The 57671-nt window shown below is 46.5% G+C and carries 52 protein-coding genes (2 of these 52 running past the window's edge); 5 read left to right on the top strand and 47 right to left on the bottom strand.

All coding sequences use genetic code 11. The features are described from left to right. The 21 genes from K401_RS0121205 to K401_RS0121105 form a co-directional block, all read right to left on the bottom strand. Positions 1–976: the 5' portion of a response regulator transcription factor gene (locus tag K401_RS0121205; RefSeq protein WP_027352363.1), read on the bottom strand. 662 nt of this gene lie to the left of the window's left edge; the window shows 976 of its 1638 coding nt (coding positions 1–976); the start codon lies at positions 974–976; its stop codon lies off the left edge, out of view. 168 nt (positions 977–1144) lie between these two features. After that, entirely contained in the window at positions 1145–1750 is a 606-nt protein-coding gene (locus K401_RS0121200) for a bifunctional adenosylcobinamide kinase/adenosylcobinamide-phosphate guanylyltransferase (RefSeq protein ID WP_330362295.1), read from the bottom strand. Then, positions 1747–2826: a nicotinate-nucleotide--dimethylbenzimidazole phosphoribosyltransferase gene (gene cobT, locus K401_RS0121195; RefSeq protein WP_156882314.1), complete on the bottom strand. Its 1080-nt coding sequence runs from the start codon at positions 2824–2826 to the stop codon at positions 1747–1749. The genes K401_RS0121200 and cobT overlap by 4 nt, the downstream gene beginning before the upstream one ends. Positions 2827–2853: 27 nt before the next feature. After that, entirely contained in the window at positions 2854–4248 is a 1395-nt protein-coding gene (locus tag K401_RS0121190) for a cobyrinic acid a,c-diamide synthase CobB (RefSeq protein WP_024294836.1), read from the bottom strand. Beyond that, positions 4241–4813, bottom strand: a complete 573-nt coding sequence (gene cbiT, locus K401_RS0121185; protein ID WP_029695158.1) for a precorrin-6Y C5,15-methyltransferase (decarboxylating) subunit CbiT — start codon at positions 4811–4813, stop codon at positions 4241–4243. The genes K401_RS0121190 and cbiT overlap by 8 nt, the downstream gene beginning before the upstream one ends. Next, positions 4803–6275 carry a precorrin-6A reductase gene (gene cobK / locus K401_RS0121180; protein WP_027352364.1) on the bottom strand — a complete coding sequence of 491 codons (1473 nt, stop codon included), beginning with the start codon at positions 6273–6275 and terminating at the stop codon, positions 4803–4805. The genes cbiT and cobK overlap by 11 nt, the downstream gene beginning before the upstream one ends. Beyond that, the gene (gene cobJ, locus K401_RS0121175; protein ID WP_024294835.1) at positions 6268–7008 is read right to left on the bottom strand and encodes a precorrin-3B C(17)-methyltransferase; all 741 of its coding nucleotides are present in this window, start codon (positions 7006–7008) and stop codon (positions 6268–6270) included. Before cobJ ends, cobK begins: the two co-directional genes overlap by 8 nt. After that, positions 6992–8074: a cobalt-precorrin 5A hydrolase gene (locus K401_RS0121170; RefSeq protein WP_024294834.1), complete on the bottom strand. Its 1083-nt coding sequence runs from the start codon at positions 8072–8074 to the stop codon at positions 6992–6994. The genes cobJ and K401_RS0121170 overlap by 17 nt, the downstream gene beginning before the upstream one ends. Next, positions 8071–8838, bottom strand: a complete 768-nt coding sequence (gene cobM, locus K401_RS0121165) for a precorrin-4 C(11)-methyltransferase (RefSeq protein ID WP_024294833.1) — start codon at positions 8836–8838, stop codon at positions 8071–8073. The genes K401_RS0121170 and cobM overlap by 4 nt, the downstream gene beginning before the upstream one ends. A 2-nt stretch (positions 8839–8840) precedes the next feature. Next, the gene (gene cobI / locus K401_RS0121160; RefSeq protein WP_024294832.1) at positions 8841–9518 is read right to left on the bottom strand and encodes a precorrin-2 C(20)-methyltransferase; all 678 of its coding nucleotides are present in this window, start codon (positions 9516–9518) and stop codon (positions 8841–8843) included. Between the two features lie 3 nt (positions 9519–9521). After that, entirely contained in the window at positions 9522–10715 is a 1194-nt protein-coding gene (gene cbiD, locus K401_RS0121155; protein WP_024294831.1) for a cobalt-precorrin-5B (C(1))-methyltransferase CbiD, read from the bottom strand. A gap of 180 nt (positions 10716–10895) precedes the next feature. Then, positions 10896–11117: an alpha/beta-type small acid-soluble spore protein gene (locus tag K401_RS0121150; protein WP_024294830.1), complete on the bottom strand. Its 222-nt coding sequence runs from the start codon at positions 11115–11117 to the stop codon at positions 10896–10898. Between the two features lie 137 nt (positions 11118–11254). Beyond that, complete coding sequence (locus tag K401_RS0121145; RefSeq protein ID WP_024294829.1) at positions 11255–11443, bottom strand: PspC domain-containing protein; 189 nt, start codon at positions 11441–11443, stop codon at positions 11255–11257. Between the two features lie 128 nt (positions 11444–11571). Further along, entirely contained in the window at positions 11572–12474 is a 903-nt protein-coding gene (locus K401_RS0121140) for a DUF4097 family beta strand repeat-containing protein (protein WP_024294828.1), read from the bottom strand. After that, positions 12471–13214: a DUF1700 domain-containing protein gene (locus K401_RS0121135; RefSeq protein WP_024294827.1), complete on the bottom strand. Its 744-nt coding sequence runs from the start codon at positions 13212–13214 to the stop codon at positions 12471–12473. Before K401_RS0121135 ends, K401_RS0121140 begins: the two co-directional genes overlap by 4 nt. Then, positions 13211–13531, bottom strand: a complete 321-nt coding sequence (locus K401_RS0121130) for a PadR family transcriptional regulator (protein WP_013273079.1) — start codon at positions 13529–13531, stop codon at positions 13211–13213. The genes K401_RS0121135 and K401_RS0121130 overlap by 4 nt, the downstream gene beginning before the upstream one ends. Before the next feature lie 87 nt (positions 13532–13618). Beyond that, positions 13619–13876 carry a PspC domain-containing protein gene (locus K401_RS0121125; RefSeq protein ID WP_330362294.1) on the bottom strand — a complete coding sequence of 86 codons (258 nt, stop codon included), beginning with the start codon at positions 13874–13876 and terminating at the stop codon, positions 13619–13621. A 218-nt stretch (positions 13877–14094) separates the two neighbouring features. Beyond that, positions 14095–15135 carry a TRAP transporter substrate-binding protein gene (locus K401_RS0121120; protein WP_024294825.1) on the bottom strand — a complete coding sequence of 347 codons (1041 nt, stop codon included), beginning with the start codon at positions 15133–15135 and terminating at the stop codon, positions 14095–14097. Between the two features lie 92 nt (positions 15136–15227). Further along, positions 15228–16058, bottom strand: coding sequence for a response regulator transcription factor (locus K401_RS0121115; RefSeq protein WP_024294824.1), 831 nt, complete (start codon positions 16056–16058; stop codon positions 15228–15230). Next, a complete protein-coding gene (locus K401_RS0121110) occupies positions 16030–17547 on the bottom strand; it encodes a sensor histidine kinase (RefSeq protein ID WP_024294823.1) in 1518 nt (505 codons plus the stop codon). The genes K401_RS0121115 and K401_RS0121110 overlap by 29 nt, the downstream gene beginning before the upstream one ends. Before the next feature lie 206 nt (positions 17548–17753). After that, entirely contained in the window at positions 17754–18989 is a 1236-nt protein-coding gene (locus K401_RS0121105; RefSeq protein ID WP_024294822.1) for a D-alanyl-D-alanine carboxypeptidase family protein, read from the bottom strand. A 189-nt stretch (positions 18990–19178) separates the two neighbouring features. Between K401_RS0121105 and K401_RS0121095 the strand changes: the two genes are divergently transcribed. After that, positions 19179–20588: a polysaccharide deacetylase family protein gene (locus K401_RS0121095; RefSeq protein ID WP_024294821.1), complete on the top strand. Its 1410-nt coding sequence runs from the start codon at positions 19179–19181 to the stop codon at positions 20586–20588. Positions 20589–20686: 98 nt separating this feature from the next. On the opposite strand, the gene K401_RS0121090 is transcribed toward K401_RS0121095, so the two are convergent. Both K401_RS0121090 and K401_RS0121080 read right to left on the bottom strand, forming a co-directional pair. Further along, positions 20687–21640: a TIGR03943 family putative permease subunit gene (locus K401_RS0121090; RefSeq protein ID WP_024294820.1), complete on the bottom strand. Its 954-nt coding sequence runs from the start codon at positions 21638–21640 to the stop codon at positions 20687–20689. Between the two features lie 152 nt (positions 21641–21792). Next, the gene (locus K401_RS0121080; protein WP_024294819.1) at positions 21793–23022 is read right to left on the bottom strand and encodes a CobW family GTP-binding protein; all 1230 of its coding nucleotides are present in this window, start codon (positions 23020–23022) and stop codon (positions 21793–21795) included. 247 nt (positions 23023–23269) lie between these two features. Here K401_RS0121080 and K401_RS0121075 point away from each other — a divergent pair, with 247 nt between their 5' ends. Then, the gene (locus tag K401_RS0121075; protein ID WP_024294818.1) at positions 23270–24295 is read left to right on the top strand and encodes a PTS sugar transporter subunit IIC; all 1026 of its coding nucleotides are present in this window, start codon (positions 23270–23272) and stop codon (positions 24293–24295) included. A gap of 58 nt (positions 24296–24353) precedes the next feature. Here the strand turns inward: K401_RS0121075 and K401_RS0121070 are convergent, their stop codons facing one another. The 10 genes from K401_RS0121070 to K401_RS0121025 all read right to left on the bottom strand — a co-directional run bounded on the left by K401_RS0121070 (position 24354) and on the right by K401_RS0121025 (position 33573). Then, positions 24354–24542 (bottom strand): FeoB-associated Cys-rich membrane protein, encoded by a 189-nt coding sequence (locus K401_RS0121070; protein ID WP_024294817.1) that lies wholly within the window; start codon positions 24540–24542, stop codon positions 24354–24356. A 21-nt stretch (positions 24543–24563) separates the two neighbouring features. Next, positions 24564–25217, bottom strand: coding sequence for a potassium channel family protein (locus K401_RS0121065; protein WP_024294816.1), 654 nt, complete (start codon positions 25215–25217; stop codon positions 24564–24566). An 18-nt stretch (positions 25218–25235) separates the two neighbouring features. After that, positions 25236–26591 (bottom strand): TrkH family potassium uptake protein, encoded by a 1356-nt coding sequence (locus K401_RS0121060; protein WP_024294815.1) that lies wholly within the window; start codon positions 26589–26591, stop codon positions 25236–25238. 7 nt (positions 26592–26598) lie between these two features. After that, a complete protein-coding gene (locus tag K401_RS0121055; RefSeq protein ID WP_024294814.1) occupies positions 26599–26829 on the bottom strand; it encodes a hypothetical protein in 231 nt (76 codons plus the stop codon). A 145-nt stretch (positions 26830–26974) separates the two neighbouring features. Continuing rightward, a complete protein-coding gene (locus K401_RS0121050; RefSeq protein ID WP_027352366.1) occupies positions 26975–28003 on the bottom strand; it encodes an LCP family protein in 1029 nt (342 codons plus the stop codon). Between the two features lie 79 nt (positions 28004–28082). Then, positions 28083–28736, bottom strand: a complete 654-nt coding sequence (locus K401_RS0121045) for an HAD family hydrolase (protein WP_024294812.1) — start codon at positions 28734–28736, stop codon at positions 28083–28085. Positions 28737–28928: 192 nt separating this feature from the next. Continuing rightward, the gene (locus tag K401_RS0121040; protein ID WP_024294811.1) at positions 28929–30020 is read right to left on the bottom strand and encodes a rhamnose ABC transporter substrate-binding protein; all 1092 of its coding nucleotides are present in this window, start codon (positions 30018–30020) and stop codon (positions 28929–28931) included. A 65-nt stretch (positions 30021–30085) separates the two neighbouring features. Next, complete coding sequence (locus K401_RS0121035; RefSeq protein WP_024294810.1) at positions 30086–31081, bottom strand: ABC transporter permease; 996 nt, start codon at positions 31079–31081, stop codon at positions 30086–30088. A 3-nt stretch (positions 31082–31084) separates the two neighbouring features. Next, entirely contained in the window at positions 31085–32080 is a 996-nt protein-coding gene (locus K401_RS0121030; protein WP_024294809.1) for an ABC transporter permease, read from the bottom strand. Next, positions 32080–33573 carry a sugar ABC transporter ATP-binding protein gene (locus K401_RS0121025; RefSeq protein WP_024294808.1) on the bottom strand — a complete coding sequence of 498 codons (1494 nt, stop codon included), beginning with the start codon at positions 33571–33573 and terminating at the stop codon, positions 32080–32082. The genes K401_RS0121030 and K401_RS0121025 overlap by 1 nt, the downstream gene beginning before the upstream one ends. Before the next feature lie 192 nt (positions 33574–33765). On the opposite strand from K401_RS0121025, the gene K401_RS0121020 reads away from it, so the two are divergent. Both K401_RS0121020 and K401_RS0121015 read left to right on the top strand, forming a co-directional pair. Further along, the gene (locus tag K401_RS0121020) at positions 33766–35328 is read left to right on the top strand and encodes a response regulator transcription factor (RefSeq protein WP_024294807.1); all 1563 of its coding nucleotides are present in this window, start codon (positions 33766–33768) and stop codon (positions 35326–35328) included. After that, positions 35325–37130 carry a sensor histidine kinase gene (locus tag K401_RS0121015; protein ID WP_024294806.1) on the top strand — a complete coding sequence of 602 codons (1806 nt, stop codon included), beginning with the start codon at positions 35325–35327 and terminating at the stop codon, positions 37128–37130. Before K401_RS0121020 ends, K401_RS0121015 begins: the two co-directional genes overlap by 4 nt. A 55-nt stretch (positions 37131–37185) precedes the next feature. Here K401_RS0121015 and K401_RS0121010 read toward each other — a convergent pair whose 3' ends face one another. From K401_RS0121010 to K401_RS0120975, 6 genes are all read right to left on the bottom strand, one after another. Next, the gene (locus K401_RS0121010; RefSeq protein WP_024294805.1) at positions 37186–39111 is read right to left on the bottom strand and encodes a PTS fructose transporter subunit IIABC; all 1926 of its coding nucleotides are present in this window, start codon (positions 39109–39111) and stop codon (positions 37186–37188) included. After that, positions 39111–40028 carry a 1-phosphofructokinase gene (pfkB, locus tag K401_RS0121005; protein WP_024294804.1) on the bottom strand — a complete coding sequence of 306 codons (918 nt, stop codon included), beginning with the start codon at positions 40026–40028 and terminating at the stop codon, positions 39111–39113. The genes K401_RS0121010 and pfkB overlap by 1 nt, the downstream gene beginning before the upstream one ends. Before the next feature lie 337 nt (positions 40029–40365). Next, positions 40366–42444: a methyl-accepting chemotaxis protein gene (locus tag K401_RS31995; protein ID WP_024294803.1), complete on the bottom strand. Its 2079-nt coding sequence runs from the start codon at positions 42442–42444 to the stop codon at positions 40366–40368. A 590-nt stretch (positions 42445–43034) separates the two neighbouring features. Next, the gene (locus K401_RS0120990; RefSeq protein WP_024294802.1) at positions 43035–43889 is read right to left on the bottom strand and encodes a MurR/RpiR family transcriptional regulator; all 855 of its coding nucleotides are present in this window, start codon (positions 43887–43889) and stop codon (positions 43035–43037) included. 95 nt (positions 43890–43984) lie between these two features. Further along, positions 43985–45532, bottom strand: coding sequence for a metallophosphoesterase (locus K401_RS0120985; protein ID WP_024294801.1), 1548 nt, complete (start codon positions 45530–45532; stop codon positions 43985–43987). Positions 45533–45720: 188 nt separating this feature from the next. Continuing rightward, on the bottom strand, positions 45721–46893 hold the full coding sequence (locus K401_RS0120975) for an SAM-dependent methyltransferase (RefSeq protein ID WP_024294800.1): 1173 nt from the start codon (positions 46891–46893) through the stop codon (positions 45721–45723). A 176-nt stretch (positions 46894–47069) separates the two neighbouring features. Between K401_RS0120975 and K401_RS0120965 the strand changes: the two genes are divergently transcribed. Next, positions 47070–48002 carry a DMT family transporter gene (locus K401_RS0120965; RefSeq protein WP_024294799.1) on the top strand — a complete coding sequence of 311 codons (933 nt, stop codon included), beginning with the start codon at positions 47070–47072 and terminating at the stop codon, positions 48000–48002. Here K401_RS0120965 and K401_RS0120960 read toward each other — a convergent pair. From K401_RS0120960 to K401_RS0120915, 8 genes are all read right to left on the bottom strand, one after another. Then, positions 47926–48567: a 4'-phosphopantetheinyl transferase family protein gene (locus tag K401_RS0120960; RefSeq protein WP_051464065.1), complete on the bottom strand. Its 642-nt coding sequence runs from the start codon at positions 48565–48567 to the stop codon at positions 47926–47928. The two genes, K401_RS0120965 and K401_RS0120960, sit on opposite strands and share 77 nt — an antisense overlap. A gap of 18 nt (positions 48568–48585) precedes the next feature. Beyond that, positions 48586–49233, bottom strand: a complete 648-nt coding sequence (locus K401_RS0120955; RefSeq protein ID WP_024294797.1) for an MBL fold metallo-hydrolase — start codon at positions 49231–49233, stop codon at positions 48586–48588. A gap of 153 nt (positions 49234–49386) precedes the next feature. Next, positions 49387–50442 (bottom strand): GNAT family N-acetyltransferase, encoded by a 1056-nt coding sequence (locus tag K401_RS33955; RefSeq protein WP_084492953.1) that lies wholly within the window; start codon positions 50440–50442, stop codon positions 49387–49389. 171 nt (positions 50443–50613) lie between these two features. Beyond that, on the bottom strand, positions 50614–51909 hold the full coding sequence (gene eno / locus K401_RS0120940) for a phosphopyruvate hydratase (protein ID WP_024294795.1): 1296 nt from the start codon (positions 51907–51909) through the stop codon (positions 50614–50616). A 353-nt stretch (positions 51910–52262) separates the two neighbouring features. Continuing rightward, the gene (locus K401_RS0120935; RefSeq protein ID WP_024294794.1) at positions 52263–53618 is read right to left on the bottom strand and encodes an NCS2 family permease; all 1356 of its coding nucleotides are present in this window, start codon (positions 53616–53618) and stop codon (positions 52263–52265) included. Positions 53619–53978: 360 nt separating this feature from the next. Then, a complete protein-coding gene (locus tag K401_RS0120925; protein ID WP_024294793.1) occupies positions 53979–54221 on the bottom strand; it encodes an RDAC family protein in 243 nt (80 codons plus the stop codon). Between the two features lie 8 nt (positions 54222–54229). After that, on the bottom strand, positions 54230–55321 hold the full coding sequence (gene trpS / locus K401_RS0120920; RefSeq protein ID WP_024294792.1) for a tryptophan--tRNA ligase: 1092 nt from the start codon (positions 55319–55321) through the stop codon (positions 54230–54232). A gap of 247 nt (positions 55322–55568) precedes the next feature. After that, positions 55569–57671: the 3' portion of a homocysteine S-methyltransferase family protein gene (locus tag K401_RS0120915; protein ID WP_024294791.1), read on the bottom strand. The gene runs 336 nt beyond the window's last position; 2103 of the gene's 2439 nt are visible here — the last part of the coding sequence; the start codon falls outside the window, past its right edge; its stop codon occupies positions 55569–55571.

The following is a 57671-nucleotide window of genomic DNA, read 5'->3' as shown; positions in this document are numbered from 1 at the left end:
CTTCCTTTAAAATCTGGCCTGTATCAAAGGAAACTGCATAGTAATCAAAATCTGCTTCCTGTATCCCTTTGTAGGTCATGACCAGGTTCTTTCCTTCGCTGTAGATCTTCTGGCTGGCACAGCATTTGGCCTGTTCATAGCACTGGGGAAGCATCTGGAAATCCGCATAAAAATTGCTGATACCGGCATATATGGGAATGCCGCTCTCCTCTAAGACCGCTTCCGCCATCTGCCTCACATAGGAATACAGCTCTTCCTCCAAAGGCTCCTCCCCGGCGCTTAATATCCCGGTTATCTTCTCCTCAAAGTTCCAGATATAAGTTCCGTCAATCTCTTCTTTTGAAACTCTTTCATTTAAAATCTTTTCCACCTTCATCTGATCCTGATAATAGGCGTTTTTATCTTCCGTACCTGGTACATCCAAATGGATCAGCATCACACCGTACCAGTTTTCGCCCTGGCAGAAGAATTCTTCCTCCATCTCTTCTTCATGATAGCCGTATCCCTTGATCAGTGCATTGTATTTTCTTCTAAGCTTTAAGCTCCTGCTCTCTTCATATGCTGATTTTAATTCCCGTTCTTCTAATTCCTTTTTTCCTTCCTCATCAAGACGTTCTTTTATTTTCCGGAAGGTCACCTCAAATTCATCCAGATCCGTAGGCTTTAAGAGATATTCCATGACCCGGTTTTTAATGGACATCTGCAGGTATTCGAAATCATTGTACCCGCTTAAGATGATGATCTTGATTTCCGGGTAGTGCTGGTTTAAATGCTGCATCAGCTCGATCCCATCCATTTCCGGCATCCGGATATCGGAAAGCACCACATGGGGCTTGTCCTTTTTGATCTGTTCCAGCGCCTCTATTCCATTGCCGCAGACACCGCTTATAACAAACCCCCATTTTTCCCATTCAATGCTGTTTGCGATCCCATATGCAATCGACTTTTCATCTTCCACCACCAACAGTTTATACATCTCGCACCTCCATCCCGCCATATTATATAACAAAATCCCTTATCATCTCAAGCTGCTTTTCCGTTTGTACGCAAAGGAAGGGCGTCTAAAAGCAAATCCCATCCTGTCCATGCAATACCTGCAGAAACTCAAACAATCACAGGATATTGCATCACATGGAGTTAAAATTTAACTTTTAAGACGCCTCGTTTCCTGCATCCTGTATATTTCATAAGGACTCCCATTGGCTTTCAACACAATCGGTATTCCTGCGACTACCTCGATCACTTCATTGGAAATTTCAGCGATTCTCCGGTTGACCTCTCCAAGAACCTTCCGGTAAACCAGGGTCTCTTCTCCATAGCTGTCCCCATCGGAAAAAACCTCATTGGTCACAATGATAAAATGTCCGGTCTCTTCTTCTATTCTCCTGATCCCTTCCATGATCTCTCCCACTGCAGATGTTCTCTCCGCGGGCGGAGCTTCCCCCTGGTCTCCCAGGCCAAAAAGCTCATTTGACACCAGATTTGACATGCATTCCAGAAGGACCGACGAAGGCTGCAGTCTGTTGATGTTCCGCTTCAGTCCCTTTAAATTCCGGTAGCATTCCACTGTCTCAAACTGCTTTTGTGCCCTCATCTGCCTGTGCCGGTCTATTCTGCGCCTGCATTCCTCATCCCAGGGCTTCATGGTGGCAATGTAGATCCGCCTGCCTTCTCCCAGGCTCATGACCAGACTTTCCGCATATTCTGATTTTCCGCTTCCGCTTCCTCCCACAATCAAAGTGATCATCATTGTCCTCCCATGGGTTTATACGCTTCAATATGTATGTCTTCAAAGGAACTCATTTTTGTATAAACGCCGGCCGCCATATCAAGAAGGGGGATTGCCGCCACCGCTCCGGTCCCCTCTCCCAGGCACATTCCCGCCTGTATCAGAGGTAAAAGCCCCAGCTCATCAAGGAGCAGTCTGCCGGCAGGCTCCGCAGACACATGGGAAGCCAGCATGAAGCCACTGCAGCCCGGATAAATGCGGTCTGCAGAAAGGGCCGCTGCCGCAGAAATAAATCCGTCCACTAAAACCGGTATCCGGTAAATGGCTCCGCCTAGAAATACGCCGGTAAGTCCTGCCAGATCAAAGCCTCCCACGCAGGCAAGGATATCCACCGCATCCCGGCAGACGGGACCGTATCTCTCTACGGCCTCTCTGATGACTTCCAGCTTCTTTTTTAAGCCCTCATCATTTAATCCCGCCCCTCTTCCTGTCAGGGCTTCCGGAGCTTTTTTCAGCAGCAGGGAAGCAACCGCACTGCTGGTGGTGGTATTTCCGATCCCCATTTCCCCGGTTGCGATCAGATGATAGCCTTTTCCCGCCAGCTCTCCAACCAGTTTGATGCCTGTCTCTATGGATTTAACCGCCTCCTCCCGCTTCATGGCAGGCTCTTTGCGGAAATTATTTGTCCCGTAAGCGGTCTTTCTGCAGATGAGAGGATAACGAAGGCCGGAGAACAGATCCCTGGCAACCCCCATATCCACTGGAAATACATCCACCCCGGCCCGTTCTGCCATGATGCAGACGCTGCTGTCTCCCTTTGTCATGTTCTCAGCCACAAGGGCAGTCACTTCCCTGCCGGTCTGGGTGACCCCTTCCTCCACGATCCCATTGTCAGCGCACAGGATGAGAAGCGCCCGTTTATTTATATCCACTTTTGACGTTTCCCTTATCCCTGCCATCTTTATGATATCAGCTTCCAGGACGCCTAAGCTGTTAAGAGGCTTTGCCACCTGGGACCATCGGCTGTGGGCGGTTTCCATGGCAGAAGCGCTAAGAGGCCGGATCTGTGATAAGTATACATTAAGTTCTTCATTCATCATTTGAAGCCTTTCCAAGTCAAAGTTTTATGTCCTTTCCTCTGTTTCCTTAAAGCCTTTGCAGGCCTCCACAAAACGCTCTGGCAGCACAGGGTTAGAAGGATAATAAAAATGAGGGAAGCCTGCCAGCAGATTTCCTTCTCCATGAACGCAGTTCCAGCTTTTTTTACCGCCTGGTTTTATTGCCTCCATACCGGCTCCGTTGTTTGTGCTGTCCCAGTAATGGAATTCATGGCCCCGGATGGATTCTCCCTTTTTTAAAAATGGAATATCCTCTCTGGCAAACGCCTCAATATAGCCAAACCGCAACAGGCGTTCTGTCGGAAACGCTCTTCCGGGTATGACGCCAGACAGGCAGTAGCTTTTATGGTCTTTTGTCTCCAGCTCCTGGTGAAGATACAGAAAGCCTCCGCATTCAGCCAGTATGGGAAGGCCGCGCTCCGAAGCGTTTCTTATTTCCCGGAGCATGGATTCATTTTCCGAAAGCTCTTTGCAATAAAGCTCCGGATATCCTCCCCCGAGCAAAAGACCGCAAATGCCGGGAGGCAGCGCTTTATCGTGAATGGGACTAAAGGGAATAAGCCTTGCTCCCATCTCTTCAAGGAGCTTTAAGTTCTCCTGATAATAAAAGCAGAAAGCCTCATCAAAGGCCATTCCAATGACCACTTCCTTCCCAGGAATGACCTGGGAAACCCGGCATTTTGATCTTTCTTTAAGAGATGGCAGCGGCTTTGCCTCCTGGGCCAGCTTTATAAGTCCATCTACATCAATGGTAGATTCCAGCTTTACGGCCAGTTTATGAAGCTGATCTTTTAAACCCTTTATTTCCCCCGGAAGCACAAGACCCAGATGGCGGCTGCCAAAGGTCCCTTCTTCACATTCCGGCAGATATCCGTAAATATGTACCCCCAGTTCTTCCATTGCCGGTCTCAGCCGTCCTGCCATAACGGCTGACGTCCGGTTTAAGATCACACCCTTGATATGGCTGTTTTCTTTATATTCCAAGAAGCCCTTCACCACTGCTGCCAGGGACAGGCTGGCTCCCTTGCAGTCTAAAACCAGGACCACCGGTGTATCCAGGGCACATGCCACCTCATAGGAGCTTGCATGAGTGGTATCTCCGCCCACTCCGTCATAATACCCCATGACCCCTTCAATAACAGAAATCCCGGCTCCCTTTGCCCTGTCTGAAAACTGCTCTCTGACCCGCTGCTGATCCAGGAAAAACGTGTCTAAATTTCCGCCGTCAATCCCAAGCACGGATTTATGAAACATGGGATCAATATAATCCGGGCCACATTTAAAGGACCGGCAGGGCAGTTTTCTCAAGAGAAAAGCATTTAATAGTCCGCAGGTCATCATGGTTTTTCCGCTGCCGCTCTTAGGGGCAGCAAGCATCAGCCTGGGATAGGAATCATTCAAGGATATTCCTCCCTTCCCCTCCAAAGGAAACCACATAGACAGGATTTTGTCCCATCATCAGATGGTAATCTCCCGCTTTCCTTCCTCTGGATACCTGCACCTGTACGATTTCCGCCGGGACGGAATGTTCTTTCAGCCAGGATATAATTTCGGACAGAGATTCCAGGGCGATTGCATTGATTACGATCCTGGCCCCCGGATTCTTTTTTAAAACCAGGGAAAGTACCTTGTCCATGGATCCGGAGGTTCCACCGATAAATACGTGGGAAGGGGCTTCAAGAGATACCAATGCCTCAGGCGCTGCTCCTTCGACGATTTCCAGGCAGTCTGCTGCAAATTTTTCCTTATTTGCTTTTATAAGCTCTATTGCTTCCGCTTTCTTTTCCACCGCATAAACCCGGCCTCCGGTGAGATACCGGGAAGCTTCAATGGACACAGAGCCGGTTCCGGCTCCTATATCATACAGGACAGAATCCTGATCCAGCTCCAGCTTTGATATGGAAACAGCCCTGACCTCGCTTTTTGTCATGGGCACATCTCCACGGATAAACAGTTCATCTCTCATAAATTGCCTCTTTCTCAATCAATACGGCAGATAATACATCAAACTCCTGCCCTTCCAGATCCTCCGGCGTTCCAACGGTTATCCGTTCATCAGGATAGGAAAGCCGCTCTCCCACGGACAGCCTGGCTTCGTAAAACCCATGCTCCTTAAGGAGGCAGCACAGGCTTTTCACCGTATTGGTTCCGTCAAGAAGAGCAAATACCCTGGAATGAAGGGTCAATTCTTTTATCATGTCAGAGGTCCTGCCATGCAGGCTCACAAGGCCCACATTCTCCCAACCGGTTTTCAGCCTGGAACATAAGTAGGAAACCGATGATATCCCAGGCAGGATCTCCGTATCATATATCTGGTCCTGGGGCTCCTTTGCCAATGCTTCCGCCATCTTTCTGGCTCCGCTGTAAAAGCCCGTATCTCCGGAATACAAAATTCCGATCCTGGAAAACTCCCTGTGCTTTTCAAGCCAGGGCAGGATGTCTCTGCTGGTATAAAAGGGCTTTTTGACTGCATGGGGAATTGCCTGGGAAACGCCCAAGAGCATTCTCTCCGCACCAAATATCACATCACATTGCTTTAATTCCTTCCATGCCCTTACGGTCATCTGATCCTCTCCGCCCATGCCGGTTCCGATCAAAAATACTTTTCTCTTTTCAGGCTGCCAAAGTCTGGGCATAGCCTGACATAAGCCCTCTTCTTTATAATCAGATAAAAGCTTTTTTGCTTCTCTGACCGTAATCCCTTCTTCTTTTCCCGGACGTCCGATGACAACTGTCATAATCCCGCATTCTGATGCCGCCTCCATCTTTTCCGGAAAACCTCCCGCAGTTCCGGCCTCCTTTGTCACAAGGCAGCTGATGTCATACTGCCTTATCATGGCCCGGTTCATTTCAGCTGTAAAAGGGCCCTGCATACCGATCAGATGCTTCCCCTTAAATCCCATTTCCTCACAGGCAGAGATTACGGACAAGGACGGCAGAACTCTGGCATAAATCCGCTCCTCCCAGGAATCCAGACTGGTAAAGGCTGAAAGCTCCTTGCTTCCCGTTGTGACTAAAATGTTTCCTGAAACGTTCTGCAAGGCAAGGACCGCTTCTTCTAAGCCGCCTGCCCACAGGATCTTCCCTTCTTTCTGATCCCCCGGTTCCGGCCCCTGGGAAGACTCCCTTACGATCCTCTTGTAAGTAACTCCTGCCAATTCACAGGCAGAGCGTATGTTTTCACTAGCCAGAACAGCATAAGGGTGAGTGGCATCAAGCACAAGGGTGATTCCCTTTTGTTCTATAAACAGTTCCATCTCATGAGCATCCATGGGGCTTTCATGGATATGGAGATACTGGCTCTCCAAAAGAACCATTCTTCCATATCCGGTGGCAACGCTGACCCATACATGTATTTCCTTTTGGTGACAGTATTCCGCCAGGATACGGCCTTCTGCGGTGCCGCCAAAAATCAGGACCCTACACATTTTTATAGCCTCTTGGCGTTACCATTCTGCCGTCTATTAATTTTGTCATGGAATTTCCTATATAGACGGTGGTAAACATATCTGTCTGGGTATCTCTTAGGTTTTCCAGAGTCATGACCGCCATTTCCTCCTCATTCCTGCCAATATTTTTTACAAGTCCGCATACGGTTGACCGGCTTTTGAATTCCATGACGATCTCACAAGCACGTTTCAAATAATCGGCCCTTTTTTTGCTGGAAGGATTATAAAGGCAGATGACCATATCCGCCTGAGCGGAAGCTTTCAGCCTTTCTTCAATTAATTCCATTGGAGTGAGTAAGTCGCTTAAGCTGATTACAGCAAAGTCGTGGCCAAGAGGAGCGCCTAAAACAGCCCCGCCGCTTAAGGCCGCAGTCACTCCGGGTATGATCTCAATTTCCAGCCCTTCCTCTGAACGGGCCATCTCAAGAATCAATCCGCTCATGCCGTAAACGCCTGAATCTCCGCTGCATACCATTGCCGTAATTTTCCCTTTTTTCGCCTCGTCAATGGCCAGCCCGCACCGCTCCTGTTCCCTGCGCATTGGTGTGGAAAGCATCTCCTTACCTGGAAAATGGTCCTTGATCAAATCTATGTATACAGTATACCCTACAATAATCTCACTCTCTTCCAGGGCCTTCACGGCCCTTATGGTCATATCCTCATAGGAACCCGGACCGATCCCTACCACATAAAGCTTACCTGATTTTGTCATACTTTGTCTCCACCTTCCAATCCCGGACTGCCACAGCCGCCGTTACTCCTTCCAATGCCTGTTTCTTCACCAGAAGATTCCCGCCTCCCAGTTCCTTTACACAGGCAAGGGCTGCCCGTTCACATACATTATCCACTCCTGTGACCTGTTTTACAAAAGAAGAAGAAGAGAATTCCCCTTCTGTTTCTGCAAGCACCTCTGCCGGATAAGTATAAAACGGGACTCCTTTTTCGGCAGCAAACTGGCAGATGCCCTTTTCTTCCTTCTTTATATCAATGCTGGCACATGCGGCAAGACCCTTAAGGGATAAATTCCATTCCTTAAAAACCCGGTCTATAACACGTTCTACGGTTTCAACAGGAACGCCCTTTCTGCAGCCGATTCCCAAAACCAGAATTCTTGGAACCAGCTTTAGGGACTCCTTAAGCATCTCTTCTGAAAGTTCCTCCTTGATGGTGATCCAAAGGTTTTGCCGGAAGGCTTTCCCTTTAACAAGTCCCCCCGGAAGCTTTCCTGAAACCGGAAAATCACAATGAAATCCTACGCTTTCCCCCTTTAGGATGGCAGAGGATATCTCTTTTATCTTCTTTAGTTCCGTAATGACCAGTCCCTGCTCCCTGGCAAACAAATCCACCGCAAATTTGCCGTGGCTGTCTGTGGCCGTGGTAATGACCGGCTGTCCGCCTGTCAGCTCTGCCAGCCGCTCTGCCAGTTCATTGGCCCCTCCCAAATGGCCGGATAGCAGGGAAATGGAAAACCTGCCCATATCGTCCATGACCACCACAGCCGGATCCTCTGCCTTGCTCTTTAGAAAGGGCGCAATCGCCCGGACAGCGATGCCTGCCGCTCCTATGAACACGATCCCTTCCTTTTCTGAGAACTGTTCTCTTGTCCATTCAGATAAGGATGTTGTAACAGGAAGCAGAATATCCCCGTCAGGACAGGATTTAAGAAGGGCTTCCGCTCCATATCCTTCACAAGACTGGCCGTCCTTTGAAATTTCTTTTACAAGCTTTGCACAAAGCCTTGCCCCTGCCTCCGTAAAGCAGATGATGGAAAGTCTCATCCTTCCTCCCCCGTTCCCTTTCTGTATTCAGTGGTAAATACCGGGTCATAAAGCCTGGAACGTTCATAGCTGCTCTGGGCCACGGCATTGCCCACAAGAATCAGGGCTGTCTTCCTTATATTCTCCCGTCCGGCGCTGGCGCTTAAGCTTTCCACCGTACAGATTACAGTCTTCTCCTCCGCCCAGGTGGCTTTATAAACAATGGCTGCAGGAGTATCCGGGAAATAACCGCCTTTTATCAATTCCCTTGACAGCTCATCTAACATTCCGGCGCTTAAAAAGATCACCATGGTGGCTCCGTGGGCGGCAAAGGAAGCAATTGACTCCCGTTCCGGCACAGGCGTTCTGCCCGCCATGCGGGTGATAATCACGCTTTGGGTCACATCAGGAAGGGTATACTCCATTTTAAGGGCAGAGGCTGCACCGCAAAAGGAGCTGACTCCCGGGCACACATCATAGGGAATCCCTCTTTCTTCCAACTCATCCATCTGCTCTCTTATTGCCCCGTAAATGCAGGGATCACCGGTATGAAGTCTTACCGTCGTCTTTCCTTCCAGCTCTGCCGCTTCCATAACGGCAATCACTTCCTCAAGGGTCATTTTTGCGCTGTCATAAACCTGGCACTGGGCTTTTCTGCTTTCTAAAAGAGCCGGGTTTACCAAAGAACCAGCGTAAATAATCACATCTGCCCTGTCAAGCAGATCTTTGCCTCTTACTGTAATTAAGTCCGGCGCTCCCGGGCCTGCTCCTACGATATGTACCATAATTACCTCACAATCACCAAAGAATAATAGCCGGCATCCTCCGGGATCTCCGCCAAAGAACCGTAGATCCGTTCATCCGGCATTCCGCAGTTTTCCACCATAATGGCGCTTGCCCCGCATTTTTTCAGTTCCTCTTTAACCGCTCTCATCTGCCGGCCTGCCTTCATAAGAACTTTTACTCCTGAAAGCTCCAGGGCATCTTTGATCTGATAAGAGGCCGGGATAATATGAAGCTCCTCTGATCCTGATACCAGGGGAATGCCGACCCTTGCCGCCACGGCACAAAAAGAGGGGATCCCGCTTTCTAACCGGGTGGAATACCCTTCCTTCAAAAGCCGCTCCCAAAGGTAAGTAAAGGTGGAATAAATGCTCACATCCCCCAGGGTAATGAATCCCACATCCTCCCCCTTATCCAGATGCTCCCTGACCTTTCTGGCTGCCAGCTCGTGGCTTTCCTTAAGCACATTCTCATCCTTTGTCATAGGCATGTGCAGATAAAGGCATTCCTTTTCCTCTATTTCCGGCACCGCCTGTCTGGCAATCTGATATGCCATACACTGTTCTTTATTTTTATGGGGAATTGCAATGACCTTTAATTCCCTGATCCGTTTTACCGCCTTTAATGTCATAAGTTCCGGATCTCCCGGCCCTACTCCGATTCCGTACATGATTCCAGCCATTGTTTATTCCTCCTGTTTCTTCTCTCTGACCGCTGCCCCGGAAAACAGCCTGACAAACTCTACGCTTCCCCGGCTCATTCCCAGTATACCGTACATGGAGGAAAATGTCACCACCTCCACCTCTGCACCGCCTGACCACAGGGTCATGTATCTCTGGATCCTATCTACCGCCTCTTCCATGACAGGCTCCAGGATCTTATGGTCCTTAAGAATGCCTGCGGCTTCCTCCATGGTATTGGCTGTTAAAATTTTATCCTTCACTCGGCTCTTTTCCTCTGCGAAAGGAGCTGTACAATCCCATAATATTTCCATACGGCGGTCCCCATATTTGGAATGGGTATTAGGTACGCCTCCTGCCACCTTGATCAGTTTTCCAATATGTCCGGCAAACAGGATCCGGCGAAATCCCTCCTTGCCTGCCGCTTTCAATGCTTTCTCTATAAAATTGCTGCAAGTCACCCCATCCTTTAGATCAAGACCAAGGGTTTCCTGTATAAAAGCTTCTCCATAATTTCCCGGAACCAGGATCACCTGTTTCATACCTGCAACAGCCTTCATATGCAGTTCTAAGCGTATGGTGGCAATCAACGCTTCTTCACTCATGGGCTTTACGATCCCCGTTGTTCCCAGAATGGAAAGCCCGCCTTCAATTCCCAGCCTGGGATTAAAGGTCTTTTCCGCCAGTTTTTTCCCTTCCGGAATCCAGATGGTGATGGTTAGAGAACCGTCAAACCCGGCTTCCCTTCTGGCTTCTTCCACTCCACTAAATATCATGTCCCGGGGGACCGGGTTAATGGCCGGCATGCCCACCGGACAGGACAAGCCCGGCCTTGTCACCCAGCCGATCCCCTCTCCTGCGGTAAGAAAAAGAGGGGCTTTCCCCTCCTCCCCATCCCGGCGGTAGATTCCCTGGGCCTGTCCTTCTTTTTTTTCGTCGGAATATTGGACAGAGGCAAACACCATGGCCTGATGGGTCACATCAGGGTCATCCCCTGCATCCTTTTTAACGGCACACGCCGCCTCTCCCTGTTTTAAAACAACATGAAAAAGAGGAAGATCAGCCGACCTTCCTTTTGGCATCATAAGCTTCATATGTTGTACTTCACGTCCGGTAAACAGCATGACCGCCGCTGCCTTGGCAGCAACAGCGGCACAGGTTCCCGTGGTAAATCCACTTCTTAATTCTCGTTTCTCCATCTTCCTGCATCTTTCCTGCCCATTGGTTCCGGGCAAGGCCTTCCTCTTTGAAGTACATTATAAAAGATTTTCCTCTAAGGTGCAAGAAAAATTCTGACATTACCGCCTTAATGCCCATGCTTTCCGGGCAGGGCCCCCCCCGCTTTATGGGGTGTAAAGGGATGGCCGCAGTACCTATCCTTATACTTCCTCTTCATTTACCAGGGCTTCTTTTTTCATTTCTCTTTTTCTCTTGGTGATAAGGCCTCCGATCCGGCCGCTTTCCTTTGCGCTCAGACTGCGCCAACCGCTGTTTATTACCTTATCACTAAGGCCAAGCTCTGTGGCAATTTCGAATTTAAGTACTTCCTCCGGCTTCATATTGCGAGGATCAAATGGTTCGTTTTTCTTTCCCTTTGACATATCTTTACATCTCCTTTTCTTAAATCTAAAGAGAGTATGCCCGCTGGCAGAAGAATTAAACGTAAAGTTTCTCCAGTATTTTCAAAAGAAAAGACAAGCCCGGACGGCCTGCCTTTTCCTTCTCTATAATTTCCCTTTTATCTTCTGGGAATGATGATCGCTGCAATAAAGTAGGCCACGATGCCTGTGCCTGTACAGGCCAGTACTGCCCATAAAAGCCGGATGATGGTAGAATCCACATTAAAATATTCCCCAATTCCGCCGCATACTCCGCAAAGCATTTTGTCCGTATCAGAACGGTATAATTTCCTTTGATTATCTTCCATTTGCGTATCTCCTCTCTGTCCTTTGACCTGTAAGATCTGAAATTACATCATAAACCTGCGGTTCATGATCAACATTCGCCTTTCGCGCCGGTGAGCGGGCTCATCTTCGCTCTCTTGCGCTCATTTTATCATAATTCATTCATAAACTCCACTTGGATCGCTCCTGTTTTGCAATCCAGATCCATGTTTTTATCTGCACCGTTATCTGTCTGCTTCTTTCCTTTTAAGGCGGCACTTCCTTCGTCTGCGACCTTTACAGCCCCCATCTTGCATTGGATATCGTAATTATAATCTTCCTTTTTCCCGGCAAGTTCCAGTTTTATGGCTCCTACCCGGCAGTCCGCATCAATATCGCCGGAAGTGGCTCCGGAAAATTCCACGGCTCCCGCACTGGTTTCCACGTCAAGCTTTCCCACATTTCCGCGGCTGATCTTTACTGCACCGGCCTGGACTTCAATTTCCAGTTCTTCCGCAGACAGGGCCTGGGCCATTACAGCAGGGCCGGATTGTTCCCTATCTGAATAGCGGTTCGAATGAACGGATTTTAAGCTGACATGAGAAAATCGGTATCCCTCCGGCACCTGGACGGTAAAGACCAGCCCCGGACCATCCTTTCGTTCCCATCCGGTGTATTCCTGAAGTTCCAGCTCATCATCTTCCTGGTATAAGTTCCAGCAGGATTTATCCCTGTTGCAGAAAATCTTCACTTCACTTCCCTGTGGATCCTCCACAAAAACAACGTTTCCCGTACGTATTACTATATCCAGTTTTTTCACTTCCTGAGAAGAAAAAATTTCCTGCCCTTTCTCTCCTCTGTTAAAAACTTCGGGAACGTAAATATTATCAAAATTCCCCTCATCCCAGAAGCTATCCAGGGCAATTCCTGAAATTTCTCTTCTCCATTCCATGGCTCTTTCAGGTATTATATCCTGTAAATTTCCTCCCATCCCAGCAGCTACGGCTGAAATTCCTCCGCCCACCAGAACGCAGATACTTCCGGCGATCAAACATATCTTTACAAACCTTTTCATAGACGGCTTCTCCTTCCGTGAAATAACCTGCTAAGGACGTTTACACAGCTTCTGAAAAGAAACGGAAGAAATCTTCCATAAAAAGCGCCGCTCACAGCCAGGGCTAACAGACCAAGACCAAGGAACAGGATCCCCAGTCCCAGAAGCAAGGCTCCGCTTAAGGGGTGGATCACCATGGAAACAAAACTGGCAAAAATCATACAAACTCCGGCTATAAGGAGTGCAAGAGTAATCGCTCCGATTCCGATGACCGCTGCCACAAGGCATCCCAAAAGACCGCCTGCCAGACCTGCAATACCGCCTCCGATTCCCATAAGCATGGGAGAAGCTGCAATGATTAAAATGATCCACAAAACAGTTTTTACGGTCCGGTTCCCATTCATGCCCCTTCTTCGCCTGCCGTGCCTTTTATCCGTTTCTTCTCCCTGGTATTTTGGGTCCTCAGATACCTCAGGAAGGTCATACCGGTTTGCCATCTGGTAATTGGGATCCTTAAACCGCTCATCCTGGTAGCCGGTCTCCGTAAATTCCCCTCCGTCTTTTAAATTCCCGGATATATCTGAACGGATAATGGCTGCTATTCGCTCAGGGCTTACAAATTCACGTATTACTTTTTCCTCATTTTCCGGTCCTGCTTCTTCCAGATAATCCCGGTAATATCCAATGGCATCCGCCTTTTCCTCATCTGGAATATCCGACAGCAGATATTCCAGCGCTCTCATAAACTCATCCCTGCTCATATATGTGCCTCCTCAAAAATCCGGGATATCTTCTGCGAGTAGCCTTCCCACTCACCTTTATAGAGATTCAATTGAACCCGTCCCTTTTCCGTAATTTTATAATACCGCCGGTTTCTTCCGTCAAATGCCAGATCATAAACCTCCAGACACTCTTCCTTCTGCAATCTCCGGAGTACCGGATAAAGGGTGGATTCTGAAATCTCAATAACATTTCTTACATCCTGGGTAATCTTATAACCATAGGTACCCTCCTGATCCCTTGATACTACCGCAAGGACAATGGCGTCCAATAATGCTGCTCCTGTGTTAAAAACCATGTGTCCACTCCTATCTTTATTATCGCCCATGTTTTTTGGGCATAGAGGTATACCCGAAGGGTATATCCATGATGCTTTGATAAAAACCTACCTTGACTCATCCTTCGGTGCCTGTGGTATGATCACCGCAGCTATGATATAAAGAACCAGGCTTCCTCCCACCAGGGAAAATCCCATAAATGACCGGAACAAATGACGCCATGACTGAAGAAACATCAAAAGCACCCATATCAGCCTTATCATGACAGGATCGACCTGAAAATATTCTCCAATGCCGCCGCATACTCCGCAGAGGACTCTGTTCTTTACAGACCGGTACAAACGTTTTGGCTCCACGATTGCCACCTACCTTTCTTCCATATGAACTGATATATAATATTATTTTATTCTGTATATTATATACCGTATAATAATATTATATGCCATATAATATTACTTGTCAACACCTATTATTTTTTTTGAAATCATTTTTATAAAAACCAAAAAACGGATGCCCTCAAGTGATTCATTTCACATTGAAAGCATCCGTTACTATTTTCCCTCAGTCCCTGAAATACAATTTGTCAGTGAAGCTTGGCGATCCTGTTCACCACATCAATGTATTCACTGCAGTACATCCGATAAACGATCATAACAGCCGCACGGAAACGCGCATGTTCCACCGTACTTAGTTCCGTGACAACACAGCCCGCTTTTGTCAGCATGTCCCTGACATTCTGCTCACGGGTCTTCCATAGCTCTCTTTCATAACGGGCAGACTCTTCTGCACATGTTGAAATGATTTCCCTGTCTGTTCCGCTCAAATGGTCCCAGGTGGCCTGAGAGACAAGCTGCATCTCAGGAATCCGGTTGTGGGCATCCAGGGTAATGTATTTTGCCACCTCATAATGACGCATGCTTTCATAGGAAGGCCAGTTATTTTCCGCACCATCAATACTGCTGGTCTGCAAAGCCGCATATACTTCAGAGTAAGCCATGGGCACTGCCCTGGCCCCCAGTGCCTCTATCATAGCTGCCATCATGTCGGACTCTGCCACACGGATGCGCATGTTCTTTATATCTTCCACACGTTCTATGGGTCCAGAGGAATTATAAAAATGTCTGGCTCCTGCATCATACCAGGAAAGGGCTACCAGCCCGCTTCCCTCCAGTTCCTTCTTGAACTCATCTCCAATCTCCCCATCAAGCACCTTCCACATATGAGTTTCATCCCGGTATAAAAAAGGAAGCTGCAGGACATTAAATTTGGACTTAACATCGGCCAGAATCATGACAGAAACCCGGGCAAAATCAATTCCACCATATTGAAGCTGTTCCACCACATCATTCTCATTTCCCATTTCCCCTTCAGCAAACACATTGATCTTGATTCTTCCATCCGTTCTCTCGTATACCAGTTCCGCAAATTTCTTTGCCCCCTGTACGGTAGGATAGTCCTCCGGCTGGTTATCTGCATAAGAAAACACATACTCCGGCGCTTTTTTCCGGCCTGTCATAAAAAGAGAATCCCCTATTTTCCCCCATTTCATAAGACTGAAAACAAAGAAAACAGAGACCGCCAAAAAGAGGACACACAAAGCCCCTTTTGCAATCCGTTTATCCATTCGTTCTACCCCCAAAACGTCTTTCCTTTATACACAGAAAGCGTCTGATATTTTATATTATTTTCCGATTATGGTTGACATCCCTAAACTCATTACGATTGAAGATCTTTCAGTCTGTCCATTCTGTATTCGGACGGATTTACCCCTTCCAAGCGCTTAAAAACCTTTGTAAAATAATTGGAATCAGCATATCCCACCCTGACCCCAACTTCTTTCACATTCACGTTAGGCTGATCCAGAAGCTTTTTTGCCTCTCTGACTCTGTATTCCGTTAAATAAGAGGTAAAGCTCTGCCCATACTGCAGCTTAAACATCTTGCAAAAATAAGGTTCAGAATATCCCACTGCCCTGGCTGTTTCACTCATTGATATATCATTCATATAATTTAACCGGATGTATTCCTCTACCATGGATGTCATCACAGACAACCGGTTGCCATAAAAATCAGGCTCATCTTCCCTAACCGTCTGCGCTTTTTTCTTTTCGTTCAATTGATCAGCTTCCTCCGCTGTCCTTTGCGGTTTTATTCTGTCCTGACTGTCTTCCCGTTCATCAGTGAGCCGCAATGCCTCTTCAACTACACTCACAACTTCTCTCTGGGAATAAGGCTTTAACAAATATTCCATGGCTTTAATGGAAATCGCCTTTTTTGCGTAATCAAAACGGTCATAAGCCGTTAAAAATATAAGGCTGCAATCCTTTTTTTCCTTTCTCATGATCTCCGCAGCCTGGATTCCGTTCATTCCCGGCATTCCAATATCCAGAATTACCACCTGGATATCTTCTCTTTGAAAAATCTCCACCGCCTCTTTTCCGTTCTGCGCCTCATAGATCCGGCACTCCTCTCCGAACTTCTTATGAAGCATCTTTTTCAGCACAATGCGCTCAATCATTTCATCTTCCACTATCATCAACCGATACATGATCCATCTTTTCCCTTCTACGACCAAATTCAATCTGCACCTTTGTTCCGCTTTTTTCACTGCTGTCAATGGTCACTTTCCCATATTCGTAATATGAAGAAATTCTTCTGTATATATTACCCAGCCCGATTCCAAGTCCGGTACCCTTGGTTTCAGCCGCCTTCCGGATAGCAGCAAGCTTTTCAGGAGGCATTCCCTTTCCCGTATCAGCTACGGATATCCATAAAAGCTCTCCTCTTCTTTTTATGGATATGTCAATGCTTCCTCCGCTTTCTTTTTCCGATATACCATGAATTACCGCATTCTCAACCAGCGGCTGAAGTAAAAAGACCGGCACTTCTTCCTGATATAAGCTTTTGCTGCAGTAAATTTTCCATTGTATCCTATTTCCAAAACGCATCTGTTGGATATACATATAATCCTTCACAACCTTCAGTTCCTGTTCAAGTGGCTCAAAGGCATTGGACGTACGGAGACTGTAACGAAGAAGATTGCTGATTGCCACCAGCATTTCCTCCGTCACCGGTGCCTCTTCCATCTGTGCCATCCTGGTGATCATATTCAGCGTATTAAAGAGAAAATGGGGATTTAACTGGCTTTTAATCAGCTGAAGCTGGGCCATGGAAAACCGATTCTCAAGGTCTGCCCGCTCCAATTCCTGCCGGTGCAGCATTTCTTCCATCATCCGTTTTTCCTCATTGGCCGTAAAGTAGTCCTTTGTGGCATGCTTCATCTTATTAAACGCACTCACCAGCTGCCCGATTTCATCCCTTCCATCCCAGAGAACATCAGGAGAGGAAAAATCATTTTTTTCGATTTTACCGGAAACTGTGGCCAGCTGTACAACCGTTTTCACTATGCTGCCTGTAATAAAGCGCAAAAGGATCAGAAGTACCAGAAAGGCGACGATACTGATCGCAACTAGAATATAAGGCATACGCTTAAGCACAGGGATCTGAATTTCGTAATAATCATTTCCCCCCATTAAAACCACCTTGGTCAGACGTGTCCCATAAATGTCCAGATATTTCTGCATACTGTATGTTTTATACAGCTCCTTAATATAGCCGGGATCAGTCTGGCTCATGGCCACCACCTTTTCCCGCTGCTCCTCATAAGTACCATAACAGTTTATAATATTCCAGGTGATCCCGTAGCGCTTTTCCCCTATTTTATCGTAATCATAGGGCAGGCTGTTTATATATGTTTTAGTCTCCTGGCAGGCCCGCCGGTAGGCTTCCTCATTTTCCGGAGAATTATTTGCCAGCAACCGGGCAAAGCATCCGCTCTCATTCTCCATGGACTCCTGGAATTTATAACAGGCCAGGTTGTCATCCATGATAATACTCACATCGTTAATAAAAATATATGCTACTTTCAGATTGATAAAGATAGAAGCCGCCATAATGATCCCCACACTTACGATGATCACGTACATTTTCCGCTTTAAAGACATCTGATACCAGAGAGCAAGCAATTGATCTCCCACCTGTTTCCCTCCCCAAATTCTTTTTTGCCGTATACCAATTAATCTTATCCCTTCCTCGGCCTTCCGTCAATATTTTTACAAAAAGAAGGGAATCAGTCAAGGTATAACGGAAACCTTTCTCATGGCGCAAAAAAATGCCCTGTAAGCAGTACACAGCTTTTTCTGTGCATCACTTACAGGGCAGGGTTCATCCCATGGATATTAAATTACAGGTTAAAGGCCTTCCAAAGGCGCTTAAAATAATCGGTAAATTTAGCTTCTCTGACCGCTTCGGCTGTTAATATGGGAACTTCCCCTATCTTTTGCCCTCCAAGGCTATAGATCAGGCTTCCTGCCTTCTGCCCTTCTTCTACCGGCGCAGGGATGGAAGGCTCCAGCGCCAGGTTCCTTTCAATAGTGGAAAAATCCTCTCCCTTAAGGCTTAAATAGGAAAAAGAACCTCCATATTTTAACGGGACCTGATCTGCCACCCCGTTATCCACAACCATGTCAGGAAGGGGGAGCATTTCCTTATCCTCATACAGCTTGCAATTGGCATATCCATAGTTTAAAAGGGTCTGGGCATCGGCAAACCTGACTTTGTAATCCGGGGCAGCCATAATCGAAGCAATGAGGCGGACTCCCTCCTTTTCCGCGGTTGCGGAAAGGCAATACTTTGCCACTGATGTGGAACCGGTCTTTAAACCTGTCACAGTAAAATTCGTGGCCATTTTTAAAAGCTTATTGGTGTTGGAAAGACCAAATTCCTTTGTCCCCTGCTTTGTCACATGAGTGATATTCTCCATCCAGATGGTGGAATAGTTATGGATCTGAGGATATTTATTGATCAGTTCTCTGGACATAAGTGCAATATCCCTGGCCGTTGTCACATGAGTGCCTGACTCAGTAAGCCCGCAGCAGTCTTCAAAATGGGTATTTGTCATCCCAAGTCCTGCCGCTCTTTCATTCATCATTCTAACAAATTCGTCTTCCGTTCCTGCTATGTATTCCGCCATGGCTACTGAGGCGTCATTCCCTGAAGCAATGACAATACACTTGATCAGGGTATCCACCGTCTGCACTTCCCCTTCTTCCAGAAAAACCTGGGAGCCACCCATGGACTTTGCGTGAGCGCTGGTCACAACCTCATCCGTCAGCTTGATCTTGCCCGAATCCAACGCATCAAAAATAAGTATTAAAGTCATGATCTTTGTAATGCTGGCCGGGCTCCTTTTTTCATCCGGGTTCTTTTCATAAATAATCTGTCCGGTTGACGCTTCCATCAGAACGGCGCTTGGAGACTGTAAGGCCGGACCGCCCTCCGCATTCACCTTTTTCGCCTCTTCTGCCTGGATAATCATGTCCGAGGCTACCGCCATATCCGGCTCTTGCCCTGCCGCCGGAAAGCACAAACAGAAAAACAGCAGAAGGCAGCTTAAAACAAATGCCGTAACTCTCTTCATATGATACACGATCCCCTAAAATTCCTTTGTATCATTGTATGGGATTGTTTCATATACATATGCCATTTTTTCCAAAAAAAATTGCCTGCTTTTCATTTCATCTTCCGGTAAAGTATGCTATACTTGTACCGGATATGTATAAATTTTTTTTATACTGTCCCAATACTACAGAAATAATGAGGTTAAGCTATGAACAAACATGATTTTCGCGGATGGAATTCCGGCAGAGGCCGGAACAATACATTGCAGGTTATCCTAATTCTTCTTTTGGGAATTCTAATCGTCACTGTTTTGACCCTATGCGGAATTGCGATCAACAAGAAACTCAAATTCAAGGCATTACCCGCCGATTCCTCAGTGGCAGAGCTCCCCTCAGATGAAGAAACACAGATTCCTTCCACCGAAGAGACTACATCAAGTGAACAGGCGGAAGAAGAAAAGTTAATGTCTTTCCTATCTCAGGCGGAAGCCCTTTCTGTGGTGTATGATTATGAGGGTGCGATCAGTCTCCTACAGTCTGATCCCAGCTTCAGCGAAAGGGAAGAAGTGACTTCTGCCATTACCGGCTATACGACCGCAAAGGATGCCCTGGTAAGGATCAATCCCCAGGATGTGACCCATGTTTTTTTCCACTCCCTTATTATGGATAACTCAAAAGCTTTTGACGGAGATTCCAAGCAGGCAGGCTATAACCAGATGATGACCACCAGTTCGGAATTCCTTAAAATCATGCAGTCCATGTATGACAAAGGATATGTTCTGGTGAAGATCCACGACCTTGCATATGAGACAAAAGACGAGAACGGCAATCCGAAATTTGTATACGGTGATATTATGCTTCCTCCAGGCAAGAAGGCCTTTGTTCTGTCACAGGACGACGTATGCTATTATGAATATATGGAAGGCGACGGCTTTGCTTCCCGCATGATCATCGGAGAAGACGGATATCCAACCTGTGAGATGAAAATGCCTGACGGCAGCGTTTCAGTGGGCGATTATGATCTGGTGCCCATTCTTGAAAACTTTATAAAAACCCATCCCGGCTTTTCCTACAAAGGAGCAAGAGGCATTCTGGCCTTTACCGGCTACAACGGGATCCTGGGATACCGGACAGATGAATCCTATAAGGACACCAATCCCAATTATGAAGCGGACCGGGAACAGGCTGCAAAGGTTGCCCAGGCCTTAAAAGATCATGGCTGGGAGCTGGCTTCACACAGCTGGGGCCACCGGAATATGGGAACCATCCATATGAGCCATTTTAAGGCGGACTCTGATAAATGGGCGCGCAACGTTGAAACTTTAACAGGACCGACAGATATTATTCTCTTCCCCTTTGGAAGCGATATCGGAAGCTGGACACCTTATACCAATGACAATGAACGTTTTACATATTTACAGTCTCTTGGCTTCCGCTATTTCTGCAATGTGGACGCCAGCAAACCCACCTGGATGCAGATGGGCACCGACTATTTCCGACAGGCCCGGAGAAACTTAGACGGATACCGGATGTATTATTATCCTGACAGCTTAACGGATCTGTTTCAAGTTCCTGATGTTTTTGATCCGGCAAGACCCACACCCGTGCCTCCCATGTGATGGGAGGGATCGGGTAGGAAGAAGTAAAAAAGGGATGTACAAAACTAACTTACATCAGTTTTGTACATCCCCCTTTTTATGGGCTGATCCGTGTTCTCTTAAAACTGCACAAATCCCTTGATTGGCTGGGCCGGAGCCACCGACTCTGCATACAATACAGGGCCTTCTCCTTCATAATCCTTCCAGAACTCATAGGCGATTTTTGCTCTGACACGAACCCATTGTTTTGTTTCCAGTTCCCTTGCCTCCCTGGCTTTTGTGACAAAGCCCAAAAAGGTCATATCATCTTCGCAGCAGGTCATTGCCATGCGCCCCGGAACAAAATAATTTTTAGGGAAATCAGGTGTTTTCAAAACCATGGCAGTAAATTCCACAGTCTTTCCCTCATAGCGGTCCCGTCTTTCCATACAGTCAATATACCAGATGCCATAGGCTTCCGGTGAAATTTCCACTACATCAGAGCTCATGTCATAAGGCAGATCTTCCTCCGGGATCTCATTGATCTCTCCCTCGGAATCTTCAAATACGAGCTCTCCCTTAGGACACATCGCTTTTAGGGTCCGCCTGTAACCGGATAAATCCTCGATCCCGTCACAGCGGTTGCAAATGACCATCTCCGAATTGCGGACCATGGAATACAGCAAGGGCTTCATATTGGCAGAATATATATCAAAGGTGGACATGTCGATCAGGGTGATCTGCTGATAGACTTTCCAGTCATCGGGAAGCTTCAGCTCATCTAAATTCCACATTCCATTCCACTCGATCAGAACACGTTCCGGATTGTAAAGCAGTTCCAGTTCCAAAAGCCTGTCCGGATTCAGCTCGTCTATGCTTTCAATAAATATCCCTGCCGTTTTGTTGCGTTTTAGCAAGGCCTGGTCATACTCGGTTTCACCGTCTTCGCAAACGATCAACAGGGTTTTTTCATCAGACTTAAAATAATCCTGCTCCATGGTGAACTGAAGGAACTGGGTCTTTCCAGCCTCTAAAAATCCATTTATGAGGAATACCGGCATAAAGTCGTCTTCCATTGTATCTGTGCTGCTCATAATTTTCCTCCTAATGAATCAAGCGGATATGCTTGCATATCCAGTTGATTCACAAATTTAAGGTTAAAGGATGATTTTTTTCAACCTTCCTCTTTCCCCGCCCTTCTCTCAGGGCATAAAGGTAGCCCTGTAAGGGGTTCCCTTCATTCCGCTTATCTTCCAAAGGACTTTTTAAGTTCCTCTTCCTTTAAATTCGCTCCAATCACGCAAACCTTGCCGGTATATTCCGGCGCTCCGCTTCGGATCTCATATTGCTCCGGAACCAAATCAAAATAAAGCCATGTCCCCTTCTCCTCGCCTGGAATCATGCCTTTGGCACGAAGCACATCACCAAAGCTGTCTCCATAAGCCAGCTCGTCAAGAATCTTGTCCAGCTCGTCCCTGCTCATCGCCCCTGCATTCTCAAGACCCCAGCTGTTAAATACTTCGTCTGCATCATGGCCGTGATCGTGGCCGCAGCCGCAGCCTTCGCCATGGTCGTGATGGTGGTGGCCGCGCTCTTCTTCATGGTCATCGTGGTGATGCTCGTGGCCGCAGCCACATGCTTCCACTTCATGATCGTGGTGATGCCCGTGGCCGCAGCCGCACTCTTCCACTCCATGATCATGGTGATGCCCGTGGCCGCAGCCGCACTCTTCCACTTCATGATCATGGTGATGCCCGTGGCCGCAGCCGCACTCTTCCACTTCATGATCATGGTGATGCCCGTGGCCGCAGCTGCACTCTTCGCTGTGATGGTGATGACGGCGATCTCTCACTTCCTTCATCAAATCCTCTGCCATGGTATCCGGTTTCTCTATGATCTCCAGAAGCTGTTTTCCGGTCAATTCCTCACATGGAGTCGTCACAACAACTGCCTTTGGATTCAGCTCCCGGATGATCTGGACAGCCTGATCCACCTTGTCAGCAGGAGCGATATCGGTACGGCTCAATACCACGGTACCCGCATTTTCGATCTGGTTATTAAAAAATTCTCCGAAATTCTTTCTGTACATTTTACATTTCTGCGCATCCACAATGGTGACCGCACTGTTTAAGGTCACTTCCACTTCAGAGGCCACGTCGATAACTGCTTTCATAACATCAGATAATTTACCCACTCCTGACGGTTCAATGATCACCCGTTCCGGATGGTATTTTGTCAGCACCTCTTCAAGGGATTTTCCGAAATCCCCTACCAGAGAGCAGCAGATGCAGCCGGAATTCATTTCCCGGATCTCGATCCCTGCGTCCTTTAAAAAGCCTCCGTCAATACCGATTTCACCAAATTCATTTTCAATCAGGACAACCTGCTCTCCGGCAATGGCTTCCTGCAGCAGTTTTTTAATAAAAGTTGTTTTTCCGGCTCCAAGAAAACCGGAAATAATATCAATTTTCGTCATATCAATAGGTACCCCTTTTCTTTCCAGAGTTTTACATGAAATTACATTTATTTATTGTGTCACAAACCTTTAACAAAGTCAAGCAGCGGTCCAAGGGTTTTTCCGGGTTATATTGTTTAAAAATTATCAATTTTAACAAAATTTTGCATAAAAACTTGCATTCTGGTAATTTTATGATAAAATACATGGCAACTGCTTTGACAAAGGTCAAATGTGTGCACCAAACTATTTAAAGGAGATTTTTATCATGGAAAAATGCGGCGTAAAAGAATTCCTCAAGAGGAAAAACGTCACAATTACTGTCCAGACCTATCTCATTGATGCATTGGGTGCTATGGCATTTGGCCTTTTTGCGTCTCTTTTGATCGGAACCATCTTTGGTACTCTGGGTCAGCAATTCAACCTCACGATTTTCAATGTGATCGCAGACTACGCAAAAAGCGCTACAGGAGCAGCCCTGGGCGTTGCCATTGCCTATGCCCTTCACGCCCCTGCCCTGGTCCTCTTTTCTGCGGCAACTGTGGGCATTGCCGGCAATGCTCTAGGCGGGCCTGTAGGTGCTCTCGCTGCAACAGTGGTTTCCGCGGAGCTGGGAAAGATCGTCTCAAAGGAAACCCGGCTGGACATTCTGGTCACCCCGGGTGTGACCATCATTTCCGGAGTCCTCATCGCTCAGTCAATAGGACCGGGCGTAGCAGGCTTTATGAGCTGGTTTGGCTCACTTGTGAAAACAGCCACAGAACTTCAGCCATTATTTATGGGAATCCTGGTATCAGCCCTGATCGGCATCGCCCTCACCCTGCCCATCAGCAGCGCCGCCATCTGCATCGCCTTATCTCTTGACGGCCTGGCAGGCGGAGCCGCCACAGCAGGCTGCTGTGCACAGATGATCGGCTTTGCAGTCCTTTCCTTCCGGGAAAACGGGGTAGGTGGCCTTATGGCCCAGGGCCTTGGCACCAGCATGCTGCAGATGGGGAATATTGTGAAAAATCCAAAAGTCTGGATCGCCCCCACTCTCACTTCCATGATCACCGGCCCCATAGCCACCATGGTATTCCAGCTGAAAAACATACCTGCTGGCTCAGGCATGGGGACATGCGGTCTGGTAGGCCCTATCGGGGTCTACACCGCCATGAGGGGCGGAGCTTTCATGTGGGTTGGCATACTGGTGGTATGCTTCCTTCTCCCTGCCATTCTCACCCTTGTGTTCGGTGAAATACTTAGAAAAATCGGCTGGATCAAATTCGGAGACTTAACACTGGATCTAAAATAAGAAAAAAACGGGAAGGAGGATGCCGCAAAATCAATGAGCGGCATCCTCCTTTTACCTTTTATGACTCTTTCTTTTCTTCATCAAAATTCCGGAATGCGCAGTTACTGCAGCCTCCGCTGCAATGTCCGCAGCCGCAGCCGCCTTTTCCCTTATTTTTCACGAACTTTCTCACTGAAAAACAAACCAGCACCAAAAGAATCATGGCTATGATAACCGTGGAACCATTGGAAGCTAACCATGCAGGCATAACAAACCTCCTATCGCTTCTCTACTTTAATTCCTTTAGTATATGCTCAATATGGTCTCTTTTGCCAATGACCATCAAATGTTCCTGGGCCTGGATCACATAATCAGCCGGGGGCATGAGCTGTGCCCTGCCTTCCCGCTTGATTCCAAGGACACTGATATGATATTTGTTTCTGATATCCACTTCCCTTATGGACTTGTGCACCCATTCCGGAAGAGGCGGAATCTCATAAATGGAATATTCCGGCGTCAGCTCAATATAGTCAAATACGTGGTCCGTGCTGTAACGGACAGACAGTTTTTCCGCAATGTCCCTGTCAGGGTAAATGACCTCATCTGCTCCGTTTCGCAGCAGGAATTTGGCGTGAATATCACGGTTGGCCTTGCTGATCACCCGCCTGCCGCCCAGTTCCTTGACCAGGCTGGTGATCTCCAGACTGCTTTGGAAATTTGTCCCTATGCACACAAAGCACAAGTCAAAATTAGATATTCCCAGGCTCCTTAAAACCGTTTCATTGGTACAGTCTCCCACCTTTGCACTGGTGACATAGGGAAGTAAATCCTCCAGGAATTCTTCCTTCTGGTCCACGATCATGATATCGTTGCCAAGCCTTGCCATGTTGATGCACAGATGATGACCAAATCGGCCAAGTCCAATAATTAAAATTGATTTCATAATTTTACTCCTTTTCCTCTAACCTATATTGATCGTTTCTGTCACCTGTTCCACATGAGCCTTGCGCTGGCTCTGAGCAAATGCCAGGGCAAATGATAAACTTCCGATCCTTCCGCTGTACATGAGGATAATAATGATCACCCGTGATATGGGATAAAGATCTCTGGTAATACCTGTGGTCATACCTACTGTTCCGATGGCTGATGCCGTTTCAAACAGTATGTCCGAAAATCCCAAAGGCTGGATTGCCATAATGGTCAAAGACGCGGAAAGAGCCAGGAATAAGTTAATGGTCAAAATAGCCCCTGCCCGTTTAATGGCAGTCTCCTCCAGGCGCCTTCCAAAAATATTGACCCCATAGGTCTGTTTGATATTGGAATGAACACACATAAGGAGTACAAACACTGTTGTGGTCTTAATACCTCCTGCCGTAGATCCCGGGCTTCCACCGATGAACATGAGGATAATGGTCAGTAATTTACTCCCATCGGTAAGGGCCGCCGTATCAGTGGTATTAAAACCGGCTGTTCTGGCGGTTACGGAGCTGAACAGGGATGTGAGGATCTGCCCGCTTGCATTCATTCCCACCAGCAGGTTGTTCTGCTCCAGCAGGTAGAAAAGGAATCCTCCGCCAAAGACCAGAATCGTGGTGCTCACCAAAACCATTTTTGTATGCAGCATATATTTTTTAAAGTGAAGCTTATTCTTGTGTATGTCATCCCATACGATAAAACCGATACCGCCTATAATGATCAGGGACATAATGACCAGATTCACCAGCCAGTCATCGTAATAGGCTACAAAGGAACTATAGGGCGTCTGATTTCCCATTAAATCAAACCCTGCATTGCAAAACGCGGAAATAGAGTGGAAAATGCCGTAAAACACTCCCCGCCAGAACCCGAATTCAGGAATAAAACGGATGGCAAGAAGGATGGCCCCGATCCCTTCAAAAAGACAGGTCCCTTTTATGATCCCCTTTGCCAGCCTTACCACACCTCCGATCTGCAGGGTGTTGACGCTTTCCTGCAAAAGCCCTCTCTCCTTTAATCCTATCTTCCGTCTCAGCACGATAGAGATAAACACTCCTACCGTCACAAACCCGAGGCCTCCGATCTGTATCATGGTCATGATCACCACCTGGCCGAACAAAGACCACTGGGTCCAGGTGTCCCTTACAATCAGTCCTGTCACACAGGACGCGCTGGTAGCCGTAAACAGGCAGCTTAAAAAATCTTCAGACTGCCCATCCCTGCTGGAAATGGGGAGCATTAAAAGAAGGGCTCCTGCCATGATCAGACAGAAAAAACCATAAGCAATAAACTGTGTCTGGCTCACGTGCCGTTTGGCACGTTTTAATTGTTTTTCTTCCATGTTCATTTCACTGTCTTTCCTCTTTTCCTGTGATCCCGTATTCCGCCTTTTTACTTACCCGGTCTCCGGCTATGTGCCTTGTAAAATCATAGTATGGGAACCGGTTAGTCACGACCTTAAGCTTAGGTTCACCTGTATAAGAGGGCCTTCCGGCTCTGTTACACCCCCACAACGGCACAACTGCAAAAGGAATAGCCAGGCATAAAAACAGGAGTTTTTTCCATCTATTTTCACTCATTTTTAATCTCCTATCTGATTCCATTTGCATAGTATAGCACATTTTATTCGGAAGGAAAAGGACAGTTTTTCATTTGCACAGGAAAAGGCCTGTAAAAGACATAAGAAGAAAAACTCCTTCTGCCATATACAGGCCAAACATCATTTTATCTCTTATTTTTTACCCGAAGCTCGATCTGTTTGCTGATCTCCTTTACCTCATCTGAGGGTTCGTAATTTTCTTCATCAAATAAAAACTGGTGAAGCCTTTTTACGTTTGATTCCAGGGTCACGGGGACAACACAGTCTCTTTTGCCGATCATCACATCTTTAAGCTTTGAGGGAAATCCTTCTGTTTCAGTCAGGTGGAACCGTTTTATATTTTTTATCAGAGGAAACATGTCCTTCATGCCAATGCTTGTGGATATCTGGGGGAACACAGCAGCAACTACCTTGCTGAGAGTCGCCGCATCCGCTTCTCTTGCCTTTTTAAGAGCTAAATCGGCAACCTCTCTCTGGCGCTCGGTCCGTTTAAAATCCGTATCCATTTTTCTAAGCCTTGCGTAGGCAACCGCCTGAACTCCGTCTAAGTGGTTTGGGCCTTCCTTTTTCAAATGATGGGAGCCTACGCCTGTGGATTCCACGGTTTCCGTGATAAAACCGTTGATCACACGGAATTCTTCATGGCTGATATCCACATCAATCCCTCCCAGAAGATTGATGGCATCTGCAACTGCTTTCCAGCTAAAGGAGGCATACTCGTCAATGGTCAAATCCAGATTATCATTTAAAGCTTCAATGGCCTGCTTATGGCCGCCTTTAAAATATGCTTCATTAATCTTATCATAACGCTCTTTTCCCTCTATCCTTAAATAGGTATCCCTGTAAACGGAAACCAGCCGTATTTCACCTGTACCGAGATTTACATTAAGAATCATCTGCATATCCGACCTGGTTCCCTTTCCAAGGGTTCCTTCCCTGGAATCCACGCCAAACACCGCCACGGTCCAGTAGCCCTCCATTTTTTCCTGTGTCTCAATGCTTATATTGGTATTTTGCATCTGAGGCAATTGTATCTTTGGAGCCGTCTGGGGCATGTGTATGATGTTCCAGGCATATCCCAGCATCGACCCGATTAAAGCCGCCCAGACGGCCGCTATGGCGATCAATCCCCATTTTAAGTAATTAGTAGTCATGGTTCCTCCCTTATCCTTCAATAAAAAAAGAAGAGATACTCATTCTTATCTCTCCTTAATTTTCCTTTATTTTAAGATTTTATTCAAGAACATGTCTGATCTCGCTGGGATGATCAATAATATATTTTGGATGAAAAGCTTCCAACTCCGCTCTCTCACGAAAGCCCCAGGTCACGGCCACCGTATCCATTCCCGCATTGATGCCCGTCCTCATATCAGTGTTGGTATCCCCAAAATACAGGCATTCCCAAGGCTTTGCCTGAAAGTACTCCGCCGTCATAAAAGCTCCCGAAGGATCTGGCTTGCATTTAACATCCTTGCTTTCCCCGGTAATTAAATCAAAAAATCCTTTGCCGTAAACAGCTTCCACACATTCAACAGCACGTTCATGACCTTTGTTTGTCAGAACTCCGATTTTAATTCCCTTATTCTTCAGAAATTTTAAAAGCTCTGGCATCCCATCATATGGCTTCACCTGATAAAGGCAGTTCTTCTCAAATGTATCCTCATAAAATGCAAGAGCCTCCTCAAAATGGGTCAGCTTATCATCTCCTGAGTAAATAAGGGCCCGCTCCACCAGCTTTTTATATCCATCGCCAACAAATGTCTTGGTATGGGCCACATCTATGGGCTGATAGCCAAAATGCTCCATGGTCAGGCTGATGCTGTGAGCCAGAGAATCAATGGTATCGATAATAGTCCCGTCCAGATCAAAGATACAGCATTTATACATCGTTTTCTCCTCCTGCTTTCTTCCTGCTTCTTTTAATTATAGAGCATGTCTATAAAAAAATCCACCCATTTCCCAAGCTCCGGCTGCATTCTTAAAGATTTCAACCCTGTTTTTTTGCAGGCGCAAAAACGGAGCTATTGCTCCGGCAGATTATTTATCTACTTTTGCAACAGCCCCTTTTACCTATTTTTATTAATAAACGGACTTCCATTCATCAATGTTGGAAGTATCAAATTTAAATGGAGGCCCAAGAATAATCTCCGTTCCGCCATCTGATGCCCCGATCACTTCGTAATCGCCCATTTCCCCTGCGGCGAACTTATCACCGGCTTGCCCTGTGATAGCTCCGTCTACCAAGGCAATGGAAGTATAGGCCCCTAAGAAACCTACGTCAATAGGATTCCACAAGTACATGTAAGGACAGGAATGAGCGTCATCATTGCCAATGTATTCAGCCATTTCAGATGGAAGTCCCTGGCCTGTCAGCTTAACTTTGGATTTCTCATCCTGAAGAACCTTTGCCGCCGCATTAATTCCAACGGTGGTTGGTGCGCAGATAACCCTTAGATCCGGGTATTTGGACAAAAGCGCCTGAGTCTGGTCCGTGGATTTCTGGGGCTCGTCATCTCCATATGCAATCTCTACCAGATTGAGCTTTGAATACTTATCTTCCTTCATAACCTCTTTCATGGCTTCGATCCAGGCATTCTGATTGGTAGCCTGGGATGTGGCGGAAAGAATCGCCCAGTCCCCCTCGCCCCCTGAGATATCATAGACGGCCTCCATTAAGGCCTGACCGATTTCCATAGTTCCAGCCTGATTGACAAAAGTTTGGCGACTGTCCTTATTCACTTTGGAATCCAGACAGGAAACCTTGATTCCTGCTGCCATAGCTTCCTCCAAAGCCGCCTGCAGGGCGTTTTCATCATTTCCTGCTATGCAGAGGGCATCTACGCCCTGGGAGATCAGGGATTGGATAACAGAAACCTGGGCATCCGCTGTAGCAGACTCCGGATGCTTGATAATGCAGGTTCCACCCTCAGCCTCAATGACCTTTTGAAAGCCCTGGGCCATTTTTTCATTATATGGATTGCCGGCCGCCTTCGTAACGATGGCAAAGGTCTTGCCTGCTGCTCCCCCGGTTCTTGTCCCGTCATTTGACGCAGCCTCAGTTTTCTGTGGGGACACCGTACTTTCCTCTGTTCCGCTTTTACTGCCGCAGCCTGCAAGGATCCCTGAAAGCACAGCAATACACAGGAATGCACAAATCAATTGTTTTCTCATGTTAGAATTACCTCCCTTTTCCATTTTTCTTAATTTTTATACTGAACACCTTTTGGTGTTACGTATCACGCTTGTTTCCGTTTTCTACTTTTTAATAGCTCTGGTATCATAACTGCCAGAATTAACAGGGTACCAAGAATCACCAGAATGACCTGGGGATTCATGTTCATCTGTCCTAAGCCGATCCGGAGACAGATAATGATAAATGCGGATATCATGGCTCCGGTTAATTTTCCCTTTCCGCCTGCTGTGGAAATCCCGCCGAACACAGCCATGGCAATGGCATCCAGCTCAAAGCCTGTTCCTGTAGTGGTATTTGCACCGTAGAGGACCGAAACCAGAAACATGGCGCTGATGCCTGCCATCATACCGGTAACAGAATAAACTGCCAGCCGCATTTTCTGCACACGGATGCCGGAATAAAAAGAAGTGGTCCGGTTGCTTCCAATGGCATAGAGCCTTCGCCCAAAGGAAGTCCTGCTTAAAATAAAAATGAAAATAACTGCCGCAAACAGGACCGCAAAAAGGATATAAGGTATGGGCCCGATTTTCCCTGCCAGTGTCCGAAAGCCTTCATTATGCTTTAAGGACACTGAGCCTCCGCTTCCCAGTGCAATTTCCCCAATCCCGCGGAATATGATCATCGTGGCCAGTGTGACGATCATGGAGGGCAGCTCTGTAAACAGGGTGACTGCAATCCCGTTAAAAAGTCCGCAGGCGGTTCCCACAAGAATTCCGATCAAAATGACAGCCGGGAATGGAATGCCCGCATTTCCCGCCAGGCAGGCGGTGGTTGCCGATAAGCAGACCGTCGCGCCCACCGACAAGTCGATCTCTCCTAAAATGAGGACATAAGCCATAGGAAGCAGCAGAAACACCTCAGTTAAGTATTTCGGCATTTCCCGCAGCACATTGGTGAGCTTATAGCTTGGAGAGATGACCATGCATAACAGGTTTACTGCAAAAAAGAGAAATACCAGCACCCCTTCCCAGCTGAGAAGGCTTTTTTTCCAGCTTTGCTCTGCCTGCGCAGATATGGTTCTTCCCGATTTTCCCGCCATGAATCACATCTCCCTTCCTTTTAAGTTTTCCTTTTGCATCATGCGCTGCGCCACTACGTTGAAAATGATAACAGCCAGAATAATACAGCCCTTAACGGTATTCTGTACGATGGAATCGATTCCCACGAGAGGAAGTGCCTTGGCAATGACTGCCAGGATCAGGGAGCCTAACAAAGCGCCTGTCACGGTTCCCCGGCCTCCCGACATGCTCACTCCCCCGATGACACAGGCCGCGATCACATCCATTTCCTTTCCGTAAAGCATGTTAGGCTGGGCGGAGGAATAGACAGCAACTGCAAGGGCACCGCACAAACCGGCCAGAGTTCCCATAAGGGTGTAGACTAACAGCTTGATCCTTTTGGTATTGATGCCGGACACGGCAGCTGCTTCCGGGTTGCTGCCTACCGCATAAATCTTTCTCCCTGTTCTGGTCCATTTCATAACTGCAAAGAAGATGATATAGCACACCAGGACAATGACAATAACATTATTTAATATACCAAGCCCCAGTTCCTTTTCCAATGCAAAATTCTTAAAGCCTCCCAGATTTTCCGCACTGGCCCACTGGCTTTTGGCAATCAAATAGGCAAGCCCCCTGTATATGTACATGAATCCCATGGTGGCGATAATCGGAAGCACCTTTCCTCTTGCTACCACAAAACCAATGATCGCCCCGCACAAAGCGCCTGTTAAAATGGCGGTGAGAAACAGCAGAAGCGTATTATGAATGATGTTATATTTAAGAAGCATTCCCACAGTCATGCCGGAAAGAGCCAGGGTGGAGGTGATGGAAATGTCGATTCCTCCTACCAGCAGAACGCAAAGCATTCCCAGGGCCATAATCATGATGACTGCATTGTTTTTCAGCATATCCAGAATGGATTTTGCCGTCAGAAATGATGGGCTGAATATCTGGATCACCATGCAGAGGATCACCAGAACAAGGAACAGGCTGGCTTCTCTGGAGCCGGTGATATTCTTTAGCAATTTTTTCTCCATTATTGGGAACTCCTTTCCATGGCATGCTGGAGAATGGCTTCCTGAGTCGCCTCCCCCCGGTTTAACTCACCTGACAGTCTGCCATTGCACATGACCAGAATGCGGTCGCTCATGCCCAAAATCTCCGGCATTTCCGAGGATATGAGAAGAATTCCGTATCCTTTCTTCGCTAAATCCCCCATAATCTGATAGATCTCGGCCTTTGCGCCTACATCTACTCCCTTGGTGGGTTCATCCATGATGACGACTTTCATCTCCTGGCTTAAAGCCTTTGCCACCACCACTTTCTGCTGGTTCCCGCCGGATAGGGAGCCGGCCGGATCAAAGATGGAAACCGCCTTTGTATCCACTTCTTCCAAAAGCTGTTTTGCGGTCTCACATTCCATTTTTTCATTTGTGATACCGTATTTTGCATATTTACCCATGATGGGCAGGGTCACATTGCGCCCCAAACCCCAGGCGAGAATAAGACCTGCTCTCTGACGGTCCTCCGGAAGAAGGACAAGCCCTTCTCTCATGGCATCAGCCGGGTGCTTTATGGATACACGCCTTCCCTCAAGATAAACATTTCCGGAATCTGGCTTTGTAATGCCGCAGATACTTTCCGCCACCTCTGTTCTCCCTGCCCCTACAAGTCCCGTAAGCCCCAGAATCTCCCCCTGGTGCAGTGTAAAGCTTATGTCTTTAAAATATCCGGTCCTTGACATGTTTTCCACCTTAAGGATCTCCGGACCGGTCTTTACCTCCGGTTTTGGGTAAAGATCCCTGATCTCACGGCCTACCATGGCCTTGATCAGCTCCCCATTGGTAATTACACCTGATTCATAGGTCCCGATGTACCGGGAATCCCGGAAAACAGTTACCCGGTCCGCCAGCCGGTACATATCCTCAAACCGGTGAGAAATAAAGATAACAGAAACACCGGAGGCCTTTAACTGATCCACGATCCGGTACAAGTCTTCGGATTCATTTTTTGTCAGAGCTGCTGTGGGTTCATCAAGAATGATGATTCTGGCCCGTGTGGATAATGCCTTTGCGATTTCCACCATCTGCTGTTGTGCAACACTCAAGGTGCCCATTTCATCGGCAGCCTTAAAATCTGCATTCAGCTCCAGTAAAAGCTTATCAGCCTCCTGATTCATCCGTTTCCACTGGATCATGCCGTTTTTTACGATTTCATGGCCCATAAATATATTCTCCGTTACCGTAAGGTCCGGGTAAGAGGTGGGATGCTGGTAAACAGCAGCAATTCCTGCTGCCTGGGCATCTCTTGGCCCTTTAAATTCTGTCTGATTCCCGTCCAGAATGATTTCTCCTTCATCAGCCCTGTGAACTCCTGTTATCACCTTGATAAATGTTGATTTTCCCGCTCCGTTTTCCCCCATCAGAGCATGAACTTCTCCCTTTTTCAAGCTGAAATGGACTTTATCTAAGGCTTTCACACCGGGAAATATTTTTGTAACGCCCTTTAATTCCAGAACATATTCGGACACGGCCGCTTCCTCCCTTCTTAAGCTGGGATCATTTTACCATCTGTTGGATATGGAAGAAACAGCATAATCTTTTGATAACGGGTAATATATTTTTAACTTTTTCGTTGATAACAGCAATAGCAAGGGTTTTGTATTGTGTTTTTTGGTTATTTTGCTAGAATAATAATGGATAAATGCTGGAAGGAGACTGTTATGAAATTGCTGATCGTTGATGATGAAGAGCTCACACGTACCGGGCTGATTGATTCTATAGACTGGGAATCTCTTGGCATTTTTCAGCTGTTCCAGGCTGAGGACGGCATTAGCGGGCTTCGCATTGCAAAGGAAGTGATTCCTGAAATCGTTTTATGCGATGTAAGGATGCCCAGAATGGATGGAATTGAGATGGTGGAACGGCTGGAAAAGCTGCTTCCTCATTCGGCCTTTATTTTTATGAGCGGTTATTCAGATAAAGAATATTTAAAAGCAGCCATCCGCTTAAAGGCCATCAACTATGTGGAAAAACCCCTGGATCCTGCAGAGGTGAAAAGCTCTATCAAGGATGCCTACAACTGTGTCCGTCAGAATATGAGGACTGTGAAAAATGAACTGTTTTATTCCAGGGGAACCGCCTCTTCCTTTGCCGCGGCCCTTACCCACCCTTACAGGGACAATAAGGAAACCGTCGCAGCCCTTGCAAAAGAGCTGGGCCTTAAGCTCACCTCCCATGCAGGCTTTACTTCTTTTGTTGTCAAGCTGGAACAGAGCCAGACGGACCAGAACCTTATGGATCAGATACTGACGGATCTGGAGGTATTTCTTTCCCATTCCCAGATGCAGGTTTACTATGTGTCAAAATATATCCAGTACCATGTGTTCCATATTCTTTCTCCTGTGTTACCTTCTCATGGAGCCGTAAACCGGATCGGCGTTTTCTTAAAGAATTGCTTTGATACAGCCTGTACCTTCTATATCAGCAGAGGAGAAACTTATACCGGCATCGCAAGGGCCTACGATTCCTATGCATCTGCGGTTTCTCTTATGCAGAGCAGCTTTTTCTTTGATCCTGGAACATTTTTTACTCCTGAAGAGAAACAGACGGAATATACGGATAAACAGGGCAGGAATAAGTCTGACGAGGAGGCTTATATCACCCTTTTATCGGAGGCCGTTTTAAATAATGACCAGAAAAAAGGAAGGGAGCTGCTTCTGCGCCTTTATGAGAATTTTTACCAGAGGAGAGGGGTTTCTCCCCATGAGGCAAAGGATCTTTATTATAAGCTTATTATGGTGTTAGAGGACTGCCGCCAGACTCTTAGGCTGGCACCTGTCACTGAGCCGGAAAATGCCATGAAGCTTCTTGAAAGCTGCTTTAGCTTTCGGGATCTGCACCAAAAGCTGACGCAAAAAACCGAACTGCTTTTTGAAGCAGCCCGGTCCCATATGTGGGAAGATACCACCATTTTTCTAATTAAAGAATACATCCACAATCATTATCACGACGAAACCCTTTCAGTACGGGATATTGGCGGTCAGGTTTACCTATCCGCATCTTATGTGTGCACGTATTTTAAAAATGAAACAGGACAAACCATTAACCAGTACCTTACGGATTACCGGATGAAAAAGGCCAAAGAGCTTCTGGCCGATTCCCGTTATCAGATTGCCGATATTTCAAACAAGGTAGGATACAGCAACGGAAATTATTTCAGCAAGAGCTTTAAAAAAATGACTGGCTTGTCGCCGTCCGATTACCGGGAGAAAATGTTGAAATGAACAATATAATACAAAGAGGAAAGTTCATCTATAATAACATGATGCTGCAGACAAAGTTTACCATCACCCATATGGTCATCACCACCATACCCATGCTGGTCATGTTCTTCTTTTTTCACGGAAAGCTTTATGATATGGTTTTAGCCGATACCATCCGGACGGAACAAACTGCTTCTGCCATGACCATGCCGCAGATTGATCAGCTGATTGAAACATGTCTGGATGCGCAGAAAAGCCTGGAAGCCCATCCTTATTATAAAAAGCTGTTCCGCCTGACCGGATACCAGCCTTCCAACTGGATTAATGATTCCGCTGAGGCATCCGATTTGTGCATGGCAGCGGAAGACATCGTTGACGGCGATTACATAACGAATATTCTTATTTATCTGGATATTCCTGAATTTCAGGAAATCTTTCACAATGAAGCTTCCAGCCGGATCTTCCGCCCCATGAGAGAGGCCAGAGGGTCTTATTGGCACGGAATTTTCCAGGGGGACCGGACCCTGACCTCTCTCTTTTGTCCGGAATTCTATTTAAGTCCCATAGAGATAAGGGAATCAGGGGATATGGCCTACATTACCAAAACCTCCATTCTGTATAATAGTGAGTACCACACCTGCTATACTGCTATCTATTACTCCAAAGCACCATTTAAAAAACTTTTAAAGAACAATCTAACAGAGGATACCAGCGTGGCCTATATCATCAATGACCGGGACAGCACTGTTGCAACCTCTGATGACGGACTGGCGGGAATTTACCATTTCAGCTATGACAAGGTCCGGGATTTCTTTATGTCGTCCAATAATTTTGTCCTCAGGAATATCCTGGATCATGATGTTTATGCCGGTTTTTATTATATCAGAAAAGCGGACTGGTTTATGGTTGCAGTCATCCCCACCAGAGCCATTATTCAAAAAAGCTTTCTCCTTATGATCGGCTTTTTCTTCATATACTTACTTTGCGTATTGATTTCCTTTTTAATTGCAAACCGGCTGTCCCACTCCATTACCAACCGGATTTCCTCTGTGATCGGGCAAATGGCAAAGGTGCGTACAGAGCCGCCCACCCCTCTGCCCGCATCTCTTTACCATGATGAAATCGGAGAGCTGATTAACACCTACAATTATATGACCAGGATGATGAACAGGCTCATTGAGGATCAGCAAAAAGCTGCTGAGGACTTACGGGCCGCTGAGTTCAATTCCCTTCAGACCCAAATCAATCCCCATTTTCTGTACAATACCATGGACATGATCAACTGGCTGGCAAAGCAGGGCCGGACTGAAGAGGTTTCGGAGGCAGTCGTAGACCTTTCCCGTTTTTACAAGCTGACTTTAAGCCGTAAAAGTACCTTAAGCACCATTGCCGATGAGCTGGAGCATGTGAAAACCTATGTCCGGCTTCAAAATATGCGTTACCATCAGATTATTAACTTTGTGGATGATATGCCGGATCATATGATGGACTTGTCAATTCCAAAGCTGACCTTTCAGCCTGTGGTGGAAAATTCCATCCTTCATGGGCTTTTAGAAAAGGTTCCTAAGGGAGGAACCATTGTCATTACCGGCTGGCTGGAGGACAACGAAGCCGTTATACTGATTTCCGATGATGGGGTGGGTATGGACGCCGGAAAGATTTCCGGCATTCTCTCCGGCAGGGGAACCAGTAAAAATGGGACAAACATTGGAGTATTCAATACCCACCGGCGCCTGGAGATCCTTTACGGCCCCGGATACGGCCTCACCTATAACAGCCTTTTGGGAAAAGGAACAGAGGTGGAGATCAGGATTTTTGCATAAACAGAAAAGCAGGTTCCGAAGAACCTGCCATCCGGGGTATAATTAATTTTGCAAATCAAAGCTCTGTTTCCAGATTCTTCTTTAAAGCCGCTAACACAAGGCAGCCTGCAGCAGAACCGATAATAACGGCCAGCAGGTATCCAAAAGGATTTCCAATGGTAGGAAGGACAAAGATACCGCCATGGGGGGCACGAAGGGTGCAGCCAAGAGCCATGGAAAGACCGCCTGCTACTGCGGAACCTATGATACAGGAAGGAATTACGCGGATCGGGTCGGCAGCTGCAAAGGGAATAGCTCCCTCGGAAATAAAGGACAGACCCATAATATAGTTGACCAGACCTGACTGGCGCTCTTTCTCCGTGAATTTGTTCTTAAAAAATGTGGTGCAAAGGGCAACGGCGATGGGCGGAACCATACCGCCTGCCATAACAGCCGCCATAATGTCAAAGTTACCTTCTGCCAGCTGAGCCGTACCGAATACATAAGCAGCCTTGTTCACAGGACCGCCCATGTCCACAGACATCATGCCTCCCACGACAGCGCCCAGGATGATCTTGCTGGTGCCGCCCATGCCGTTTAACAGGCCTGTGAGTCCGTCATTAATTGCGCCTACGAAAGGATTGATAAAGGTGGTTACCACGGCTACAAGGAAAATACCGATCAACGGATATAAAAGGACAGGCTTGATTCCTTCCAGGGACTTCGGAAGCTTGCTGAATGCCCTTTTAAGCATGATCACAATGTATCCGCCGATAAAACCAGCTAACAGGGCTCCAAGGAAACCGGAGTTCACACTTCCGCCTCCCGGATTTGCAAAGGTAGCACCCATTTTTGCAATCAGTCCCCCTACAAATCCCACTGCCAGGCCGGGACGGTCTGCAATGCTCATGGCGATATATCCAGCCAGGACCGGAAGCATCATTCCAAATGCCTGCTCTCCAATGGTCTTTAAGTAAGCGGCCAGAGGTGTGTTCTTACCAAAGTTAGAAGGATCAATGGAATAATCATCAAACAGGAAGGCCAGGGCAATGAGAATTCCTCCGCCGATAACAAAGGGAAGCATGTGGGAAACGCCGTTCATTAAATGCTTATAGATGGAACGGCCGGCACTTTCCTGGTCCCCGCTTTCTGAGGAAGAGGCTGCCCCTGAATGATGGTAAACAGGAGTCTCCTGGCTAACCGCTCTCTTGACTAAGTCTTCTCCCTTTTGGATTCCTTCCGTAACAGTGGCCATAACCACCCGCTTTCCGTCAAAGCGGGCCATATCCACCTTTTTATCCGCCGCTATGATGATTCCGTCTGCCCCGGCGATTTCCTCTCTTGTCAGGGCATTGCCGACTCCTTCTGCCCCGTTGGTTTCCGCCTTAAGAGGGATACCCAGCTTTTTCCCCTGCTGCTCTAAGTTCTCGGCAGCCATAAACGTATGGGCAATTCCCGTAGGGCAGGCAGTCACTGCCAGAACCCTGTAACCATTCTGGACCTTTGCAGCGCTTTCTGGTTTTTCTTCTTTTTTCTTCTGATACCGTTCTGATTCTTTATCATCAATGAGCCGTAAAAATTCTTCCTTTGATTTGGCCTTTATTAAATCACTCTTAAAATCCGGATCCATAAGAAGAGTGGAAAGTCTGGATAACGCCTCAAGATGAACGTCAGCCTCTCCCTCCGGAGCCGCGATCATAAACAGCAAATTGGCAAGAGAACCGTCAAAAGCCTGGTAATCCACTCCCTCCGGCACCACTATGGCAGAAAGGCCCGGCTCCTTAACAGCAGCTACCTTTGCATGGGGAATGGCGATTCCGTCACCAACCGCCGTACTTCCCAGTGCTTCTCTTGCCAGGATCCCTTCCTTGTATCCGGCCGTATCCTTAAGCCTTCCGCCGGCTTCCATTAAACCAACCAGCTTATTAATGGCCTCTTCTTTGCCGGAAACTTTTACTCCCAGCTCAATACTTTCCTTTTTCAACAACTCTGTGATTCTCATCAAAACCCCTCCTTTGATAATTCTTCATACAGCCTCATAATATCTTCCTTGCCTGCAAGCCCCTCTGAAAAAGCACTGGCGCTTCCTGCGGCACTTCCAAGGCGCAGTGCATGCTCAAAGCTGCCGTTTTCCATATAACCGGCAATAAATCCGGCCACCATGGAATCCCCTGCACCCACAGAATTCTTCACCTTTCCCTTTGGCACTCCCATCCGGAATACTTCCCCTTCTTCGGTAATCAGGATCGCTCCGTCTCCTGCCATGGAAACCAGCACATTTCTGGCTCCCTTTTCCTGAAGACGTTTTCCGTACTGGATGATCTCTCCAGGACTATGAAGGGTTACGCCGAACATCTCACCTAATTCATGATTGTTGGGCTTAATGAGGAAGGGATGGTAAGAAAGTACATTAATAAGCAGGTCCTTTGTTGCATCCACCACGATACGGACTCCTCTTCCGTCCAGAGTCTCCATGATCCGTTCATAGATGTCATCGTCAATGGACTTTGGAATGCTGCCGGATAAAACCAGCACATCCCCATGGGTTAAATGGTCCAGCTTTTCAAAAAGCAGCTGTACGTCTTCCCCGGTGATTTCAGGCCCCATGCCGTTAATCTCAGTCTCTTCCTGGGACTTAAGCTTCACATTGATCCTGGACAAACCCTTTTTGACACGGATAAAATCCGCCCCAAATCCAAGGCCCTTCACTCCCCGTTCAATCTCCTCGCCGGTAAATCCTGCCACAAAGCCAAGTGCGGTATTTTCATACCCCAAAGCCCATAAAACTGCAGATACGTTTAGTCCTTTTCCCCCATAATAGATGCTTTCCTGCTCAGTTCTATTGACTGCTCCCAGTGCGAAGTGATCTACCCTTACGACATAATCCAAGGCCGGATTAAATGTTACGGTGTAAATCATATGTCACCTCTCCTTTTATATATAAAATTTTATTTCTTCCCTCTTTTATAATATAATACGATTGCTTTATTTCGTCAATATCTTTCTTTAAGAAATGTTATTTCTTGAAGCATTTCAGGATTTTGCACAAATTTTCTATGATATTCAGAAGAAATGAACTGTTTTTTTATGCTGATTGTCTTTTTGAGTATTCCCTGATCAAGTTCAAAGTATTTACCCTTGTCTTCCAATCTTCCTTATTCCAACTTTTCGTGAGGATCATACGAAAAAAGCAGGTTTACATCGTCATCATAACATTGTGCAAACCTGCTGTCCATCTACTCTCTATGCAATTTTTTTAAGAAAACTTTTTCTTAATTGTATATCTGGCAATCTGTTCTTTGAGCATCTGAGCCTGTGCCGATAATTCCTGACTTGTAGCAGCGCTTTCCTCAGCGATAGCCGCATTGTTCTGAATAACATTTGAAATCTGTTCTATACCTGCTGTAACTTCTTCTAAAGACGAAAACTGCACATCAGCCTTTTTGGAAATTTCAGCTATATCCGAAATAATTTCTTTTGCTCCTGCTACAACATTTTCAAGGGAAGTTGCCGTGATCTCCGCAAATTTAGCGCCTTCCTGTACGGAATGAAGAGAACTTTCAATCAAAACAGTAGTATTCTTAGCTGCTTCCGCGCTCTTTGATGCAAGATTTCTTACTTCATCAGCTACAACTGCAAACCCCTTCCCTGCTTCTCCTGCTCTGGCGGCTTCCACAGCCGCATTAAGAGCCAGAATATTCGTCTGGAATGCGATATCCTCAATCGTCTTTATAATATTTCCGATCTGGCTTGAAGTTTCCGTTATATCAGCCATTGACTTAAGAAGCTCGCTCATCTGTTTATTGCTGTTTTCCAATTCTGTTCCAACCGTCTCCGCCTTATCATTGGCATTATTCGTGTGCACCGCACTTTCCTTGACCTGGCCGGTAATTTCCATAATTTTTGCGGAAAGCTCTTCCACAGAGCTTGCCTGCTCAATTGCCCCCTGGCTTAAGGACTGAGAACTGTCGGAAAACTGCTGGGCACCGGTTGCCACCTGTTCGGCAGCTATCTGCATTTCGTTAAAGGTATCATTTAGTGAATCTAAAATCCGGCATAAATCAAGCTTAATTCTATTAAAATCTCCTATGAATTCTTTTTCAATTGAAATATCCAGATTGCCTGAAGCCGCCTGCATAAGCACCTGTGAAATTTCATTGATATAGCCGCCCAATATTTCTGAGGTTTCCGTAAAGATTTTAGCCAGCATTCCTAATTCATCATTTTTATAAATGACGCTGCCATTGTCCTGTGAGAGATCACCGTTTCTCATCTTTTCGGCCAGACCCATTACAGAATCCACCGGAGCAAGGCCTTTCTTTAATGTCATTACACTGACCATTATCAGTACGGCTAAACCAATCATACCAATACCCGCCAACGCTAAGGTAATCGTTACTACTGAACTCATAGCTTCACTTTCATTCACCACAAAAGCGCTTGACCAGTTGACATCAGTCCCGGCTAAACGAAGTGTCTTATGAATGACCAATGCAGTTTTTCCATTAGAATAAGAATTTTTAATTTTGCCGGTTACCGATTCTCCGCTTGCGATTGCCTTTCCGATCTCTTCATAATCGGAAACAGATTGAGGCACGCTGCCAACAATTCCTTCGTCTACGGTGTGAGCCATGCAGGTGCCCTTGCTTGTAACAATATAGCTGTATGAGCTCTTATATCCTCCGTCTGCGTAATCCAGCCCTGCTATACTGGACACATCAATATCACAGTTTGCAACTCCTAAAAATTCACCGGCCTCATTTACAATAGGGCAGCTTAATGTGATCAGCCAAACGCTTTCACCTGTAGAAAGCTGGTACTCATATGGTTCTGTAACATGAGTCGATAAATTTTCCTTTGCGGGTAAATAATAATCTGCGTTTCCATATGTATCAAAATCATTTAAAACATCAAGTCCTGTGCCGGAGCCGTCACGGAAAACATAATAAGAAAGTCCGTCAGGTGTACCCTTCATAAATTTGTCTGGCTCAAACGCATAATATGCTGAAAATATCTTGTTATTATTTAATACCCCCTGTAAAGATTTTACCAGCATTTTATTTGCTTCTTCCTTGTTCAGTGTTTGATATCTCTGCACTTCCAAAGATAAGGCCTGGGAAAACACGAGCATGCTGTCCAAATAGGATAATACTTCTTTGGCATTGTCTTCTGCAATATAATTCAGCTCTTTCTCCGTCATTTTAGTTACGGTGGTGCTTGCCAACAGACTTAAGCAGGAACACATTGCAACAATAACGACCAAAATTATCATTGCCATCGTAATAGGTATTTTTACCGTAAGTCTGTTTTTCCATAGTATTTTTTCATTCTTCATCTTAATTTCCCCTTTTAACAATTATTTTCAGGCAATTATTAAATTGCCCTCCCATTGACTTTTCTGGTGTTTCTTACATCTTTTTCATAAATACCACAGGTTTCTTTAAACGACATCTTTTCTGAGTATCAGGGTATTTTCCTTGTCGGTATCCCTTTTCCCGGCTTTTCAAGAACTATATCGGCTCAGATGTGTTTCTTCATAAGTTTTCAGTTACACATTATAATCCCGGGATGATTGGGGCCCTTTAAAATCTCAGACAACCTATTCGTTTCAGCAGTGCCACAATCTGTCCATCAACAAAAGGGGATGAAGTTGACATGGAATGGTATTTCTTTTCCACACTCTGGCAGACATACAGATTTTTTGTGTCATCCTCAGTATAAACGCACCAGGTAAACTTGTCCACCAATGTACAGTAAAATGAAAGTAAACAATTGCTTAAAGATTTTTGGTTTAAACTGAATCATTTCCATTTGCATTATTGATCCTTTAGCCAGCGAAATCCAACAAAAAACCGGTGTCAGGGCTTAGATCCTGACACCGGTTTTTCTGCAATATGAACCGCCTGGTTCACCGGCAATGCTGATTTACTTTTTATCATCGGAAATAGCGATCTCATGACGCCTGATGCGGTCATGGGAATCCGTTTTGCTGACTGACAGAAACAGATATAATATTTCGATCACTGTCGTAGCCGACACTCTGGAAAAGCAGAACTCTCCCAAAAGGAGCTTTTCCCTGGTGGCCGTGGTAATATGGTAATCACAGGCCTGGCCAAGGGGAGAGGAAGCATTGTTTGTAATGGCGATGGTTGGCGTATGATTTTCCTTTGCAACCGCCACCAAGGTCATCAACCGCTTGGAAAAGCCGGAATTGGAAATGACGATGATGGCATCTTCTTCCCTTAAGTTGCAGGTATAGGCCATCTGGGTTTCCCAGATGGAGCCGGACACTGCAGGGATCCCCAGTTGGTTGAATTTAAAGGAACCATCCATGGCGACCGGTATGGTATTCCCTACTGCTACAAGCTGTACGGTCCTGGCATGCTCGATCACAGATAAGATCCGGTCTAACTCCCCTGGGTTCATCATGGATATGGTCTGGGTCAGTTCCGCCACCTTATTGGCCAGAATATTCTGCAGGGACTGAGAGATATTATCCCTGCTGATGTCATTGGATACTTCAATAGAATTGCCTCTTTCCTCTGCCACCTCTTTTGCCAGATTGATTTTCAGGTGATGAAAACCGTTAAATCCGCATCTCCTGCAGAATCTGGATACGGTCGCATCGCTGGTTCCGCTTGCAAGAGCCAGCTCTGCCACCGTCATATCGATTATTTCACTTTTATGCGCCAGGATATAATCCGCAATTTTTTTTTCCGCTTCAAAAAATGAATCGTAGAAAGAGCAGAGAACACCGGATACGCTAATATTTTCCTGCATAAGCAATCCACCTCGAACTTTGTGTAATATTATTTCATCATTATATCACGACATGAAATATATTGTAAAGGGGCTGCCTGCTTTTCCTCTCTGCTCTAATCCTTTTTCTCCAGCTCATATTCCCAGGTATTATGGTCATATCCCGTGTCCTTAAGGATCTTGCCGATCTCAGCAAACATCTGGCTGTCCGGCAGATTCCTCTGCCATAAGCGGAAAGCCTCCCCTGTGCGTACTTCTTTTGCATCAACAGGAACTCCTTCACAGTAAGCCTTGTTAATATCCCCATACAATCCTGCCATCTTTTCCACCTGCTCCTTGGGCAGGTTCTTAATTTTATTGGAAATCTGGCTGCTGACTACTTCCGTGAGAACTTTTGCCCCGTATTCCTTAAAGCGGAGGAGGTTGTCATCTAAAATCCCCTCTTCTTCTGCCCAGCCTTCCACATCCATTGCCCTGGTGTTATAAACCAGCCTTCCATCCTCCGTCCATTGGAGAACACCATATCGGCAGGGAGAAATGGCAATGGAGTCTGCAACCACTTCACTGATATGGTACGCCTCTTCACTCTCTCCCGGCTCAGGCTTATGCTTTTTCGTCCTCTGCAGGTGTAAGTGGCCGCTTATGTAAAGAGGAACCCGGAAGGATTCCAGAAGCTCAATGACATCCTGGCTGTTTTCAAGGGTACAGTCCGTTGGATAGAGGATGCTTTCCTTTAATAAGTTGTGATGAGCAATGGGAATTACGGTTATCCCTTTCTCCCTTGCCTCCTCAAGCTGATTTTCCATCCAGGTCAGGGTCTCTTCTTTGATCCTTCCTCCAACCTTGTTATAAGGTTCATACTGGGCGGAGTCAAGCATGAAAAGCCAGTTTTTTTCATCCAGCTCATAAACATAGCTTAAAGAATCCTCATCCCGGCTCTTTGCCTGGTCATATCCAAACCGGCGGTAAATGTCATAAAACTCCTGAGGATCTACCATATCCGCCGCTTCTCTTTCCTCTCCGAAATAGGTTGCTGAAGCATAGTTATTGATATCGTGGTTTCCGGGTATGACAAGTACTTTTACCCCCTTTTCTTCCAGGATCCCAAGTTTCTGCGCCAATGCTTCGTGGCCCGCCTTTTCCCCGTTAAGGGTCAAGTCTCCGCTTAAGATCACGGCAGAAGGCTGAAGCTCTTCCATCTCAGCTGTAAATGCGTCCATGAGCTGGGGAATGTAATTGACCAGTTTTCCATCGTCCCCCTCAAGCATTTCTTCAAAAGCTTCGCCGTAATCCGTAAGCTCCGGAGAATAGTAATGGACATCTGAAGCAACTACAATGACTGGAGGCTTGTATACCTCCGCCACTTCCTCTGTTTCTTCCTTTACAGGCATTTCCGTCCGCCCTTTTTTTCTGGTCTCGCTCCGGGTCTCCGGTTCTGTTCCTTCATCACTTATTTCTGTCTCAGGATTTATATGGTCTTCTTCACCGGTACTTTTCTCCTGCTCCTCTGGCCTTATGCTTTCTTCATATGGGGTATCGGAGGTTTCCTTCCTGTCACGGTTGGAGGTATCCAGATTATCCACGATCATGACAATTCCAAAGCACAGGAGAATCATGACCGTATAAATCAGGGCCAGGAGCCAGTTCTTTTTTCGTCTGTTCATGTTATTCCACAAAGATCCCTTTCCACTTCCTGTCAGTTTTATCCTATGGAATCATAACACGCTTTCCAGAATACGGCAACCTTTTCTCACAGGCAAAACAATGGGACATGCCCGGTCCTTTCCTGTCATTTATTTTATGATGCAAAAATCCGCCGCTGTCACGGACGGACAGCGCCGGATTTTCAAATTTATTCATACCATCTTGTCATTGGAAGATGGTTGTTTATCCCTTTTGATGAAAGAATCTGATGGAGATCAATGACCCCGTTATGAAAGGTGGCTGCACAGGCGTTTAAATACAAGTCCCACATCCTGGCGAACTCTGCTCCCATTTTCTCCTGGATCTCCGGAAGGTGGTCATTAAAATTCTGCTCCCACAAACGCAGGGTCCTGCAATAATGGCGGCGAAGGCTTTCCACGTCTAAGGTATAAAACTGATGGTCGCTTAAAATACTGATCATTTCCCGAAGGCTTGGAATGGTGCCTCCGGGAAAAATATATTTCTTCATCCACGGATCGCCGGGGTATTCCTTTAAGGCACTGATGTAGTGAAGAAGAAGCAAGCCTCCGGGATTTAATACTGCTTCCGCACTTTTTACGAACAGCCCGTAATTGTCCCTTCCCACATGCTCCAGCATGCCGACACTGACAACCCGATCAAAGGTCCTGTCCCAGCTTTTCAAATCCCGGTAATCCATTAGTTCCACCGAGACCCTGCCTGTCAGTCCCTCCTCTTTAATCCGTTCTTCAAATTTATTCTTCTGCTCTTTGCTTAAGGTAATTCCAACTCCCTGTACTCCATATTCCTTGGCAGCCCTGATCAGCAAATATCCCCAGCCGCAGCCGATATCCAGAAGGGTCATGTCCTTTTTTAAATACAGCTTCTTTAAGATCCTTTCCACCTTATTGCACTGGGCTTCGTATAAGGAATCATTTTCCGTCTTAAAATAGCCGCAGGAATAGCTCATGGTATCGTCAAGCCAAAGGCGGTAAAATTCATTGCCGATATCATAATGGGACGTGACTTCCTTCTCCTGATTCTTTTTAGACTGGGATGAAAAAATCAGTTTCTTAAGCTTTCCCTGGTCCACTGAAAATTTACCCATTTGGCCCAGGAAATGATTCAATGCATAAAAAAGGTCCCCTTCAATATCTAAGTTCCCTTTCATATAGGCCTCTCCCAGCGCCAAAGAAGTACTGGTCAGCAATTCCCTGCCCTCAATATCCTCTTTTAAGTTCACGATAAACGTTGGGTTCCCTTCCCCGATATGATAAGTCTTTCCATGAAGCTTAACGTCAAATGGGTGCTCATCAAATCTCTGAAGAAAGGAAATTAAAAAGTTGTCTGTCATGTTTTTCATGGCTTTTCCTCCAATCTGCTTTTCATTCCTTATGAGATTTTTACCCATTTTTCATGATTTCATAAGCTTTGTTTATGCAAAGCCCTGTTTTTTGCCCCATCAGGGCCATTCCGCAAGACTTTTCTTTTGATCTGTGTTAAAATTTATACAAAAATCACTTACAGGAGCAGACGATCATGAACAAGCAGAATCATTTATACGGACACCTGGCCGCCGGATTTTCCATTTTCGTATGGGGAACCACCTTTATTTCCACCAAAGTTCTTCTTGAGGCCTTTACCCCTCTTGAAATTCTGTTCTTCCGTTTTCTCATTGGCTATGGAGCCCTGTGGCTGGCTTGTCCCCGCCTTTTGCGGACAAAAAGCCGCAAGCAGGAAGCCCTTTTCGCAGCCGCCGGAATATGCGGTGTAACCTTGTATTTCCTCATGGAAAACTTTGCCCTTACCTATACGCTTGCTGCCAACGTCAGCGTGATCATAGCCGTGGCTCCGTTTTTTACAGCTTTGTTTGACTGGCTGTTCCTAAAAGGAGAAAAACCCGGCCCCCGTTTTCTGGCCGGATTTATAACTGCGATCATGGGCATTATCCTGATCAGCTTCCAGAGAGCCTCCGGCATGAAGCTGAATCCAAAGGGAGACCTTTTGGCACTGGCCGCCGCCGTCACCTGGGCCGCCTACTCCGTAATCACAAAAAAAATAGGAGAATTCGGCCATGGGACCGTTGAAACAACAAGGCGCATTTTCTTCTACGGCCTTCTGTTCATGGTTCCCGCATTGGCAATTCTCCCCTTTAATCTCGGCTTTTACCGCCTTGCCGATACAAAGAACTTGCTTAATATCCTGTTTTTAGGCCTGGGTGCTTCCGCCCTCTGCTTTGCCACCTGGAACTTTGCCGTAAAGGAGCTGGGCACTGTTAAAACCAGCGTCTACATCTATGCAGTCCCGGTGATCACCGTGATCTCGTCCATGCTCTTATTAAGCGAGCGCATCAGCTTCCAGTCTGCCTGCGGAATCGTGCTGACCCTGGCAGGGCTTATGGTTTCCGAAAGCAAGGCTCAGTCCCAGAGATTCCGCCTTCGGTGGAAAAAACAAGGTTCTGCTCAAAATTAATTTCTTCATCTCCCAGGGCGCATATGGAAAGGACATATTCCCCCTCCACCATGGTCTGCTGAAAGGATGCTCCGGAAATTGAGCATACCGGCAGAGAGTCCCCCTTCCACTCAAAGGAAATGCCGGTGAGAGGTACGGTGATGCCCCAGCCCACTGCCTTAAGATAGCTTTCCTTTAGTGTCCATATCCGGAAGAAGTATTGGGAATGCTCCTCCTCCGGCAGTTCCTCCATGCGGAGTCTTTCGGCATCAGAAAAGACCCTCCTTAAGATATTGTTCCGGAAGGGCCGTATCCGTTCCACATCGATTCCCAGCTCCTTATCCCCGATTCCGCAGGCCACCATGCCATCCGTATGGCTGATATTATAATGGATATGGGGAAAGTCCTTAAGATAAGGCTTTCCGTGCTCCCCTTTCAGAATCACCGGATGATCCTGTGCTCCCGGGCCAATTCCATATAAATCCCTTAAACCCATGTGAAGAAGCTCTTTTCCCAGCTCATGCTCCAGTTCCCGTTTTTTCCTTCCATAGGCTGTCTCATACCTTGCCAGATAAATCCGTACCATACCGCTTTTAACCTTTATCTAAATTCCTGCCCTGTTCCAAGCCCGGTTTTCCACCGGACTTCCATGGCCGAAATATACCTTTCTCGCGCCAAGAGCGCTGATCTTCTCCGCACTTTTTATCATCTCCCCCCTGTCCCAGTAAACCATGGACAGACCAGGATAAAACATATTCATCAATGCATCACCCACAATGACGCTTTTTCCATCAATATCAATTCCTATGGACCCTTTGGTATGTCCCGGAAGTTCCATGATCCTGGCATTGATCCCGTAATCCTTCAGCCGGTCTCCCTCTTTCAAAAAAAATTCCGGGAAAAACTCCGGTATCCGGTCTGATTCATAGCTTTTCTCCGAAACCTCAGCAACCACCATTCCCAGAAATCCCTGATAATGAAGGGGCTCTGCAGCATTGTCCTTTATCAGGTCTAAATCCTGCATATGCAGAGCGACCGGAACGCCCAATGCCTTCTTAAGATAAGCCGTATTCTGTACATGGTCTACATGACCATGGGTGAGCAGGATCAGCTCTACCTTTGTTTTTCTGCACTGAGCCAGTATTTTTTCTTCCGATCCATTCCTTCCTGTATCCACCAGAATGGCTCTTCCATGTTCTTCGATCAGATAGATGTTTACGCTTCCGCATCTGATCCGTTTTATTTCTGCCATCTATTTTCATCTCTCTTTCAAATACATTTACTTCTGCAGGCAATGGGCAGGCCACAGGAATGCTTGTATTCCTGTATCCGGAAAGTGCTGCAGGGGTCATAACACTATTGTTCATTGTATTGAAAGAAGGCCTTGTATATTCCCGATTTTCCCCTATCTTTTTCTGTATATGCAGTCTATCACTCCGTTTTCCGTTTCAGAGGATACCAGCTTTAAAAGGATCTGCTTTCCCGTCTTTTCAAACAGCCGGACACCTCCGCCAAGAAGCACCGGCATAAGGGTGAGATGGTATTCATCAATGAGATCCTTTTCCATCAGCTGATTGACCAGCTGTGCTCCTCCGCAGATCCAGACAGCCTTTCCCTCCTTTTTCTTTAAGCCGGAAAGAAGAGTATCAAGCGGTTCCCCGGTAAACCGGATTCCGGTCCTGTCTTCCATTTCCCTATGGGTCAAAACCCAGGTTTCCTTTCCAGGATATGGCCAGGCTTCCGGAGAAAGTTCCGTAACTACCTGCCGGTAAGTGCGGTATCCCATAATGACCGTATCCACCTGCTTCTCAAACCGTCCATAGCCGTAATCCCCCTTGTAGGCCTTGTCCTGACCGCCCAGCCAGTCCACTCCGCCTGCCTCATCTGCAATATATCCATCCAGGCTGACCGCAATATATAAGATTACCTTCCGATCCAGCACATATTCCAGCTGGCAGTCGTAAGGCTCTCTTTCCACGTGTTCCCTGCTGCATTCCATGGCCTCTTCGCAGCCCATGGACTTATAAAATGCCTGGGTCTCCACAGAAGAGTGAGAGGAGATATAAAGCTTTCCTGCCCCCTGAATCCTTGCCCATTGGGCCGCCATTTGAAAAAGCCTGCTGCCCGCCTTCCTGCCCCTTAAGTCCCGGGACACATGAAGGCTGGAAAGATCAAGGTACTGCCCCTCCATTCCCAAAGGAACGCCTTCCACGGAAGCAAAGCCCTTTAATTTTCCTTCCAGAAAACAGCCAAAGACAACGCCTCCTGTTGTGACGGTATGTTTCAGGCATTTTACCAATACCTCATATTCCTCGCCCTTCCATTGCTCCGTAAATGAATTCTGCTTAATCACCCAGATCCCGTTTTCCTTCCGCCAGCATTCCCTTACTTCCTGGAAACGGTCAAAATCATTAAAAAGCTCTATGTTCAGTTCTTCTTCCATTAATTCTCTAAATTCCATGAAATGTCTCCTCTTTGGACTTCTTATGGCTTATAGCATATCATCCTTTGCCTCTTTCATCAATTGCTTTTCCAATGGGGAATAAGGAGGTTCATTCACAGGACCTTGTTTATATAAAAAAGGCCCGGCAGGTTTCAAATATCAGACCTGCCGGGCTTTCCCTATTTTTTATTATCTCCGGATCCGGAATGCTTCCATTCCCGGATAAACTGCACTTTCTCCTAACTCTTCTTCAATACGGAGCAGCTGGTTATATTTTGCCACACGCTCGCTTCTGCTTGGCGCACCTGTCTTGATCTGGCAGGTATTAAGAGCCACCGCAAGATCTGCAATGGTGGTATCTTCCGTTTCACCGGAACGGTGGGAAACAATGGCTGTATAACCTGCGCTGTGGGCCATCTTAATCGCCTCAAGAGTCTCTGATACGGAACCGATCTGGTTAAGCTTGATCAGAATGGAGTTGCCGCATCCGTCTAAGATTCCTCTCTTTAAACGCTCTGTATTGGTAACAAATAAGTCGTCGCCAACCAGCTGGATCCTTTCGCCCAAAGCTTCCGTAAGCTTTTTCCAGCCTTCCCAGTCTTCTTCATCAAGAGCATCCTCAATGGAATAAATGGGGTACTTATCACACAGCTTTTTCCAGTGCTCAATCAGTTCCTCTGAAGTAAAGTGTTTGCCGCCCTTGGGAAGGACATACTCTCCCTTTTTCTCTCCCTTCCATTCACTGGAAGCTGCGTCCATGGCCAGGACGAAATCACGTCCAGGCTCATAGCCTGCCTTTCTGATGGCCTCAAGAATCAGCTCAATGGCCGCTTCATCACTGTCCAGATCAGGAGCAAAACCGCCTTCATCTCCTACAGCGGTAGCCAGTCCTTTTGACTTTAATATGGAAGCCAGGCAGTGGAACACTTCCGTACACCATCTTAAGCCCTCTTTAAAGCTGGAAGCGCCTGCAGGCATGATCATGAACTCCTGCACATCTACCGTATTGGCTGCATGAGCACCGCCATTTAAAATATTCATCATAGGAACCGGAAGACGGTTTCCGGATATTCCGCCTAAGAAACGATAAAGAGGGATTCCCATGCTGATAGCCGCTGCTCTGGCACAGGCAATGGATACTGCCAGAATGGCATTGGCACCCAGTCTGGATTTATCCTTTGTCCCATCTGCGGAAAACATCGCCTGGTCAATGGCATAAATGTCGGAGGCATCCATTCCTGTGATTGCGTAATGAATCACTGTGTTGATGTTATGAACCGCATTTAAAACGCCCTTTCCTCCAAAGCGGGCCTTGTCCCCATCCCGAAGCTCCAGAGCCTCAAATTCACCGGTAGAAGCGCCGCTGGGAGCCGCTCCTCTGGCAATGGTCCCATCCGCTAAATGTACCTCAGCCTCTACGGTAGGATTTCCTCTGGAATCAATAATTTCTCTTCCTATTACTTTTTCAATCTCCAGATAATTCATCATTTTTTCTCCTTTTCTTTTAAATGGCTTCACTATAGAAGGAATCCTTTAGGGGAATTCTTTCCAGTATCCACGTTTTTATCATTGATTATTGCACAGGGAATGCTGTCATGCTTTCCCGGAAGCTGCCATCTCATTTCAAATCAAAAAATGCGCCGCCAACACAGCCATACTTCATTAATATGGCTTATTCCCTAACTTTTATGAGTTAGTTACTCCTAATTCATGACATGATCATAACACATTTTTCCAGAAATTTCAACACTGACACTGATAATTATTACTAACTTTACTATAAAAAAACTTCTGCCCCTGCTTTATACAGAGACAGAAGCTTTAGACTTCTTTAGAAATTACAGAAACGCCTGTAATATAAAATTTATAACAAAGAGAATTGTCGCCACTACAATAATAGGATTCAGTTCATTTGCCTTCTTCTTGCAGATCTTTACAATGCAGTAGAAAATAAATGCTGCCGCAATACCGTAAGAAATGCTGTAGCAAAGTGCCATAAACACACCGGCAAAGAAAGCAGGAATCGCTTCTTCCAACTGAGTCCACTCAATCTCCTTAAATGACGAAATCATCATACAGCCAACAATAACAAGAGCAGGCGCTGTTGCCACAGATGGAACTGCACTGATAAAGGAGGACAAGAATGCACTTAAGGCAAAACAAACTGCTACAACTACGGAAGTAAGGCCGGTACGTCCGCCGGCTCCGATGCCAGCTGCACTTTCCACATAGGTAGTCGTGTTTGAAGTACCAAAAATGGCACCAATGGAAGTTGCTGTGGCATCTGCAAACAGCGCTTTATCCATCTTGGAAGAGAACCCTTTGCCTGATTCTAAGGAGGCTTCATCTTCCGCGCTGAAGATTCCGCTTCTGCGGCCTGTTCCAATGAACGTTCCGATTGTATCAAATGTATCGGATAGGCTGAAAGAGAAAATGGTTATTAATACCAGGGGAAGCTTAGCCATATCACCAAACAAAGAAGGAAGTCCGTCTGCCGTAAAAATTACTCCAAACGTGGTTGGAAGCACTGCCAAAGCTTCTGAAAAATTTACGGTATCTCCTGTTTTTGTAATGCCTAACGGAATACCGATCAAAGTCGTTAAAATTATACCGATTAAAATACCGCCTTTTACATTCAATACAGTCAATACAATAATTAACACAAGACCTATAATAAATAAAACAAGAGCTTTTGTTGCAATCACAGACATTGCAGGAACCCCTGCCTCAAAATTGATAGCACCTGCATTTAAAAGACCTATGTATGCAATAAAGATGCCGATGCCTCCGCCAATGGCGTTCTGCAAGCTTGTTGGAATGGCTTTGATGATGTACTTACGGATCCTGGTCACTGTGATTAAAATATTAAGAAGACCACAGATGAAAACCATTGACAAAGCCTGCTGCCATGTAAATTTCAATCCAAAACAAACAGTGTAAACAAAAAATGCATTTAATCCCATACCCGGAGCCTGAGCATATGGTACATTAGCTACAAGGCCCATAATTAAAGTACCAATAATAGCAGAAATGATGGTTGCCAAAAATACTGCTCCCCACTCCATACCTGCCTGGCTTAACGTATTAGGATTAACGACAATGATGTACGCCATAGCAAAAAATGTGGTGATCCCGGCTATAATCTCAGTTGTGACATTTGTTCCATTTTCCTTAAGCTTAAAAAACTGCTCCATGATAAAACTCCTTTTTCATTTTATTTTACGAGACTGATGTTTCTTAATTACTACTAGATTATAACTGGTTCTTCCATTTTCTTCAATTAAATTTAATAAAATTTTAAGATTCTACTCATTATTTTTATTAATCTCATTAATTAGTATGCTTAATATAAAAGAGATATTCATTAATGCCGCTTATTCAAGATGAGCCATCAGGGGAGGCAGACAGGCCCAGCCCGGGCTCCCGGGACATTCATAGCTGTCGTTTGGATGTTTAAAAACCCATGAAAGCGTACTTCTCCATAAAGCAAAATGCCGGAGAAGTACAGAGGAATCTTTTTCCTTTGCACTTCTCCGGCATCCATGCCCACCGAATTACAACAGCCAGAAGTCAGTTTTATCCTTTCCGTATTCCAGACGAAACCGGAGTCCGGCAAAGAACTCCTCTAAAGCCTTATAAAGCTCCTCCCATTGTTCCCTGCCGTTTTTGTTATTTAAGGATTGGATCCAGCAGGACTGTTTCCCGCAGGCGTCCCTTAAATGGATCTTAAATTCCAGGCCCTTGCTCCTGATCCATTCATTGCATTCCAAAATTTCGGTGATGGATACAATTTTCATATATGCCTCTATTCCTGGCCCTTATACTTTCTTGCCTGTTCCTCAATATATTCCAGATCATCAAAATAATTGATCTTCATGGCTTCCTTTACACCCTTTAAAGTCCGGGCCGCCGCTGCCTCAGCTTTGTCGCTTCCCTCTTTTAATATCTGATATACGTAAGGAATGTTGGCTTCATATTCCTTACGTCTTCTGCGGATCGGCTCTAATTCCGCCTGAAGGACACTGTTTAAGAACCGCTTCACCTTTACATCGCCTAAACCGCCCCGCCTGTAGTGATCTTTAAGCTCATCAAGATTCTTATAATCAGGAAGATATTTTTCAAAATCCTCATCCTTGCAGAAGGCATCAAGATAGGTGAATACCGTATTCCCTTCCACTTCTCCCGGGTCGGAAACCTGGATGTGGTTAGGGTCTGTGTACATGCTCATGACCTTTTTCTTAACTTCATCTTCTGTATCGGATAAATAAATGCAGTTTCCAAGAGACTTGCTCATCTTGGCCTTGCCGTCAGTTCCCGGAAGCCGCAAGCACGCCTTATTATCAGGAAGCAGAATCTCCGGCTCCACAAGAGCTTCTCCATAAACGGAATTGAACTTGCGCACAATTTCCCTGGTCTGCTCGATCATAGGCTCCTGGTCCTCTCCCACAGGCACCGTAGTGGCCTGGAACGCCGTAATGTCTGCTGCCTGGCTGATTGGATAGGTAAAGAAACCTACGGGAATGCTGGTTTCAAAATTCCTCATGGCAATCTCGGATTTTACCGTAGGGTTCCGCTGCAGCCTGGATACGGTTACCAGATTCATATAATAAAAGGACAGCTCTGTAAGCTCCGGAATCTGTGACTGGATGAACAGAGTACATTTCTTCGGGTCCAGCCCGCAGGAAAGGTAATCCAGCGCAACCTCAATAATATTCTGACGGACCTTTTCCGGATTATCGGCATTGTCCGTAAGCGCCTGAGCATCCGCGATCATAATAAAAATCTCGTCAAATTCCCCGGAATTCTGCAGTTCCACCCTGCGCTTTAACGAACCTACGTAATGGCCGATATGGAGCTTTCCGGTAGGCCGGTCCCCTGTTAAAATAATCTTTCCCATGTTTTTTGGTACCTCCAGATGTGTTGTATCGTAAATCCGTAGTGCAAAGCGGACGAATTCTATCAGTCATGGGGATTCCCATGACTGATAGAATTCGTTCGCTCACGGGCATTCTCCCTATGAAACGGGCCATGACAAGATTTTCTTATGTGCAAGCACAATGAAAATCTTCTTCTGTCCCGTTTCGCACTGCTCATTGCTTTCGTGGATATTATACCATTCATACCGTATTTGTCAATCGGGCTGGTTATTTTACGTGAAATACTCCTTCCGCATAATTGACGGAAGCCATGGCATCCCGGCAGTACTGGTCTGCGCCGATGGTCTTTGCATATCCTTCCGTAAGCACGGCACCTCCTACCATCACTTTCACAGAAGAAGCGGTCTCCCTAAGCTGTCTGATGGTCTCTTCCATGCTGGGGACCGTGGTGGTCATAAGAGCGCTTAAGCCTACCAGCTTTACCTCTTCTTCCACCGCAGTTTCCACGATCTTCTCCGGAGGAACGTCCTTTCCCAGGTCAATCACATCATAGCTGTAGTTTTCCAGAAGGACCTTTACAATATTCTTGCCGATATCATGAATATCTCCCTTGACCGTAGCCAGGATGATCTTTCCCTTTTTCTCCTGTGCCAGACCGCCTTCCGCCATCTTCTCTTTTATGACCTCAAAAGCTGCCTTGGCAGCTTCCGCACTCATAAGAAGCTGAGGCAGAAATACTGTTCCATTTTCAAAGCCCTTTCCCACCCGGTCCAAAGCAGGGATCATCTCCCCATTTATGATGGCCAGAGGCTCCTGCTCCTTTAACAGCTCCGTTACCGCGGCATGGGCCCGGTCCTTAAGGCCCTTTGCAATGCTTTCTGAAAGGGGCATATCGCCCCCGGAAACGCCGCTTGCCAGGGAGGAAGTTCCCGGCCTTACCGTTTCCCCCAACGTAGCCACCTGACCGCTGTAAACCGATATATAACCGCTGCACTGGGGATCTAAATCCGCCAGAGTCCGAAAGCTGTAATAAGAACGCATCATTGCTTCTGAATTGGGGTTTATGATGGCGGCACTCAGGCCGTTTTGAAGGGCCATTGCAAAAAAGGTGGCATTGATGATCTCCCTTTGGGGAAGACCAAAGGAAATGTTGGAAACCCCCAGTATGGTCCTGCCTTCCAGCTCATTCCGGACCCTTCTTAAGGTTTCAAGAGTGGTCAGTGCCCCTTTGCTGTCAGAGCTGACCGTCATGCAAAGGGCATCTATGATAATGTCTTTTTTCTCAATTCCATATTCTGCGGCCTTCTCATAGATTTTCTTTGCAACAGCAATCCTTCCGTCTGCTGTCTCCGGGATTCCAGCCTCATCAAGAGCAAGGGCGACCACAACGCCTCCGTACCGTTTTACCAGCGGGAAAATGGCCTCCATCACTTCCTTTTTCCCATTTACGGAATTGATGAGGGGCTTTCCGTTATACACCCTCATAGCCTGCTCCATTGCCTCCGTATTGGAGGTGTCGATCTGAAGGGGCAGGTCGATGATGCTTTGAAGCTCCTTGATCACTTCCACCATCATGGAGGGTTCATCTATTTCCGGAAGTCCAACGTTCACATCCAGAACATGGGCCCCATTGTCCTGCTGGGTCACCCCTTCCCGAAGGATATATTCCAGGTTGTGATCCCGAAGGGCCTGCTTAAACTTGGATTTCCCCGTTGGATTGATCCTCTCTCCGATGATGACCGGGTCATCACCGATCAGGACCGCCTGTGCATAAGAAGAAACCACAGTCCTGTTTTTCTTATCCGGATGCCTGACAGGAAAATCCTTACAAAGGGCCACCGTCTTTTCAATGTGTTCTGGCGTGGTTCCGCAGCAGCCGCCGATTACACAGGCTCCTTCCTCTGCAATTTCCTTCATGGCAGCCGCGAATTCTCCCGCATCAATATCATAAACTGTTTTCCCGCCTTCGCTTCTTGGAAGCCCTGCATTGGGATTTACAATAACCGGTATGGAAACCACCTTCATGATGTCTGTTAAAATGCCCTTCATCTGAATCGGGCCCAGGCCGCAGTTGATTCCCAGGGCATCGACCCCCAGGCCCTCTAAAAGGGCGACCGTGGATTCTACGTTTCCTCCGGTCAAAAGCTTTCCTTTTTCATCAAAAATCATGGTCACAAATACGGGAAGGCTGCAGTTTTCCTTTGCAGCCAGCACAGCCGCCTTTGCCTCATAGCTGTCGCTCATGGTCTCAATGAGCACCAGGTCCGCGCCTTCCTTCTCTCCGATCCTAACTACCTGGGAAAACATCTGGTAGGCATCTTCAAAATCCAAATCTCCCAAAGGCTTTAAAAGCTTTCCAGTAGGACCTAA

Source organism: Lacrimispora indolis DSM 755 (genome assembly GCF_000526995.1).
GTDB classification, from domain to species: Bacteria; Bacillota; Clostridia; order Lachnospirales; family Lachnospiraceae; genus Lacrimispora; species Lacrimispora indolis.
The sequence above is the reverse complement of the archived record's forward strand: the minus strand, read 5'-3'. Positions and strand labels throughout refer to the sequence as shown.

What these genes read in the sequence shown, in the direction of transcription:
- K401_RS0121200 (WP_330362295.1), bottom strand. Translation starts at nt 1,750, where the DNA reads ATGATGATCACTTTGATTGTGGGAGGAAGCGGAAGCGGAAAATCAGAA.
- cobT (WP_156882314.1), bottom strand. Translation starts at nt 2,826, where the DNA reads ATGAATGAAGAACTTAATGTATACTTATCACAGATCCGGCCTCTTAGC.
- cbiT (WP_029695158.1), bottom strand. Translation starts at nt 4,813, where the DNA reads ATGAGAGATGAACTGTTTATCCGTGGAGATGTGCCCATGACAAAAAGC.
- cobK (WP_027352364.1), bottom strand. Translation starts at nt 6,275, where the DNA reads ATGTGTAGGGTCCTGATTTTTGGCGGCACCGCAGAAGGCCGTATCCTG.
- cobJ (WP_024294835.1), bottom strand. Translation starts at nt 7,008, where the DNA reads ATGACAAAATCAGGTAAGCTTTATGTGGTAGGGATCGGTCCGGGTTCC.
- K401_RS0121170 (WP_024294834.1), bottom strand. Translation starts at nt 8,074, where the DNA reads ATGAGACTTTCCATCATCTGCTTTACGGAGGCAGGGGCAAGGCTTTGT.
- cobM (WP_024294833.1), bottom strand. Translation starts at nt 8,838, where the DNA reads ATGGTACATATCGTAGGAGCAGGCCCGGGAGCGCCGGACTTAATTACA.
- cobI (WP_024294832.1), bottom strand. Translation starts at nt 9,518, where the DNA reads ATGGCTGGAATCATGTACGGAATCGGAGTAGGGCCGGGAGATCCGGAA.
- cbiD (WP_024294831.1), bottom strand. Translation starts at nt 10,715, where the DNA reads ATGGAGAAACGAGAATTAAGAAGTGGATTTACCACGGGAACCTGTGCC.
- K401_RS0121150 (WP_024294830.1), bottom strand. Translation starts at nt 11,117, where the DNA reads ATGTCAAAGGGAAAGAAAAACGAACCATTTGATCCTCGCAATATGAAG.
- K401_RS0121145 (WP_024294829.1), bottom strand. Translation starts at nt 11,443, where the DNA reads ATGGAAGATAATCAAAGGAAATTATACCGTTCTGATACGGACAAAATG.
- K401_RS0121140 (WP_024294828.1), bottom strand. Translation starts at nt 12,474, where the DNA reads ATGAAAAGGTTTGTAAAGATATGTTTGATCGCCGGAAGTATCTGCGTT.
- K401_RS0121135 (WP_024294827.1), bottom strand. Translation starts at nt 13,214, where the DNA reads ATGAGCAGGGATGAGTTTATGAGAGCGCTGGAATATCTGCTGTCGGAT.
- K401_RS0121130 (WP_013273079.1), bottom strand. Translation starts at nt 13,531, where the DNA reads ATGGTTTTTAACACAGGAGCAGCATTATTGGACGCCATTGTCCTTGCG.
- K401_RS0121120 (WP_024294825.1), bottom strand. Translation starts at nt 15,135, where the DNA reads ATGGATAAACGGATTGCAAAAGGGGCTTTGTGTGTCCTCTTTTTGGCG.
- K401_RS0121115 (WP_024294824.1), bottom strand. Translation starts at nt 16,058, where the DNA reads ATGTATCGGTTGATGATAGTGGAAGATGAAATGATTGAGCGCATTGTG.
- K401_RS0121105 (WP_024294822.1), bottom strand. Translation starts at nt 18,989, where the DNA reads ATGAAGAGAGTTACGGCATTTGTTTTAAGCTGCCTTCTGCTGTTTTTC.
- K401_RS0121095 (WP_024294821.1), top strand. Translation starts at nt 19,179, where the DNA reads ATGAACAAACATGATTTTCGCGGATGGAATTCCGGCAGAGGCCGGAAC.
- K401_RS0121090 (WP_024294820.1), bottom strand. Translation starts at nt 21,640, where the DNA reads ATGAGCAGCACAGATACAATGGAAGACGACTTTATGCCGGTATTCCTC.
- K401_RS0121080 (WP_024294819.1), bottom strand. Translation starts at nt 23,022, where the DNA reads ATGACGAAAATTGATATTATTTCCGGTTTTCTTGGAGCCGGAAAAACA.
- K401_RS0121075 (WP_024294818.1), top strand. Translation starts at nt 23,270, where the DNA reads ATGGAAAAATGCGGCGTAAAAGAATTCCTCAAGAGGAAAAACGTCACA.
- K401_RS0121070 (WP_024294817.1), bottom strand. Translation starts at nt 24,542, where the DNA reads ATGCCTGCATGGTTAGCTTCCAATGGTTCCACGGTTATCATAGCCATG.
- K401_RS0121065 (WP_024294816.1), bottom strand. Translation starts at nt 25,217, where the DNA reads ATGAAATCAATTTTAATTATTGGACTTGGCCGATTTGGTCATCATCTG.
- K401_RS0121060 (WP_024294815.1), bottom strand. Translation starts at nt 26,591, where the DNA reads ATGGAAGAAAAACAATTAAAACGTGCCAAACGGCACGTGAGCCAGACA.
- K401_RS0121055 (WP_024294814.1), bottom strand. Translation starts at nt 26,829, where the DNA reads ATGAGTGAAAATAGATGGAAAAAACTCCTGTTTTTATGCCTGGCTATT.
- K401_RS0121050 (WP_027352366.1), bottom strand. Translation starts at nt 28,003, where the DNA reads ATGACTACTAATTACTTAAAATGGGGATTGATCGCCATAGCGGCCGTC.
- K401_RS0121045 (WP_024294812.1), bottom strand. Translation starts at nt 28,736, where the DNA reads ATGTATAAATGCTGTATCTTTGATCTGGACGGGACTATTATCGATACC.
- K401_RS0121040 (WP_024294811.1), bottom strand. Translation starts at nt 30,020, where the DNA reads ATGAGAAAACAATTGATTTGTGCATTCCTGTGTATTGCTGTGCTTTCA.
- K401_RS0121035 (WP_024294810.1), bottom strand. Translation starts at nt 31,081, where the DNA reads ATGGCGGGAAAATCGGGAAGAACCATATCTGCGCAGGCAGAGCAAAGC.
- K401_RS0121030 (WP_024294809.1), bottom strand. Translation starts at nt 32,080, where the DNA reads ATGGAGAAAAAATTGCTAAAGAATATCACCGGCTCCAGAGAAGCCAGC.
- K401_RS0121020 (WP_024294807.1), top strand. Translation starts at nt 33,766, where the DNA reads ATGAAATTGCTGATCGTTGATGATGAAGAGCTCACACGTACCGGGCTG.
- K401_RS0121015 (WP_024294806.1), top strand. Translation starts at nt 35,325, where the DNA reads ATGAACAATATAATACAAAGAGGAAAGTTCATCTATAATAACATGATG.
- K401_RS0121010 (WP_024294805.1), bottom strand. Translation starts at nt 39,111, where the DNA reads ATGAGAATCACAGAGTTGTTGAAAAAGGAAAGTATTGAGCTGGGAGTA.
- pfkB (WP_024294804.1), bottom strand. Translation starts at nt 40,028, where the DNA reads ATGATTTACACCGTAACATTTAATCCGGCCTTGGATTATGTCGTAAGG.
- K401_RS31995 (WP_024294803.1), bottom strand. Translation starts at nt 42,444, where the DNA reads ATGAAGAATGAAAAAATACTATGGAAAAACAGACTTACGGTAAAAATA.
- K401_RS0120990 (WP_024294802.1), bottom strand. Translation starts at nt 43,889, where the DNA reads ATGCAGGAAAATATTAGCGTATCCGGTGTTCTCTGCTCTTTCTACGAT.
- K401_RS0120985 (WP_024294801.1), bottom strand. Translation starts at nt 45,532, where the DNA reads ATGAACAGACGAAAAAAGAACTGGCTCCTGGCCCTGATTTATACGGTC.
- K401_RS0120975 (WP_024294800.1), bottom strand. Translation starts at nt 46,893, where the DNA reads ATGAAAAACATGACAGACAACTTTTTAATTTCCTTTCTTCAGAGATTT.
- K401_RS0120965 (WP_024294799.1), top strand. Translation starts at nt 47,070, where the DNA reads ATGAACAAGCAGAATCATTTATACGGACACCTGGCCGCCGGATTTTCC.
- K401_RS0120960 (WP_051464065.1), bottom strand. Translation starts at nt 48,567, where the DNA reads ATGGTACGGATTTATCTGGCAAGGTATGAGACAGCCTATGGAAGGAAA.
- K401_RS0120955 (WP_024294797.1), bottom strand. Translation starts at nt 49,233, where the DNA reads ATGGCAGAAATAAAACGGATCAGATGCGGAAGCGTAAACATCTATCTG.
- K401_RS33955 (WP_084492953.1), bottom strand. Translation starts at nt 50,442, where the DNA reads ATGGAATTTAGAGAATTAATGGAAGAAGAACTGAACATAGAGCTTTTT.
- eno (WP_024294795.1), bottom strand. Translation starts at nt 51,909, where the DNA reads ATGAATTATCTGGAGATTGAAAAAGTAATAGGAAGAGAAATTATTGAT.
- K401_RS0120935 (WP_024294794.1), bottom strand. Translation starts at nt 53,618, where the DNA reads ATGGAGCAGTTTTTTAAGCTTAAGGAAAATGGAACAAATGTCACAACT.
- K401_RS0120925 (WP_024294793.1), bottom strand. Translation starts at nt 54,221, where the DNA reads ATGAAAATTGTATCCATCACCGAAATTTTGGAATGCAATGAATGGATC.
- trpS (WP_024294792.1), bottom strand. Translation starts at nt 55,321, where the DNA reads ATGGGAAAGATTATTTTAACAGGGGACCGGCCTACCGGAAAGCTCCAT.